Here is a 47,920-nt window from a genome sequence, read left to right as displayed (position 1 = left end):
GTCTCAGGCAATGCGATACCTGATGGCCATTGCCTACAGTAAATAATACATAGTACATAGTACCGCCACTGCAGGCGGCGCTTCTGTGCGGTAGACCCTTTGCGGGTATCATCCGGCACCAGGGCAGGGAATAAACATGAATCTGCGTCATCTGATATTAAGCTTGCTGGTGTTGACACTGCCGGCCTGTCAAACCGCCTATTACAGTGCCATGGAACGCTTCGGTATCGAAAAGCGTGACATTCTGGTGGACAGGGTAGAGGAGGCGCAGGACGCCCAGGAGGACGGGCAGGCGCAATTCGTCAACGCCCTGGAACAGTTTCGCAGCGTCATCGATTTTGACGGTGGTGAACTGGAAACGGTATACAACCGCCTGGACAGTGAGTTCCAGCGCAGTGAAGCCGCCGCAACCCGTATCCGGGATCGTATCGATGCCGTAGAAACAGTTGCCGAGGATCTTTTTGATGAGTGGGAAGACGAGCTGGACCTGTACACCAATCAGAGTCTGCGCCGTGACAGCGAACAGCAGCTGCGCGACACCCGGCGACGTTATACGCGTCTGATTGACGCCATGAACCGTGCTGAAGAAAGTCTGGACCCGGTGCTCGATAACCTGCGCGACAATGTCCTGTACCTGCGCCATAACCTGAATTCACGGGCGGTGGCGTCCATCCGCGGCGAGCTTGATGTCATCAATGCCGATGTCGATGAACTGGTGGAAGCCATGCAACAGGCGATTGCCGAATCAGAGCGCTTCATCTCGGGCATTTAAGGTCAGCGCTGATCTGATACTGATGACAGGAAAATTACCGTGAAACCATGCCCCTGCTGCAGCGGCAAAGCCTTTGCCGTGTGCTGTGCGCCTTATCTGGATGGCAAGTCCACGCCACGCACCGTCAAACAGTTGATGCGCTCGCGCTACACTGCGTTTGCCCTTGGTGGCCAGGGTGATTATCTGTTGCGAACCTGGCATCCGCGCACGGCACCTGCCATCAGCGCGCAGGCGCTGGGGCAGGCAGATACACAATGGACCGGGCTGGAGATCATAGCCAGCCAGCAGCGTGGTGACCACGGTGTGGTCGAGTTCCGCGCATCATTGATTGATGCAGCGGGCGAGTCTGCTGTGCATCATGAAACATCCACTTTCCTGCGTGAAGGTGGCCGCTGGCTGTACCTGAGTGGCTGAGGTTTGTTACAGGTTCTGCACATGATTACACGCTTGCTGACCAAATACCTGATGGCACTGATGTTGCCACTGTTGATGTGGAACTGGGCGCACGGCGACAGTGCGTCGTTGCCCCTGCGGGTCACCATGGCGCAAATCCTGCCTGCCAGCACGGTGGGCGGCGTTGGGCAAACGCTTGCCGTGATCAATGTCAGCGCAGAGACCTATCGGCAGCTGGAAGTGGTATTCATTCCCTACGATCGTTATGGCCGGCGACAGACATCCGACATTGACGATGTGGGAGAAGTGCAGATTCCGTTAAATACATCCCTGTTCCCGGAACAGGAAGTCGTCAACACCTGGCCTGATGTGTGGTTCAATCACAGCATTGTCTGTGTCGAGATTGACCGCCTGCGCATTACCTACAGCGATGGCAGTCGCCGGGTGTATCGAAAAGACGCCGTCGATGCCATGCTGGCTGACAATGTGCTGAATGACTGCCAGCGATGATCATATCGCGTGCAGGCACGGTTACTGATGGCCGGCCTGACTGCTTCGGCACATCACTCAATGTTCTGGATCTGTTCCCGCATCTGTTCGATCAGCACCTTCAGCTCCACTGCGTTCAGCGTGGTTTCCGCGACGATGGATTTTGATGACAGCGTGTTGGCTTCGCGATTGAGTTCCTGCATCAGAAAATCCAGGCGGCGGCCTATGGGCTCGTCCGTGCCCAGCACGCGTTCAACTTCGGTCAGGTGGGTATTGAGGCGGTCCAGTTCCTCGTCGACATCGGATTTTTGCGCAAGTAGCACAACTTCCTGTTCCAGCCGGGAGGGCTCGAGCTCAATCCGGAAGGCAGCCAGTTTGGCCCGGGTTGCTTCCTGCTGTTTTGCCAGTATGTGAGGCAATCGCTCGCGAACTGATTGCACGATAACGCGAATGCCATTGAGGCGCTGTTGAATCATCTGGCGCAGCTCGTCACCTTCGCGCAGGCGCGAGGCAGTGAAATCATTGAGGGTGTCGGCAAGCAACACCAGGGCGTCACCCTGCATGGCGTCGGTATCTATTTCCTGCTCCTGCAGTGCGCCGGGCCAGCGCAGGATATCAGCCGCGCTCAGCGGTGCGGAGGCAGCGTTGAGCGCTGTGACCTGCTGGCTCAGTTGGGTCAGTTTTTTTACCAGCGTTAAGTTTAATTCTTCATTGCCGGCGTCCTTCTGCCGGATCTGGAAGCGAAGCTGGCAATCAACCTTGCCGCGGCTGATGGATTTGCGCAATGCATCGCGCACCGCCGGCTCTATGGGTTTGAGCATGTCCGGAATGCGAATACCGGGTTCCAGATAGCGATGGTTGACCGAGCGGATCTCCCATACCAGCGTACCCCAATCATACTCGGCCTGCCTGCGCGCGAACGCTGTCATGCTTGCTACCATTGAATCCCCCGTTAAAAGCGTACAACCGTGTGCCCGCCCCGGCGCAGGACAATTTGCCGCCGGGATGGCTGTGGTGATGGTATAAACCCGCAAGTGTAGCGTAAACCGCCAGATGATATGACAACAGCTCACAAATCCGTGGTTTTGGGCGCTAAACGAACAGGCGGTGGTGAAATCGTGCAGTGAATGCGGGATAATCGCGACTCATTCTTCACATTGATATTGAGGTTCCATGCCAGACGCCAACACAACTGCCATCATCATTCGCCCCAGCCAGCGCCAGCTTGACCAGTTGCGTGACATCAAACTGACACGGCAATACACCAAACACGCTGAAGGTTCAGTGCTGGTGGAGTTCGGCGACACCAAGGTGATCTGTACCGCCAGCGTGGAAGAGTCGGTACCGCGCTTTCTCAAGGGCAGTGGCACAGGTTGGGTGACGGCAGAATACGGAATGCTGCCGCGATCAACCGGTTCGCGCATGGACCGTGAGGCAGCCCGGGGCAAACAAAGCGGCCGCACCCAGGAAATCCAGCGCCTGATCGGCCGATCGCTGCGCGCTGCACTGGACATGAAGCTGCTGGGTGAGAACACCATCAAGCTGGATTGTGATGTTATTCAGGCCGACGGCGGCACCCGGACCGCGTCCATCACCGGCGGCTGTGTGGCTCTGTATGACGCGGTGAATTTTTTGCTGGCGAAAAAAGCCATCAAACAAAACCCCATCAAACAGTTGATCGGTTCGGTCTCGGTGGGCATGTATCAGGGCGTGCCGGTGCTGGATCTGGATTATGCCGAGGACTCCACTGCGCAAACCGACATGAACGTGGTGATGAACGAGGCCGGCCGTTTTATTGAAGTGCAGGGCACAGCGGAAGACGGCGACTATGATTTTGAGCAGTTGCAGCAGATGATTGCGCTGGCACAAAAAGGCATTGCCGAATTGGTAGTGAAACAGAAGCAGGTTCTGGGTCTGCTCTGAATGGCGACATCACGGAATCGGTAAGGGCATAAAAACAGTGAGGATAACACGATGACTCTACAGGCTTATCAAGCGCGTTTCATTGAGTATGCGATTGATCACAATATCCTGTGCTTTGGTGAATTCACGCTGAAGTCAGGAAGAGTAAGTCCTTACTTTTTTAATGCCGGACTGTTTAATACCGGTGAGGCACTGGCGTTTCTGGGCGGCAGTTACGCCACCGCGCTGCAGATGCGAGGTCTGGAGTATGACCTGTTGTTTGGTCCGGCCTACAAGGGTATTCCGCTGGTCGCGGTGACCGCGGCCGCGCTGGCGAGCGAGCATGAGGTCAACAAGCCGTATTGCTTCAATCGCAAAGAGGTGAAGGATCATGGTGAGGGCGGGCTTACCGTCGGCGCGCCGTTGCAGGGTCGTGTGCTGATTGTTGACGATGTCATTACCGCCGGCACGGCGGTGCGTGAAGTCATGGCGCTGATGCAGGAGACCGGCGCCACTCCCGCCGGCATTCTGGTCGCTCTGGATCGCCAGGAACGCGGCCAGGGTGAGCTGTCAGCCATTCAGGAGATTGAGCGTGATTACCATATTCCGGTGATCAGTCTGATCAATCTGACGCAGATCATCGATTATCTGAAACTGCAGGATTACGACGGCGTAGGCGAGCACTTGCGTGCCGTGCGTCAGTATCGCCAACGCTACGGCGTGTAAGCGGCAACCGGGTTTACGCCGGTGCTGCGTCCATGAACGGCGCGAGCAGGTTTTGCGCCAGATAGTCCCATTGCTCATCCCAATGCTCGGTGGGCGGGCGCTTGAACTCACTGCGTACAAACTGCATCAGGCGGCCTTCGGCGGTGGCCAGCAGCAGGCTGGCCAGCACGGCGGGTGACACCTTGGGTTTCAGGCCTTCGCGAATCTGTGCTTCGCGCAAAATCTGCTTTAACTGTGCTTCCAGACGATCAAAGAGCTGGCTGATGCGCACGCGCAGGCGCTCGGTTTCTCCGGCCAGCGCATCGCCGGTCATCAGCCGGGTCATACCCGGGTTCTTTTCGGCAAACGTCAGCAGCAGGGTCAGGATTTTTTCGCAGCGCTCTACCGTGCTCAAATCGTCCTGCAGAATGCGGTTGATCCGGATGAACAGCGTATCTTCGATAAACTTGATCAGACCTTCGAACATCCGCGCCTTGCTGGGGAAGTGACGATACAGGGCTGCTTCCGACACGCCCACTTCGCGCGCGAGCGCGGCCGTGGTGATGCGTTCGCCCGGGCCGGATTCCAGCATATGCGCCAGCGCCTGCAGAATATGTTCCTTGCGTGAGAACTTCTTGTCCGCACGCGCGGCCTTAGCCGTCACTGCGTGGGCCGGGGTTCGATCCTGGCCGGCCGGGCTGTCAGTGTTCATCAGGCCATATCTCCTGTATTACGGGTATTGCTGATCAAGGTGCCGACGCCGGTATGGGTGAAAATTTCCAGCAAAACGGCGTGCTCAACACGGCCGTCAATGATATGTGCGCTGGTGACTCCGTGATTGACGGCGTCCAGCGCGCAATTGATTTTGGGCAGCATGCCGCCGTAAATGGTGCCATCGGCAATCAGATCGTCCACCTGTGAGGTGGTCAGGCCGGTAAGCACGCTGCCTTCCTTGTTCATGACGCCGGATATATTGGTGAGCAGCACCAGCTTCTCGGCACCCAACACCTTGGCGATTTCGCCGGCAACAGTATCGGCATTGATGTTGTAGGTGGCGCCATGTTCGTCCACACCAATAGGCGCAATGATGGGAATAAAATCACTGTTTTCAATCATGTGCAGCACTTCGGTGTTGATTTTGGCAACACTGCCTACCAGGCCCAGATCCAGCATTTTTGCCTCGGTGCCGTCGGCGGCGGCTCGTTTGCGCAGCAGTTTTTTGGCGCGAATCAGATTGCCATCCTTGCCGGTAATACCAATGGCCTTGCCGCCGTTCTTGTTGAGCAGGGCCACAATTTCCTGATTGACCAGGCCGCCCAGCACCATTTCCACCACATCCATGGTCTGGCTGTCGGTGACGCGTTGACCGTCAATGAATTCGGACTGGATATTGAGCTTTTCCAGCAAAGAGCCGATCTGCGGACCACCACCGTGTACGACCACCGGGTTCATGCCCACCAGTTTCATCATCACGATGTCGCGGGCAAAACTGTTCTTCAGGGTTTCGTCAGTCATGGCGTTGCCGCCGTATTTCACGACGATGGTGCAGCCGGTGAATTGCTGGATATAGGGCAGGGATTCGGTCAGTACATTGGCAATATTCTTGGCGGCGGCAAGGTCCAGGGGCATGTTCAGTCCTGTTTATTATTCGGATTTGTGGTCGGGCCAGTTGTTAAAGGTCTGCTTGCAGGCCTCGGGCTACGAAGTATACAACTACTGACCTTGGATTGAGAAATCGAGCTGCTGATCAACCTGTTTGAGCAGCTGTCGGAAGGCATTCTCGATCTGCTGCAGCGATTGCCTGCTGCCGGCTTCAAAGCGCAGCAGCAGGGCGGGGGTGGTATTGGACGCACGGATCAGACCCCAGCCATCGGGGAAGTCAGCGCGTATACCATCCAGCCGACTGACCTGCGCCATCGGAAAGCTGGCCAGTTGCTCGATACGCGCCATCAGGTCGAACTTGCGATCTTCGTCGACATCAATGCGCAGTTCGGGAGTCACCAGGCTTTGTGGCAGGGACTGCAGCATTGCGTCGGCGGACTGGGAGCCGCCTGCCAGGATTTCCAGGAAACGGGCGGCAACGTAAAAGCCGTCGTCGTGACCGAACCAGCGATCCTTGATGAACACATGGGCGGAGAACTCGGCGCCGATGACGGCGCCGGTCGCATGCATCATCTGTTTCATATAGGAATGGCCACTGCGGCTCATGACGGGCTGGCCGCCATGGCGGGTAATTTCGCCGAGCAGCAAACTACTGCATTTGACGTCAAATACCACGGTCGGGCAGTCATATTGCGGCAATATGTGGCGAACCAACAGCATCAGGAGCCGGTCGGTATCAATGACATTGCCTTGGTCGGTCACCAGAATGACGCGATCGCCATCCCCATCCAGCGCTATGCCCAGATCCGCTTGCCGGGACTTAACTTCGGTGATCAGGCTGTCAAGATTGCTGGCCACAGTAGGGTCGGGGTGATGGTTGGGAAAGCGGCCGTCCAGATCGCAGAAGATCGGAACAACGTCGCAGCCAAGCGTGCGCAGCAGCGCCGGTGCCAGCATCCCCGGTACCGCATTGCCGCAATCCACCACCACGCGCAGAGGGCGCCTGAGCTGAATGTCCGAGCAGACGCGTGCAATGTACCCGGCGCTGATATCCTGGGTTTTGATGCTGCCCTGGCGTGCGCCAAGAGCATCATATTCTTTGGCCTCTATGGCAAGTGAGCGTTGCCTTATGCCCTGGATTTGCTCGGCGGTGAGGCAGGCCCGGCGACGCACAATCTTGATGCCATTGTAGTCGGCCGGGTTGTGACTGGCAGTGAGCATGACACCCGAAGTGCACTCGCCCGTATGGGTGGCAAAATAGACCATCGGGGTGGGTACGATGCCGAGATCAATGATGTCGCAGCCGGCATCGAGCAGCCCTTGCTTCAGTGCCCGCGCCAGGGCCGGGCTGGACAATCGGCCATCAGCGCCAAAATACAGCGTCGGATTGTCGAATTCGATGGCGTAACTGCCGATGGCCAGTCCGATCAGGTAAATGCTGTCTTCGGTCAGGTCCTTGCCCGCGATGCCGCGAATGTCGTAGGCCCGGAACATGGCGCGGGGGATGATGCTGTGCTTCGGGTCTGACGCCCCGTTGTGTTGCATGCCGGCTGTGGGCGACTCAGGCATCAGGCTGGCCCGCGCTGACCCGTTCGGCAATCAGTGTCAGCATCTGCCGCGCCACCAGGTTCTTGTTGGCCGGGCCAAGTGTCTGTGAACCGTGCTCGCCCCATAGCGCGGTGGCGCAGATATCGTCACTGTTGAAGGTGGCCGTGGCGTCATTGGCAAATAGCAGGTCGAGGTTTTTGCGCTGCAGCTTCTCGCGTCCGAATTGCTCAATATGTTGTGTTTCGGCAGCAAAACCCACCATTAGTGGCCGCTTCTCAAGCGCGGCCAGGGTGCCGATGATGTCTGGATTGCGCACCAGGTTCAGTTGCAGCGTATCCGCGGTTTTCTTGATTTTATGGTCACTGGTGTCGGAGACGCGGTAATCGGCAACGGCAGCCACGCCGATGAACACATCACTGTTGTCGGCACTGAGCAGGCTGGCATCCAGCATTTCCTGCGCGGTGGTCACGGCGATGCAATGCACCCGGTCGGGGACCGGCAGGTTGACCGGGCCACTGATCAGGGTCACGCGGGCGCCTGCCTGCACGGCCTCTGTGGCCAGGGCATATCCCATCTTGCCGGAGCTGTGATTGCTGATAAACCGCACCGGATCAATGGCTTCGCGGGTCGGGCCGGCCGTAATGGTCAGATGCAGGCCGTTGAGCAGGCCGGGGACGAACAGGCCGGCACAGGCGTCGGCGATGTCTGCCGGCTCCAGCATGCGTCCCGGTCCGGTGTCACCACAGGCCTGCGAGCCTGACGCCGGGCCGGCAATATGGCAGCCGCGGTCGCGCAGTTTAAGCAGATTGTCCTGTGTTGCCGGATTAAGCCACATCGCCTGGTTCATGGCTGGGGCCAACACCACGGGAGCGCGGCTTGCCAATAGCAACGTGGTTAACAAATCCCCGGCCTGGCCACCCACCATGCGGGCCAGAAAGTCAGCGCTGGCCGGGGCCACCACAATGAGGTCGGGCCAGCGCGCAAGCTCGATGTGGCCCATGCCCGCTTCCGCGTCGACGTCGAGCAGATCCAGGTGCACGCGGTGCCCGGACAGCGCCTGCATGGTCAGCGGGGTAATGAATTCGGTGGCGGCAGTTGTCATCACCACTCGCACATCGGCGCCAGCCCGGGTCAGCAGGCGGGTGAGCTCGGCGCATTTGTAGGCGGCGATGCCGCCGGTCATGCCCAGCAGAATGCGCTTGTTGGCGAGTGTGGCCAGCGATGCTGCTGTAAGTCCGTCGTCATTCATGCAATTACTGTCCGTAAAGCGCCATCACGCGCGCCTGTTGCGTTGCCAGTGGGTGACCGGCGGGCAGGTCTGTCCCGCATTCTATGCAACCTGAGGCCGGATCAGCAAGGCAAGTCCACGGGTGCGGTGCTATAAAACAGCTGGGTCACACAAAAAGACCGCTTTGTTTCATGGAGGAAACAGCATGGGCATCAAGGATTGGCCGGCCACCGAGCGGCCACGGGAGAAGCTGCTGCAAGGTGGGCCGGCAAGCCTGTCAGACGCCGAGCTGCTGGCGGTGTTCCTGCGTACCGGCATCGTCGGTAAAAACGCGCTGGACGTCGCCAGAGAGCTGCTCAGCGATTTTGGCAGTCTCACCCGCATATTGTCCGCGAGCATTGATGAATTTTGTCGCAGGGACGGTCTGGGACCGGGCAAGTATGTGCAATTCCAGGCCGTGCTGGAGCTGGCCCGGCGTTACATGGGTGAGCGTCTGGCCGAAAGCGACGCGCTGACCAATTCGGATCTGACCCGTGATTACCTGCGTGCACGCATGGGTGACTACCAACAGGAGGTATTTGCCTGTCTTTATCTCAACAATCAGCATAGAGTGGTCGCCATGGAGGAGCTGTTTCGTGGCACCATCGATGGCGCCGCGGTGTATCCACGCGAAGTGGTCAGGCGTTGCCTGCACAACAATGCAGCGGCAGTGATTTTCGCCCATAATCACCCGTCCGGGCTGGCTGAACCCAGTCAGGCGGACATTGCGATCACCAATCGCCTGAAGCTGGCGTTGAATACCATTGATGTACGGGTGCTCGATCATGTCGTGGTCGGGCGTATGGAAGTGGTGTCTTTTGCCGAAAGAGGCCTGTTATAAGCAAAATCGCTTGTTTTAGCGTCGCTATTTTGGTATAAAACGCAGCTCTTTTTTTCCGGCAGCACCCGGAGCAGATTACGAAACCGTAACGAGGCAAGGTCATGGCTAATGTATGTATGGTAACCGGCAAGAAGCCGATTACAGGAAACAACGTCTCTCACGCGAACAATCGCACCCGACGTCGTTTTTCCCCGAATATCCACACACACCGTTTCTGGGTTGAGTCCGAGAACCGGTTTGTGAAACTGAAAGTGTCCACCAAAGGCATGCGCACAATCGACAAGAACGGCATTGATGCCGTACTGGTCAATGTCCGTGCCAGTGGCATCAAGGTTTAAACACCTCCGCGGCGTGATTTATAAAACGCCCGCGGCGTAATTAAAATTGTATCCAGACAGATGGTGAGCAGCGATGCGCGATAAAATTAAACTGGTTTCCTCCGCAGGTACCGGTCATTTCTACACGACTGACAAGAACAAGCGTACGACGCCTGACAAGATCGAAATCAAGAAATTCGATCCCAAAGCGCGCAAGCACGTGATGTACAAAGAATCCAAGATCAAGTAAGACGGTTTTTTGCTGGCGTTGCCGCCGGCTAACGCTCTGACTCTTCGTTTCGGTGCCATAAAAAACCCGGTTTGCTGTGCAGCAAACCGGGTTTTTGTGTGCCTGATATTCCTGTTTTAAGCCACTGTCTACTTCTGCTTGCTCAGTGACCTGATCAGCTTCTGCGTCGACGCCAGTAATTTGGGGTCGGTTTCAAACTCCTTTTTCAGCTTGCCGACGGTGGTTGACACCGTACCGTAGCGCTTCAGCTTGAACAGGCGGGCGATGGTCTGCAAGGTTGACGCTGACAGCTCCTGACACAGGTACATGGCGACCCAGCGCGGCACATTCTTGGAGCCCGGGCCGCGGGCAGCCTGGTAAATGCTGTCCTCGGTGACCTTGAAGTGAGCTGCCACGGCGCTGACAATCTCCTTGCATGCCGGTCGCCACTTGGCATTGGCGCCGCGGGATACACCACGGGGCTTGCTGGCACTGCGTTTGCCACTGGCAAATTTACGGAATTTCTCGTCGCCCATGACGGACGACAGGTTCTTTTTGCCATAAAAATGTGCCAGCTCATCATCCACGCCGGCCTTCACATAGTCGGCATAACGCTGATAGCGGCGATTGGCAGGACCGTCAATCTGCGCCAGTGCCTCATCGCGCACCAGCCAGCTTTGCGGTTTCACCTTGTTGGTGTAGGCCAGATAGCTGGACCAGGTATTGGTATCCAGATCCTGCTTTCTCACCCCCAGGTGAATGTACCGGGTCAGCGGAAGCAGGTATTGATCGGGTTGCACCAGCACCGCTTTGTAGCGACCCCGGAATAATGAACCTTCGCTTTTTTTCAGGCGCTGATAATACTGCGTGTACAACCCGTCGATCTGACGCATAAAGCGACTGAGGTTGCCTTCGGGTGTCTTTAGCAGCAGGTGATACTGATCTTTCAGCAGCGAGTACGCGTGAACCTGCACGTTCAGGCGTAAGCAGGTCTCATCAAGAGCCTGGAGGAACGCCTCATAGTAGCGCGCGGAGGGGAATGCTTTTTGCCCTTCGACAGCGAAATTTGAGACGTGATAGTAAGCATCGGGATATTCGATTCGAAGTGGACGTGCCATGGGCGCAGTTCCTTATTTTTTTTGTTATTAACGTGATGTTAATCTCTTGTTCTTGCTTATTTAGTTAGAGTTGACCCCACATCACGATCTATAGTGAACCAACTTTACGGCGCAGGTCAATACAAACTTGTGAATCAATCAGTTGCGTTTTGGCGGCGCGGTGGCAAGGGTAATTGCGCGTTTGGGAGCTGGCAGCCCTTCGACACTAAGTGCCGGGTCATGCGGGTCCAGCCCGTCGCGCAACGACTGGAATGGCATCCAGGCGGTACTGCGCTGTTCGCTACTGTCCGTAGCGTTGACGTCAACTGTACGCACATTCAGGTAACCACAGCGTTTCAGCCAGCTTTCGGTGGTGGCGACTGAAGGCAGAAACCATACGTTCTTCATCTGGCAGTATCGATTTTCCGGCATCAGGGCGTAACCGTCCGGTCCATCAACTACCAGTGATTCGAGCACCAGTTCGCCGCCTTCGCGCAGACAGCTTTGCAGCTGCAACAAATGATCAATAGGCGAGCGCCGGTGATACAGCACACCCATGGAAAATACGGTATCAAATATGCCCGACTTGTCAGGAAACTGATCCAGGGTGATGGGTAGCACATAGACCGCCAGGTGGCGCAGAAAGTGCTGCATCAGGCGATACTGGAAAAAATAGGCCGGATGCGGGTCCACCCCCAGCACCAGCTCGGCGTTCTCACCCAGCATACGGTAGCAGTGGTAGCCATTGCCGCAACCGACATCAAGCACGCGGCGGCCGGCCAGCGGCTGTATGTGGGGAAGCAGACGGTCCCACTTCATGTCCGAACGCCATTCGGTATCTATCTCGAGGCCAAAAAGGGACCAGGGCCCCTTGCGCCAGGGCATGAAAGTGCGCGCCGCCACTGCCAGCGCCGCCTGCTCTTCCTCCGTACAGTCGTCGGCCTGTCCGATACGTACCTGCGTGGCCAGATCAATACTGCTGGCCGATATCGCCGGCAGCTCATCAAACAGGGTGAGCCAGCGTTCGGTGAGCCCGTGCCCGCGCGAATAAAGGTAGGCCTCGCTGGCATAATGACTGAGCGTTTCCAGCGGTGTGTCACGCAACAATTGCTGCAGCCGCTGATCAGCCCCGGTATCACGACCATGCCACATCAGCGCACCGCGACCATGGAGGCAAAGTTGAAGCACTGAAACCAGACATCGCAGGACTGAAAGCCGGCGTCCTGCAATCGCTGCTTGTGATCGTTGATGGTTTCCGGGATCAGTACGTTCTCCAGTGCTGCACGTTTCTGACTGACTTCAAGCTCCGAGTAACCCCGCGCCATTTTGAACTCATGGTACAGGTCGATAAACAGCTCATTCAGCGACGGTGCCGGGAAACGTATTTTCTCGGACAGAATGAGTATACCGCCAGGCTTCAGGCCATCACTTATTTTCTGAATCAGTGCCGCGCGTTTGGCCGGGGCAATAAACTGCAGGGTAAAATTGAGCACGACAACCGAGGCATTACTGATCTGCGACTCGCAGACATCCTCGCACAGCACGGTGACTGGCAGCTGCGCAGACTCGGGCTCCGCCAGCGCTTTTTCCAGCCGGGTAACCATGGCAGGTGAGTTGTCGATGGCGAACAGCTGGTAGTCCCGGTGCGGAATCTGGTGTGCCATGGCCAGGCTGGCACCGCCCAGTGAACAGCCCAGGTCATAGATACAGGAACCCGGTGTAACGTAGCGCGCAGACAGCACACCGATCATCGACAGGATGGTGGCATAACCGGGCACCGAGCGATTGATCATGTCGGTAAACACGGCGGCGACTTTCTCGTCAAAAACAAAGTCCGAGTTTGCCTGGGGGCTGGAAAATATGTTGTCGTGCTGTATGCCGGATGTTGTCATAACTCGGGAACAGCCTGGTGGCCGGCGTCGCGCAACGCCTCACGAATGCGGCAGGCGGTGCCGAATTGGGCTTCCTCCTCACGCTCCTGCGCCAGCGCAAAATTGAGGTCGCTGATGGCAGTGATCGGGATCAGGTGCAGGTGTGCGTGGCGCACTTCCAGGCCGGCAACCATCAGGCCCACTTTCTCACAAGGGAACAGACTGCGCAGGGTCCGCGACAGCAAACTGGCGACCTGGAATACATGGGCACTAAGCCCGGCGTCCATGTCGTCCCAATGATCGACTTCCTGATGCGGGATCACCAACAAGTGGCCTACCCGAATCGGTTTGATGGTGAGGATGGCAAAACAGCGGCCATCGTCCCAAAGTACGTGACCGGGTAACTCGCCCTCGCGGATTCGGGTGAACAGGCTGCTCATACAATCGGCCTTTAGCTGATGAATCTTGCTTGATGGATCTTGCCCGCAAGCGGGTGCGCAGGGCGCTATTATGCGGGATTTCGTGTTACAGTCCAACCGCTCGCGACCCGCCGTGCCAGCAGACAAAGATTCAACAGGTCGGACACCCAACCGTGCTTAAATTTATGCTCAAGCAGCGCCTGAACAGCCCGCCGTCAGATGACGGGACTCTGACTGTGGACGGGTTGCCATTACCCTGTCATCTGGTGCGCAGTCGTCGCAAAAGCCTGGCCGTGCATGTGCGTCATGATCGTATCGAGGTGCGGGCGCCATTGCGGATCGCGCGCCGGGACATTCTGCAATTTCTATCCCGCCATCAGGCCTGGGTTTGCCGCAAGCATCAGGAGAAAGTACAGCGTGCGGCCGAACACCTGTCGTTAACTGACGGCAGCGAAATTCTGTACAAGGCAAGGACGCTAACGGTTCGGTTGCGAGCGGCGCCACGCAGCGCGGTGGCGGTCAGCACGCGCGAACTGATCATCAGCGGTCCCGACCTGAGCCCGGACAAAGTGACTGCCATTTTTAAAGGCTGGCTGCAGGAGCAGGCCAAAGCCTGGTTGCCCGCCCGCACCCGCGCGCTGGCAGATCATCTTGGTGTGGGGACAAAGCTCAAGGACGTGGTGTTTCGCAAAACCAAAAGCAAATGGGGGCACTGCACCGCGCAGGGCAGGATTCAGTACAACTGGCTGATCATGCTGGCGCCGGATGGCGTCATTGATTACATGATCTGCCATGAGGTGTGCCACCTGTTGCACATGAATCACTCACCGGTCTACTGGCAGGCCGTGGCAAGCGTATGCCCCGACTACAAACGCTATGTCGGCTGGCTGAAGCAGCACGAACACCGGCTCTGGTTCTGATGTCTGCCGGTTGAGCCGCGGGCTCAGACCACCGGTAGCAAGCGTTTGCGTTGTAGCAGGGTAATACCGATGCCCGCGACCAGGAAAGCAGCACACACTGCGATCAGGATGGTCTGGCTGAAACCATACAAGCCACCGGCGGGGGTCACCAGCGCCAGGCCCGCGATGGAGACACAGCCTCGCGAAATCAGGCCCAGTTTGTCCTCTCCGATGCGCCCAAATCCAAGCAGGTAACCCTGCAGGCCGGCGGAAATCAAGGCCACGCCGATCAATGCAGTACCGACATTCTGTGCAATGCCGGCGAAATCACCCTGCAGCAGCAGCGCCGGGTTAAGGACAAAGAAAAACGGAATAAAATAAATGATCGCACCCAGGCGCATGGCTTCCCAGCCCGCGCGCATGGCTGACACCTGGGCAACACTGGCTGCGGCAAACGCTGCCAGCGCCACCGGTGGCGTGATAAAGCTGAGCATGCCCCAGTACATGATGAACATGTGTGACGCCAGGGGATCCAGGCCGGCATTGATCAATGCCGGTGCCAGTACAATGGCCAGGAAAATATAGGCGGCGGTCACGGTCATGCCGATGCCCAGCACAAAACTGGTCAGCGCGCCCATGATAAGCAGCACCAGCACATTGTCGCCGGCCAGGTAGACCAGGTCGTTAGCCAGCGTGCCCGCCATGCCGGTGACGGCCAGCGAACCCACAATCAGGCCGATGGCTGCCAGAATACCGGCCAGTTCCGCCATCAGCCGGCCGGTGGCGGCCACCATCAGCAGAAACTTGTCCAGACTCATTTTATGGACGGTGAACTGGTTGATGATGAGCAGCGCTGCGGTGGCGATAAACGGTGCGGTGGCTTCACGTTGCATGTACACCAGCATGAAAGTCAGCACCACAAACACGGCAATGAAATACCAGCCTTCCTTGAACACCTTGCCCAGGCTGGGCAGTTCATCCCTGGGCAGGCCTTCCAGTTTGTTGCGCGCCGCGTAGGCATCTATCTGCATGAAAAGGCCGTAAAAATACAGCAATGACGGGACGATCGCGGCCACTGCCACGGTGACGTAACTTACGCCCAGGAAGCTGGCCATGACAAAAGCAGTTGCGCCCATGATGGGCGGCATCAGCACACCCCCGGTGGAGGCGCAGGCCTCAACGCCAGCGGCATAACCGCGCGAAAAGCCGGTGCGACGCATGGCCGGAATCGACAGCGGGCCGGTGGTCAGTACGTTGGTGATGGGGCCGCCGCTCATCGACCCCATCAGACCACTGGAGAAAATCGCCACCTTGGCGGCGCCGCCACGTTTGTGACCCAGCAGGGCAAAGGCAAAATTGATAAAGAAGGGGCCGCCACCAGTGTACTGAAGCGCCACGCCGAACAGAATGAAACCAAACACCAGCATGGCAAAGGAGTTGAGTGCCACGCCAAACAGGCTTTCCTCGCCCAGAACATGGAAAATCGCGACGTCGTGAATCGGCATGCCGATACCGGCGATCACATCAGGCATTCTGTCAGCATAAGTTGGGTACAGCGACAGCACCAACACGATACAGAATATCGGCCAGCCGCCGGCACGCCGCCCTGCTTCCAGAATGATGGCCCAGGTGATCAGTGCCAGCACAACACCCTCGACCGGCGCGACGTACTCCCAGGCATCCAGAATGATACGTTCAGCATTCCAGGCAAAATAGGAAAAAATGACCGCAATGGCGGCCATGATGACCTTGTCATACCAGGGCACAAAATTCAGATTGCTTTTGTGTGAGGGGAAGGTGATGAACACCATGATCAGCATCAGGCCGGTGATCAGGTACAGGTAGCGGCCGTCGAGCATGGTGAAATCAACAAAAAAGCCCAGGGCAAAAATCTGGTTGATGGCCAGCAGAGATGCCATTGCTGTCAGCGTCGCCATGACCACACGCCATTTCCGGGTGAGTTCACGGTAGCGCCCGATCGCGGGCAGTTCGGAGTCGTCTTTTTTCGGTGGCGCTATCGGTGGAATGATGCTGTTACTCATGGGCAGTCGTCTTGTTGTAGGTTTTGTTTAGTGATGACAGGCATTATTGGGTGTCGGCCAGGGTAACCATGCCGAGCTCGGCCAGACGCTGCTCTCGGTATTCAAGCCAGCCGGCTTCAAACGCCGCGCGATCTTCGGGAGCAGAGACGTTGTATTCCTGCCACGCCTGCATCAGCACCTGTTGTCGGGTCAGATTCGCCTGCTGGTTGGCTTCGGCCTCCGGCGTCCAGATACCGATCTCTTTGAAGTAGCGGATGGCACCCTCGTGATAGGGAATAAAGGCATTTGCAAGTTGCTGACCGTGGATGCGCCAGCCGTTGGCCCCCGGCGCTGAATTCCTGTACTCGTCGTAGTGCAGCGCGATGACTTTGGTCATGCCGTAAACCATGTCGGTATCGGCATCGTCCATCGCTACCAGCAAGGGATAGGCCGAGGTAAACACATTGATCCCTGTTTCCTCGTCTATGGCGGGACCCTCAGTGGCAACATGGGGCACATACCAGGGCAGGCGACGGCGCACGCGTTGTACGGCATCGGCGTCGTCAGGCGGAAACTCGACCCAGAACAAACCGCGTGGCGAGGTTTCCAGGCGCAGGAAGGGCGGTGAATTGCAGGCGCCACCCGCGACATCGGCACGGTTATTGATCACCGCGTCGATGGAAGCGTTATAACCGCCGACCTCAACCATTTCCACGTCGTCCCAGGTCAGGTTGGCGTAAGACAGCAATGCTGTCAGGGCGTTGTTCAAAGAGGGGGCACCCTGTACCCAGGTCACACGCTTGCCGCGGATGTCCTCCACCTCGCGGATCTCGGCGTCCGCTGCGGTAGCGAGGCTGAACGAACAGCTGGTGGAGTAATTGGACAGCACTGCGCGGATGGGCTGCGGGCCCCAGATGCGCGATGCAAAATTGAGAATGCCTTCCTGGGCGTAGACCGCTTCCGATCCGCCTGCCGACATGTGGACGCGACCGGCGTTCAGTGTCGCCAGACGAGACACGTCATTACGGCCGGGTACTACGCGCAGGTTGACGCCATACTGACGCTGCAGAATATTACCGATGGCGACCGCCTGGCTGTAACCTCCGGTGCCGGTCGGGTACGCCGACCAGGCCACGGTGCGCGGCATATCGAGTTGACCGGCCAGGGGATTTTCCGGTAACTCCTCAACACCGCAAGCGGCCAGTGCAGAGACGGTCAGTGCCAAAAAGCCAGCGTTGACGAGGCGGCGGGCGCGGCTTGGGAGCAGTGTAGGCATCTGTTATAGGACTCCTGATGGGGCGGGTGCAGCCAGGAATCACCGGTGATTACTGCCCGGTGTTTATTGTTGTCAGGCTGAATACTTAACGCCGAAGAATAACGTAGCTGCCCCACCATTGCCATACCATCAGCTAACTGTTCGTCCTCTGTCCCGTGGCAGGATACCTAGGGGAGGTCGGCCAACGGGATTTCACCGTAGCGATTCTTGCCCGAGCCACCGTCAGCGCCGGCGTCATAGACATAGCCATAAACCCGGCCCTGGCCATCACTATTGAGCTGTGCCCCACGCACCCACTGGCCGTTGATGTCATCCACCAGCAATGTTGCCGGCTGCCAGTTGCCTGCATCATCGGTGAAAGTGTGAAAAAGATGGCGGCTTTTGTCATCAATGAACAACAGATGCACGCGCGCGCCGTCGGCAATGGCATGTGCTCCGGTCTGGTCTGAATCCACCGCATTCTGCACCACGGTGCGATCACTTACCCTGACCGCATCACTCAGTTCACCGGCGCTGTTGACGCGGCGCTCCCACAGCGTGCCGGCACTGACCCGGTAAAGGATGCTGACACTATTGCTGCCGGGCAGAAACACCAGCGGTAAAATCGAGGCAACATCCTCGGCACGGGTGCCCAGTTCGGTGCTGACCTGTCGGCGCGGTGTCAGGCTGCCGTCGGGAAGAAGGCGGCGGTACCAGGCGCTGCCATCGTTGCCGGTGTAGGCCAGATGCACGATATCATCGTGGCCGGAGACCAGGGTGGGACCGGACAGCCGCCGGGGCTGATCAGCATCGACAACAATCTCGTCGCCCCAGACGCCGTCCGGGGAGCGTATTTTGAGATAAATCTTTTCCGCACCGCCGTACACACCCACGATGCTGCCATCAGAGCGCATGGCAATGTCCGCTACCTGTGTCGGCGGCTCTTGCGGAGAGGCCAGCCACGCATCCTGTATTGCCCAGGTATCGGGCTGTCCGGCGTGGTCCGAGGTGCGGAAAGCATGCAGGAAGACATTGTCGGAGGTTTGATGCAGCATGTAGAGGGTGGCATTCGCCAGCACAGCGGCAAACCCTTCCAGGTCACCGGTTGCCGGACGATTGCTGCCATCGACCTCCTGCCAGCTCTGTCCGCCATCAGTGGACTTGACGACCATCAGCATATTGTCGGTTTCGGCCGGTTCCATCAGAAAGTAACGATCGCCGTTGTTGGCTTCGAACGGCCCGATCCGCGCCGGCGTCTCGACAAAAACACCGCCCAGATGGCGTGGCGGTACCGCAACACTCACCACCGGCTGCGCGTTGGCGACCAGTGGCTCGCCGCTCTCTGTGACCATGCGAAAAGCGTAGTTATCACCTGTCTCATTGGTTTCTGCGCCATCGGCAAAGCGGCGAATTACCAGCGGCCATTCCCATTCGCTGTGGCCACTGGCTTGTGTCCACGGGCGTGTGGTGTTGCCGAAACTGACACCGGAGCCGCCGTTGAAGTCTGTGTCCGAAGCGGGCAGCAAGTCGATGGTTTGTTCACCGTGGCCGAAGCTGTCGGCGGCCATGATGCTGATACGCGGTGAGCGCGGTTCACCCTCAATAACGAGGTTGGCAAAGTCTGCCGAGGTGCCAGCAGGCACATAAAGACCAATGACCGAGGCAGGTATGTCAGCGTCGAATTCGGCAGTCAGCTCAAATGCGCCATCGCCGTATTCGAATGTGACCTCACGACTGTTCGTGGCGATAGTCAATTCAGTCCAGCGCCCGGTGACGATATCGGTGGTCGCCTCCGCTATCCGTGTGGCTTCCCCGTCGACATACCGGTCCACGATGACATGGCCGGCAGTGCTGATTGCAACGCGATGATAGTTTTGTGCATCCGTGTAACCAAAGATGATGCCGGCACCGCCGGTCTCGTCTGCTGCCAGACGAACATCGACGCCAATCTCCACCGCGTCCCACAGGGTTTCGTAGCGGCCAAGCGCTATCGCGGCCTGCTCGCCGGCAGTCAGCGCCAGAAAGGGCTCATCGCCGTCAGTGTTGCGTGCAAGCGCCGATGGATTGCCGCTCAGCACTTGCCAGGTACTGCCCGGATCAGCAGTGAGGTCTGGCATGAATACCTTTTGCGGCTGCGGAAAATTTTCCGCCGGCATGGCTTGCCAGTCACCACCATTACGTTGGTATTGAAGTTGATAACGTCTTTCGGTGTCAGTGCCCGGCCAGTTGCCAGCTGCCTGTACTTCAACGCGCAGCCGGAACGGCTCATCGGTGAATACCGTCGCATTCTCATTGAGCCCGGCAGCCCAGCCTGTGTCGGCATTCAAGGGCGCAGAGAAATCCTGACGCAGACGGAAGGCGGTCTGTTGATCGGTGTCGGAAAGTTGGGTCGCAGACGGTGTCTGTGGTTGCGTGTCGCAGGCGGCGAGCAGCGCAATCAGGGCGCAGGCGGTTATCAATCGGGGCGATTTGCTGATCATGTCGTAGGTAACCCGTAATCGGAAACTAAACCGGGGACACTAACAAACCTGTATTACCTGTTTATGACAGTTCGGTTGCATGGTAGCGAAACACCAGATCCCAGACGCCGTGGCCAAGGCGATGTCCGCGGCGTTCGAACTTGGTTTCCGGGCGTCCGGTGTTTTCGGCATAAGCGTCGGCGCCGGCGGTATTTTCCAGCTCAGCGGCGGCACTCATCACTTCCATCATGTGTTCCGCATACGGTTGCCAGTCGGTGGCCAGATGAATAGTGCCGCCTGGCACCAGTTTGGTGGTCAGATGCGCGATGAAGGCGGGCTGCACCAGACGGCGCTTATTGTGTTTCTTTTTGTGCCAGGGATCGGGGAAAAAAATCTGTACCGTATTCAGAGAGTGATCGGCGATGCAGCGCGCCAGAATCTCTACCGCATCATGGCAGTAGATACGCAGATTGCTCAGTCCGAGCCGTTCAATATGGCCCAGCAACTTACCGACCCCGGGGCGGTGCACCTCGATACCGATAAAGTCCTGGTCCGGGTTGGCTGCCGCCATTTCGGCCAACGAGTCTCCCATGCCAAATCCGATTTCCAGCACCAGTGGGGCCTTGCGCCCGAACACGGCTTCGGTGTCCAGAAGGCTGGCAGTGTCATCTATCACATAACGCGACCAGTACTTCTCCAGCGCTTCTTTTTGCGATGCTGTCTGCCGTCCGGCACGGATAACAAAGCTGCGCAGCGGGCGGTGATGTTCGGTGCCGGTAGGCGATTTGTCTTCGTTCATGTCAGAAAAAAGTCCCGTCTATTGGAGAGGAGGCACTGGCGTACAACTTGCGCGGCATACGTCCGGCCAGCCAGGCTTCACGACCGCTGGCTACCGCCTTCTGCATGGCCGAGGCCATCAGAACAGGGTCACCCGCCTCGGCAATGGCGGTATTCATCAGCACGCCATCGCAGCCCAGTTCCATGGCAATGGTGGCATCCGATGCGGTACCCACGCCGGCATCCACAATAATGGGGACCGAGGCGTTCTCCAGGATCATGCGGATATTGTAGGGATTGCGAATGCCCAGGCCGGAGCCGATCGGCGCACCCAAGGGCATGACGGCGATGCAGCCGATCTCTTCCAGACGCTTGGCGATCAACGGATCGTCGCTGGTATACACCATGACATCGAAACCATCGGCCACCAGTTGCTCTGCTGCGACCAGGGTTTCAGTAACATTGGGGTACAGTGTTTTCTGGTCGCCCAGTACTTCCAGCTTGACCAGTTTGTGACCATCGAGCAGTTCGCGCGCCATGCGACAGGTGCGCACGGCATCGTCGGCGGTGTAGCAGCCAGCGGTATTGGGCAGGAAGGTGTATTTTTTCGGTGAGATCACTTCCAGCAGACTGGGTTCGCCTTTGTTCTGCCCCAGGTTTACCCGGCGGATGGCGACGGTGATCATCTCGGCGCCACTGGCTTCCAGCGCGGCAAGGTTTTGCTGGAAGTCGGCGTACTTGCCGCTGCCGATGATCAGGCGTGACTGGTAGGTTTTGCCGGCCAGCACCAATGGTTTATCCTGATTTTGCTTGGTGTTTTCCATAAATATCATCCCGGGCGATTGTTCTGTAAAGGGCAGGGGTGCTTCGGTTATCGCAGCAGTCGGATCAACCGCCGCCAATCGCATGAACGATTTCCACGCGGTCACCTTCGTTCAGCAGATGTTGCGGGTGCAGGCTGCGCGGCACGATGTCCGCGTTCACTTCAACGGCAACCCGCCCCTGTGTCATTTCCAGTTGTGCCAGCAGATCCTGAATACTGGTTTGTCCAGCCAGCTCCATGGCTTCGCCATTTACCTGAATCTTCATGTCTTGATCCTCGCGGTCAGCCTGCCAGTAACCTAAAGCGTGCGTCCGGCCAACATGGCAAAGGCAAGCAGTGCCCAGCCGGTCAGAAATGCCACACCGCCGATCGGGGTGATAGCACCGAGCCAGCGAATACCGCTCAGGCTCAGCACATAAAGGCTACCCGAGAAGATCACAATACCGACCACAAACAACCAGCCGCTGGCCCGCAACAGCGCCGAGTCGCTTAACTGCATGGCCAGCAGACCGACACCGAACAGCGCCAGCGCGTGGTACATCTGGTATTGAACACCGGTCTGGAAAATGGCGAGCAGGTCTTCCGGCAAACGGCTCTTCAGGCCATGGGCAGCAAACGCGCCCAGGCCCACGGCAATGAAGCCATTGATGGCAGCGAGGGCGATAAACAGGCTAGGCATGATGGCACTCCGGCAGTGTCTGGAAACAGGCGTTGTATTAAAACAAAAAAGCCGCTGTCATTAGCAGCGGCTTCTGAAGGGCACGCAAAAATAAGCTGTCAGGCCACCATCGCGCCGCGTACTTTATTCATCGCGTTCTTTTCCAGCTGGCGAATACGCTCGGCCGACACGTTATACTTGGCGGCCAGGTCATGCAGCGTTGACTTCTGATCGGTCAACCAGCGACTGGTGATGATATCGCGGCTGCGCTCATCCAGCTCATTCATTGCCAGATACAGGTTGTTGTTCTGCTCTTCTTCCCACTCGTTTTCTTCAATATCGAGTGCCATGTCAGAACTGTCATCCTGCAGATAGTATGCCGGTGCCTTGTAGGCCTCGTCATCGTCGGCTTCGGACGCGGCGTCAAAGGCCGTGTCATACGAGCTCATGCGGCCTTCCATCTGCCGCACGACAGCCGCATCAACGCCCAGATCGGCAGCGACGGCCTGCGCTTCGTCGTTGCTCAGCCAGCCCAGGCGCTTTTTTGCGCTACGCAGGTTGAAGAACAGCTTGCGCTGGGCCTTGGTGGTGGCAATTTTGACGATGCGCCAGTTGCGCAGGATGAATTCGTGCATTTCTGCCTTGATCCAGTGCACGGCGAATGACACCAGGCGTACACCCATTTCCGGGTTGAAACGCTTGACGGCCTTCATCAGGCCAACATTGCCTTCCTGAATCAGGTCTGCCTGTGACAGGCCGTAACCGGAGTAGCTGCGCGCCATGTGCACAACGAAGCGCAGGTGCGCGAGCACCAGTTGACGGGCGGACTCGAGATTCTCTTCGTAATAGTACTGATTGGCCAGCTCCAGCTCCTGCTCTGCGGTTAATACAGGAATACTGTTAACTGACGTCACATAGGCAGATAGGTCGCGACCCGGTACGGCCGGGCCGACTAGTTGCAAACTCTTGGCTGTTGTCATATTTCCTATGCTCATAATAAATTCGGATATTGCGCTTTAACGTACGACTTGCGATGCAATAGATCGAAGTTACAAACGTGCTACAGATTTAAATATGGATGTCGAAAAACTGTGATTGACACCACTGAACGACCCTATTCTACCACTTTTTCTTACCAGAGTGATTATCTGATGTTGCGTAATACTGATTTCAAGGGCAACGACGCTTAAAAAGGCATTTTTTTGCTTCCCTGCCTTTTCTCCGCGCCGGAGGCGAGAGTCAGAATCTGGTGAAGTGACGTGACACTGACAGGCGTGCGCCCAGCCAGCCCAGCGCAGCGCTACCAACGAGCAGCACGGCGCCGGCACGGGCGCCCAGTCCCTGCAGCTGATACTGACTGCCGTAGTATGCCAGCAGTTCTGTTGCCGGACCGCGCAGTATCATCATCAACAGCGCCAGCAACAGCCAGGCCAGCGCGCCACCGAGCAATCCATACCAGAGCCCGCTGTACAGAAATGGCCGCGCAATAAAGCCATTGGTGGCGCCGATCAGGTTCATTACCCGAATTTCCGCCTCACGACTGGCAATACTGGTGCGGATACTGTTGCCGGTGATAAACAGCACCGCCAGCGACAACACTACAATCAGCGCAATTACCGCACGCTGGGTCAGGCTCAGAAAACTGTCCAGCCGCTGCAGCCACAATTGATCCATCTGCACCAGGTCGACACCGGGCTGACTGGCGAGCATGTCCTGCGCTTGCACGGCGGTCTCGTAACGGGTGTCGCTGAGCTGAATCACAATACTTGCCGGCAACGGATTCTGTGCCAGCGAATCCACGACATCGCCCAGCCCTGACCATTCGGCGAAATCAGCGGCAGCCTGCTCCGGGGAGACATAACGGGTGGTACTGACCTGCTCATGTGTTGCCAGGCGTTGTTGCAGGGTTTCCACGTCGCTGTCAGTGGCGTCCGCCTGCAAGTAAACGGTTACCAGGTTCGCCTGCGTCAGGTTGTCATCAAACTGATTGAGGTTTTTGCCGGTGACATACAACAAAGCCGGTAACAGGAGCGCAATGGCAATGACTGCCAGCGTCATCGCCGAACTGGCCGGTTGCTGCCAAAGGCGGCGCAGGGCATCCACCGCGCATTCCCGGTGCAACATCAGCCCGGCCATCAGACGCTGGCGCGCAGACAGCCGCGTTCTGGTATTGCTGCTTCCGGGTTTTCTGTTTTTTGCCGTGGCGGTCATGGCTGGCTACCTGACCGGCTGGGCTGGTGTTCGTCCTTGATCAGCCGCCCCTGATCAAGTGTCAGCATGCGGTGTTTCAGGCGGGTGATCAGCGACAGGTCGTGACTGGCAATCAACATGCAGACACCCACCTGATTGAATTGTTCAAACAACACCATGATCTCGGCTGCCAGCTCCGGATCCAGGTTACCGGTAGGTTCGTCTGCCAGCAGGATCTGCGGACGGTTGACGACGGCGCGGGCAATGCCGACCCGCTGTTGTTCGCCGCCGGACAGGGTAACCGGGTTGAGTTTTTCCTTGTTCAGCAAGCCCACCTTGTCGAGCGCCGCGCGCACCCGCCGCGCCGCCTCGTGCTTATCATAACCTTCTATCTGCAATGGCAGCATGATGTTGTCGAACACGCTGCGATCAAACAATAACTGGTGATCCTGAAAGACCACGCCGATGCGGCGACGGTAATAAGGGATCTGGCGCGACGGCAGGCGGTTGATGTTGCGACCGCTGACCAGAATCTGTCCCTGGTTGAGCTTTTCGGTGAGCATGACCAGCTTCAGCAGGGTGCTCTTGCCAGCCCCGGAGCGGCCGGTGAGAAATGCCATTTCGCCTTTCTCGAGCTCGAACGACACCTGCCTGAGCGCTTCGTGCCCGCCGGGGTAACGCTTGCTGACATCGTCAAAGCGAATCATGGTTACTCGTGTCAGTCGAAAACAAAGCGGCGACAAACTGGTCGGCATCGAAGGGGCGCAGGTCTTCGGCCTGCTCGCCAATGCCGATAAAACGGATCGGCAACTTCATGGCATTGGCAATGGCAAACACCATGCCGCCCTTGGCAGTGCCGTCGAGTTTGGTCAGGCACAAGCCGGTCAGTTTAACCGAGTCATTGAAACTCCTGGCCTGGCTCAGCGCGTTCTGCCCGGTCGTGGCATCCAGCACCAGCATGACTTCATGCGGTAACTGGTCATCCTGCTTTTTCAGCACCCGTACAATTTTTTCCAGCTCCTGCATCAGATTGGCCTTGTTGTGCAGGCGCCCGGCGGTGTCGGCAATGAGCACGTCAATGCCGCGCGCTTTGGCAGCCTGATAGGCATCAAAAATAACGGAGGCGCTGTCCGAACCCGATGCCTGGGCGATCACCGGTACCTGGTTGCGTTCACCCCAGGTTTGCAGCTGCTCCACGGCGGCAGCACGGAAGGTGTCGCCGGCAGCCAGCATGACCTTGCGTTTTTCCTGCTGAAAACGCCGTGCCAGTTTGCCGATGGTCGTGGTCTTGCCAACGCCGTTAACGCCAACCACCAGAATGACATAAGGTTTGGTTTCACGGGGTATTTCCAGCGGTGCGGTGCAGGGCGCCAGCAATTCGCGCAGTTCGCTCTGCAATTGCGCCATCAGTGCGTCACCGTCATTGAGCTGCTTGCGTTTAACCTTCGCGGTGAGTGCGGAAATAACCTGGTCGGTGGCCTCGATACCGACGTCAGCGGTCAGCAGTTGCATTTCAATGTCGTCGAGCAATTCCGCATCAATGGTTTTGCGGCCGCCCAGCAGTGAGCCGAGGCCATCGGCCAGATTGCTGCGGGTGCGACTCAGGCCCTGTTTCAGGCGGCTGAAAAAGCCACCGGTGGCGGGTTTCTGCTCATCTGCCGGCTCGTCCGGGGCTGTATCGGCCACGGGCGCCACTTCAGCCACGTCCGGCGTATCCGTTACCGGTGCGTCAATGGCGTCTTCAGCCGGCGGGCTCGGGGTATCCCCGTCCTGCACCTGTTCGGCGTCCGTGTTGGCCGGTGGCGTATCAGCAGTGTTTTTGCGTTTTTTGATAAAACCGAACATAAATAGCTAACTCTAAATGCGGGCTTGGAATACGGACCCGGATTACGGGCGTGAAACAGGGGCTCAGAATAGGACAGAGCCGGAAGCGCTAGTCTAACATTTAAGGTTACAATGCACATTCCGTTTACCTGACCAGACCCTGATTCGTGTCCAGAAGAACGCCCACCAACAAGTCTGCTGCAACTCAGCGCAACACACTCCGCATTATTGGAGGGCAATGGCGCGGACGCAAGTTGCAGTTTCCCGATGTGGCCGGCCTGCGCCCGACCGCTGACAGGGTGCGCGAAACCCTGTTCAACTGGCTGCAGGGCTGGGTGCTCGACGAAGATTGCCTGGACCTGTTCGCCGGCAGCGGCGCCTGTGGCCTGGAAGCCCTGTCCCGTGGCGCGCGCTCTGCGGTTTTCGTTGACGCCTCGGGTGAAGCCAGTGCCAGCATCCGGGGGCACCTGAGCCTGCTGGAGGCGCAAAATGCAACGGTGGTGACGGCGGCGGCCGAACACTGGCTGCGCGGCGCAGACGCCAACCCGGCAACACGGTTCGGCCTGGTGTTTCTGGATCCGCCGTTTGCTGCCAACTCGCTGGCGGATACGGTACAGCAGTTGGAGGCAAGCGGTATTCTCAAACCCAGAGCGCAGATTTATCTGGAGTCCGGCCATGATCTGGCTGCACTACCGGTGCCGTCGACCTGGACGGCACGCAAGAATCTGCGTGCCGGCGCGGTATATTATGGCCTGTACGAGAGGCGCGCATGACTGAGCTGTCGACGGCTGCGGTGAGTCCGGTCGCGCCCTGGTGGTTGCCCGGCGGGCATCTGCAAACTATCTGGCGCAAGCTGGCAGCGGCGCCGTCACTGATTCGCCAGCGTCAGCGCATTGAGCTGGCCGATGGTGATTTCATTGATGTGGACCATCTTCATGCGGGTGGCTCTGACGTCGCTGGCGCGGATAGACCACTGGTTTTTCTGTTGCATGGCCTGGCAGGTTGCTCCGCCTCGCCCTACATTCTGGCCATGCAACACACTCTGCATGGCGCCGGCTACGACAGCGTGGCGATGAATCTGCGTGGCTGCAGCGGCGACCACAACCGCCTCGCCATCGCTTACCACTCGGGCTGCTCCGGTGATGTGGAAGAAGTCATGGCAGCACTGATGGCGCGCCAGCAGCGACCGCTGGTGGTGATCGGTTATTCACTGGGTGCCAATGTCCTGGTCAAATGGCTTAGCGAAACCCGCTTTAAAAATCAGCTCTGTGCTGCTGTCAGTGTCTCCAACCCGTTTTCACTGGACCTGTGCTGTGCGCAGATGAAAACGGGTATGGCCTATTGGTATGGACGTTATTTTTTGCGCCGTCTGCGCACCGATCTGCAGTGCAAGCGGGACGCGTTTGTGCGGCAGGGGCGAGATGACCAGGTGCAGGCCATCAACCGGCTTGGTGCACTCGATGGCCTGCAGACGCTGTGGGACTTTGATGATGCGGTAACTGCGCCTTTGCACGGTTTTGCCGGTGCCGAGGACTACTACCAGCGCTGCAGCAGCCGTCGGTTTATTGCCGATACACCCGTGCCAACGCTGGTGGTGCACAGTCACAACGACCCCATCATACCGCTGCATGCACTGCCCACACGGGATCAGACGCCGGCACACGTAAGCTGGGAAATTCTGCCATCCGGCGGCCATGTCGGGTTCGCCATGAAAGGCCACAATGCCTGGCTTGAGCATCGCATACTGCGCTTTATTGAGCAGGCACAATTGAGCTGACATGGCCTGGTTCCTCGTGTACTGTAGGCGGCATTTGACGCGACAGGACCCTGCACACCATGAAAACAGCGGTTTATCCGGGGACATTCAACCCCATCACTAATGGCCACATCGATCTGGTGGAACGCGCATCGCGTCTGTTTGACAATGTCATTGTGGCCATCGGCGTCAACAAACAAAAAACCACCTCGCTGTCGACTGACAAACGTGTTGCATTGGCCAGAAAGGTATTGGCTCATGTCGACAATGTTGAAGTGGTTGCGTTTGAAACCCTGCTGATTGAATTTGTCCGCCAGCGCGGTGCCAGTGTCATTTTACGCGGACTGCGGACGGTGGCTGACTTTGAATACGAGTTCCAGCTGGTCGGCATGAACCGTGCGCTGGATCCGGGCATAGAAACCATTTTCATGGCCCCGGATGAGCATCTGTCTTATATCTCTTCAACGCTGGTGCGGGAAATTGCGTCCTACGGCGGTGATATCAGCCGTTTTGTGCACCCGCTGGTGGCCGAAGCCATGCGTGAGCATCTGGCGGAACAGAAAGCAGGCCAGCAGTAAGCAATCCGGCCCGCATCCCGGGTCAACGTTGGCAGCGCTTGCAGAATACCGTGCTGCGAGCGCTCAGGCGCACTTCCTGTAACGTTCCCCCGCACTGTTTGCAGGCCTCGCCGCCTCGCCCGTAGACCTGCAGCGATTGTTTGAAATACCCCGGTTTGCCATCGCCGCCGACAAAATCCCGTAGTGTTGTTCCGCCCACGGTGATGGCGTGGTCGATGACCTGTTTGATACACATCACCAGCCGCGCCATGCGAACACGTGACACTGACCCGGCATCTGCCAGCGGTCGGATGCCGGCCATAAACAGCGCTTCGTTGGCATAGATATTCCCCACGCCCACGACCACGTGACTGTCCATGATAAAGCTCTTGATGGGCGTTTTGCGGCCGCGGCTGCGCTGATACAGATACGGGGCGTCGAAGGTATCGGCCAGTGGTTCCGGGCCCAGGCTGGCCAGCAGTGGGTGTTCGTCTATTGTGTCTCCGCTCCACAATATGCAGCCGAAGCGTCGCGGATCTGTGTAACGCAGCATGACATCATGGCTGAACTCGATATCAATGTGGTCATGTTTGGCCGCCGGTACCCCGGTTGGCAGGATGCGAACACTGCCGGACATGCCCAGATGAATAATAATGTGCCCGTTTGTTGTCTCTATCAGTATGTACTTACCGCGTCGCCGGGTTGACAGCACGGTCTGGCCGGGCATCAGAGTGGTGATCTGTGGCGATACCGGCCAGCGTAGCTGGCTTTGCCTGACAACGCTGCGGGCGATGGTGCGGCCGCTAATATGAGGGTCGATTCCGCGGCGGCTGGTTTCAACTTCGGGCAGTTCTGGCATCAGGTCATCTATCGATTTTGTGGCTGAAATCAGCGGTTTGTGACAAAAATTTAGCAACCGGTTTTGTGAACCAGTCTATTGTATCTGTTCTGTTGTCGGGTATTCTGGTGTAACGTAAAGACAACTCTGACACTAAATACAGCATAAGACAGTACCGGAGATTCCGCCATGTGTTTCCGAACCATCTGCGCACAACCGTCGGCTTTGCTGACCACGAACCCATTGCCAACGGTGGCACTGGCAATGTCATTGTTCTGGATGTCGACCAGTTCGGCGGCCGACGACAACAGGCCCGATCAGGGCTGGATGACCAACTTGACGCCGCTGCAGACCTTACGTCCTTCGCCCGCGCAGGCGGTGCCCGGGCTGCGTGAATCGATCGAGGCACTTGAAGGCAGCGGCAATACCTGGCATCCCGATATCGCTGAATCGACGCTGAGTCTGGCCAGGCATGCGCAGGAAGCCGGCGACCATGTGGAAGCCATTGCGTTGCTGGAGCGCGCTGTCCATGTCAGTCGCGTCAATCATGGTTTGTTCAGCCTGCAACAGGTCAATGCGCTGGAGATGCAAATAGACAGCCACCTGGCGCTGGGGCAATGGCCCGAGGCTGATGGTCTGCAGCAATATCTGTTTTACGTTCACAGCCGGGCGATGGCGGACGACGACCCGGCGTTGATTCCGGCGCTGGAAGCTTACGCACAGTGGAACATTGAAGCCTTCAGGCGGCGCCTGGGTGAGTTCCCTGCCACTCGCCTGATCGATGCTTACCATCTGACCAGTGTCGCGTTATCCATCGTGGATCGCGACCCGGCCCTGGCTGAACAGTCACGCGAGATCATGCTTGAGCGCTTGGCCTATCTGGCCTGGATGATGGCAAGAACGGGTGCCCAGGACCGGCAAGAGGCGCAATACACCAATATCAGACTGGTCGATGACAACTGGGTCGATCACGTCACCGACCGACGCTATCGGCGCTACAACAACCCGTTTCTGCAGGGGGAGTATGCGCTGGAGCAGATTGTGGAAATGCGGGCAGCACGCCTGGCGGCCGTGGAAGCCGCCGGCGTGATGGGCGAGCAGCGTGACCGGCTGCTGGTGGCGCACACCAATGCCATACTGGATCTGGCCGACTGGTTTCTGCTGTTCGAGCGCCGCAATGCATCGGCTGATGTCTACGAGAGTGCCTGGCTGACCATGCAGGACGAGACCGATGCTCTGCAGGAGCTGGTGTTTGACCGCATTGTCATGTTGCCGAGGTTCGAAACCACGCGGCAGCCCACCGGTGACCCGGTTCCCACCCGTGATATGCAGGCGACCGCGGGCAGCATATCCGGCTCTCCGGTGACGACCGGTGCCGGTGCGCCAGAAACAGCGAAAGCGGCGGACAGCGAGGAAACCTCAACCGTACCGTACGTGGTGATGGAATTTGATATCAATCAGTACGGTCGTGCCGTCAACGTGGATATCCTGGAGTCCTGGCCGGAAGACGATGTTGGCATGCACCGCCGTCTGATTGGTGCGCTACGGGACAGCCGGATGCGACCAATTATCCGCGACGGCAACGCTTCGCGTGTTGAGGATCTGGTTTATCGCTTTCCCTACGAGATTGAAAGTAGCGAGTCCGGGACGCAATAATGATGCCGTGAGCCGGTCTTTATTACGGTAAACTCAACACACTGCGATGGGCGGTTGGAGTCAGTGATCATGAAAATGCCACGAACCAGAATTTTGTTAAGCCTGAGTGTCACGGCGCTGTTGCTCAGCGCCTGTGAATCCACGCAGCAATCGCAGCAGTCGTCCAGCAGCATGCCGCAAATGCCGTCCTCATCTTCGTCGTCGTCGTCTTCGTCTTCGTCGTCGAGCAGCAGCTCGTCATCCATGCCGTCGCCGTCCATGCCTTCGTCGTCATCGTCATCGTCATCATCGATGCCGTCAATGCCTTCGAGCAGTTCGTCCAGCTCGCGGTCGTCCGGTTCACAAAGCCCGGGTTCGCAGAGTGCGGGCTCGCAGGCGAGCAGCGGCGGTGCCAGCGGCAGCTCGGGTACCGCCAGCGCCTCTACTTCCGGTTTGCCTGATTTCTCCGGAGGTCGCAGCTCATCGTCGGGTGCCAGTGGCACATCGGGCGGCTCTGCGGCCACGACCGCCGGTGGTGTTATGCCGTCCGGTGGCCGCCCGGGTGTGCCCGGTGATGGCAGCGCCAGTGGCGCGGCAGGCAGCGCATCGGCAGCCAGCGGTGGCCTGGATGCTTACGGCAATCGCAGTAGTAGTGGCGGCTTGAATCGGATCCCTCCGGCCACCACCGCCGGTGCGGGCGCGGGTGACCAGACAGGCAGTCAGGGCCGCGCTGAGACTGGAAACGGACAAGGCGCAGCCGAGCGTGGCACTTCAGGTCAGGGCGCCGGTCAGTCCGGATCGGGCCAGGGTGGCGGCGGCAGTGCTGACAGTGGTGCCGGCAGCGGCTCAGTCGCGGGCTCCGGCTCTGGTGCCAGCGACGGCGTTGGCGTGATGACTGCTTCACAGCGTGTTGCGGTGCTGGACGGGCAACTGGGTGGTGCTTATGGCGAGTTTGATGGATTAATACTGGCCGAGCGCAGTCGCGCACAGCGTCGTGCCAATGAAGTCGGTGATGACCCGGCCGGCCTGTATGAAGAAGAAGGTGGTCAGGGTGGTGGTGGCCAGGGTGGCGACCGCGGCATGGGTACCCTGCCGGGTGTCACCGGTGTGCAGACGGCCGGCGTCAACGGCGACCAGACCTTCCCCGGCGGTGACGGCCAGGGGCCACAGGCCGGTGGCTCCGGTGGTTCAGTGGGCGGTGTTAATGGTGGCCCGGCAGGAGAGCAGCGTGAGACTTATCCGGTGCCGGAAGATATTCCGCCCGGCGGCGGCGATGATGTTGTTGCCCGCCAGATTCGTGAGGCTGCCCTGCGCGAGGCGGATCCGGAGTTGCGTGAGGCGCTGTGGGACGAATATCGCCGGTACACCGGCCTTGAAGTAACAGGTACAGAGTGATGAGCATGTTAACGATCAGAACCACATTTTCCCTGTTTGTGCTGTCAGTGCTGGCGCTCACCGGCTGCTCGACGACGTCGGTCAAATCCACGGAGTTTGTCCCGGTGGTACAAAATGCAACACCCCTGGATGAATCATTGCTGCTCGACGTGGGTGTGATGGTGTTTGATCCGGGCATTGATGAAGTAGACCGCGACGATCTGGATCGCACCAACTTCGAGATCCGGCGCGCCGAGTCACGTTATGCTCCCTACCTGATGGCCGACACCCTGCAACGCTCCGGCAATTGGGGTGCAGTGCGCGTGCTGCCGTCAGACAGCAGCGTCATGGATGTCTTTCTGGAAGGGCAGATCCTGCTGTCTGACGGCGAAGGCATGATGGTCAAGGTGACCGTCAGTGATGCTACCGGTCGTGAATGGTACACCCGTGTGTATGAAGAGCACATCAGCCAGTACAGTTACGATCAGACCCAGCGTCAACTGCATGATCCGTTTCAGGTGGTGTACAACACCATCGCCAATGATCTGCTGGCCTATGTTCAGGACAATGTCAGCGACGAGCAGATCCGCAACATCCGCACGGTATCAGAGCTCCAGTTTGCCGCCAATTTTGCACCGGATATATTTGGCTCCTACGTGACTACCAGTGATCGTGGTATCACCAGCGTTGCGCGACTGCCGGCGGAAAATGATCCGTCACTGCGCCGCATTCGCGACATCCGCGAGCGCGACAACCTGTTTGTTGACACCGTGCAGGATTACTACGCCACCTATACCCGGGAAATGCGTGGACCTTACGACGCCTGGCGTGAGCAGAGCTACCATGAAACCATGGCGCTGGACGAAGCCGAGCGCTCGGCGAGACGGCGTTTCATCGCTGGCGCAGCGGCCATCGTGGGTGGCATCGCAGCGGTAGGCAGTCAGAACAGTGCTGTTGCGCAAACTGCCGGTATCGTTGGTGTGGGTGCTGGCGCCTATCTGGTGCGCAGCGGTTTCGATCGCAGCGCTGAAGCCCGTATGCATATCGCCGCGCTGCAAGAGCTGGGCGAATCCCTGCAATCGGAAATTGCCCCCAAGGTTATTGAACTGGACGACCGCACAATCATGCTCACCGGAACCGTTGAAGAGCAGTATGAACAATGGCGTGACATCCTGATGGAAATTTACCTGACTGAAACAGGTGGTGTTTGATCCGGATCGGGCAAACGTCAGTTTAGGACAAAAAAGTATGCAGGGCGGTAAAACGGCGAACGGTGACAGAATTTCGGGCTGGGTGTGGGTGGCGCTGGCAGTGTTGCTGCTATTGGCGCTGGCAGTGGTGTTTGTATTGCCTCGCCTGGTCCAGGAGTACGAACTGCCATTGGTTCCGCGTGCAAGCACAGCGCCAGTTGCCACAACCAGCGCGCCGGCAACATCGGCGGCACCACAAATCTCCCCCTTTGATGAAGCCCAGCGCGCGCGCCAGCGTCGGGAAGCCCAGGACGCACTCGCCAGTCTGTTGGAGCGACAACAGGCTCTTGATGAAATGGCGGTCAGCCAGTGGGCGGCAACCGAATATGATGCCGCGATAGCGGCCGCGCGCCGTGGTGACGAGTTCTATCGCAATACCGAATTTGTGCAGGCCGCGCTCGCCTATCAGGAAAGCGACCTGGCACTGGCCGACCTGCAGGAACGCGTGCCAACAGTGCTGGACAGAACTGTTGCTGCCGGCAATGCCGCGATTGCTGCTGAAGACTCGGCGCTGGCCCTGGAGCGTTTTACCCTGGCACTGCGGCTGGATCCGGACAGTGCTCCAGCGCAGCGCGGACTGGCCCGCGCGCAGACCCTGGACGAAGTTGAAGGCCTGATCGCCGCCGGCCTGGCGTTGCAGGAACAGGGTGACTTGCAAGCCGCACAGCAACAGTTTGAGCAAGCCGCTGGATTGGACAGTGAGCACCAACAGGCAGCCGCACTGGTGGCGGAGAACCGCCAGATGATCACTGACGCGAATTACACCGCCGTTATGTCAGAAGGCTTTGCGTTGCTGCAGCAGGAACAGGCGGAAGCGGCGATTGCGGCGTTTGAACGGGCATTGCGGATCAAACCGGGCTCGGACGAAGCAGGCGCGGCAATTGCCCAGACGCGGGAGCAGGTCACACTGAGCAGCATCGCCGGGTTGCAGGCTCAGGCTGAAACTCACGAGGCCAACGAAGACTGGGAACAGGCGGTGGCGGCCTATGATGCTGTGCTGGCGCTGGACAGTAATCTGGTGTTTGCCCTGGAGGGCAGGGACTACTCTGCCCGGCGTCTGCAACTGGACCGGTTGCTGGCGGTGAATATCGAGCAACCCATGCGTTTATCCGATCAGGCGGCCTACGACGAGGCGCAGGAAGTGTATCGTATCGGACGTGACCTGGAAGCTGATTTGCTGGCCGAGCAGGGCAGTGTTGGTGAGCGTCTGGCGCAGCAGCTCGACACCATGGAAGTGTTGCTGGAGCAGATGCTGGTTCCGGTAGCTGTGACACTGAATTCCGATAACGCCACTAATGTGACTGTCTACCAGGTGGGAGAGTTGGGAACATTTTCTGAAACCACACTCATGCTCCGGCCCGGCCGTTATGTCGCTGTTGGTACACGCCCTGGTTACCGCGATGTGCGCGAAGAGTTTGTGGTTGGCTTCGGACGCGAATTGAACTCATTATCCATCCGCTGCAACGAAGAGGTCGCGGCAGTTAACAGGCCCTGAAACGATGCAGGATAACCGCAACACATCCGGCCAGCACGATACGCTGGACGTCATCACGCCGGTAGACTTCAGTCCGCCACCGCCGCCCGGGCGCCGCTTTACCTGGCGACCGCGCTGGTATCATGGCGTGATTGCGGTGGGTCTGACAGTTGCCGCCAGTGCCGGCGTATTTGTGTTGACCGCACGTTCTGTTTTTATTGAAGTGACGCCCATGACGGCCAGTGTGGAAGTAGCCGACGGGTTCGCCGTTCAGGTCGGTCCCCGCTATCTGATGCGACAGGGCGACTACCAACTGCAGTTCAGCGCAGAAGGTTATTATGACCGCCAGGTTGAACTTTCCGTGGGAGATGAGCAGGCGCAAACCCACCCGTTTGAACTGACGCCGTTGCCAGGGCTGGTCAGCGTCAGCACCCGCGACGCGCTGGGACAGGAACTGAATGGCGCGCGCATTATGCTTGATGGTGTTGACCTGGGTATGTCACCGCTGATTGATGCGGAAGTGCCGCCTGGCACTTACGAGCTGCAGGTGCAGCGCGATCGTTATTTGCCATACCGCGAGCAGGTGGAGGTCGAGGGCCGGCAGATTGAACAGGCCCTGGCCGTGACGCTGGCACCCGCATGGGCAGACATCGGTTTCGCGTCCGAACCTGCCGGTGCCGATATCATCATCAATGGCGATGTGCTGGCAGTGACACCGGCGCGCATCGAGTTGTTGCAAGGTGCTTACGACGTCACCATCAAACGTAATGGTTACAAGGCCTGGCAGGACGACATTGTGGTGGCAGCGGGCGTCGACCGACAACTGCCTGCGGTATCGCTGGAAGCTGCCGACGGTCTGGTATTCATTCGTTCTACTCCGGGCAGCGCCAATGTCACCATCAACGGCCAGTACCGCGGGCAGACGCCTCTTGAGGTAGCGCTGCCGCCGGGACAGGAGCACGACATCAGACTTTTTCGCACCGGCTTCGAGACGGCGATGCGTCAGCTCCGGACCGGTGCCGAGGAGTCACGTGAGCTGACAGTGGCACTTGACCCGATTACCAACCCGGTACGGATAGTGGCGGAGCCGGCTGACGCGCAGCTTTATGTAGAAGGGGAACTGAAAGGTGTCGCCAACCAGACCGTCAACCTGATTGCTGCCAGCCAGCGCATCGAGATCCGCCGGGACGGCTACGTGCCTTATGCCACCAACTTCACCTCCCGGCCAGGGCTCGATCAGGAAATACGAGTGCGTCTGAAAACCGAGGAACAGGCGCGACTGGAATCCATTGAGCCGGTGATTACCAGTGCCGCCGGGCAGACCCTGCATTTGTTCTACCCGTATGAGTTCACCATGGGTTCTTCGCGCCGGGAGCCCGGTCGGCGCGCAAATGAAACCCTGCGCGATGTGGCGCTGGAGAAACCCTTCTACCTGTCACTGCATCCGGTCACCAATCAACAGTTCAGACGCTTTCGCCCCGAACATGCCTCGGGCACGCTGCAACGCCAGTCACTGGACCGGCCAAATCAGCCTGCGGTACAGGTCACCTGGCAGGACGCTGCTCTGTATAGCAACTGGTTAAGCGCGCAGGAAGCGCTGACGCCGTTTTATATTGTGGAAGAGGGTGCCGTGACCGGCTTTAATGCGGACGCCAATGGTTACCGCCTGCCTACCGAGGCCGAGTGGGAGTGGGCGGCGCGCGCTGATGGTCAGAGCGGCACCACCCGTTTTGCCTGGGGGGAGGACTGGCCACCACCGGCAGACAGTGGCAACTTCGCTGACGAGTCCACCAGCAATTTTCTGGGTCAGATTCTGCGCGGCTACAACGATGGGGTGCAGGGCACCGCCAATGTCGGTGAGTTCAATGCCAATGCCCAGGGCCTGTTCGACATGGCCGGCAACGTATCAGAGTGGGTGCATGATTACTACGGCGCCGTCAGTGGTTTGAGCTCGGTCAGGGAAACCGATCCTCTGGGTCCGCTTGATGGCACCTATCACACTATCAAAGGCTCCGGTTGGGCGCATGGCAGCATCACCGAACTGCGCGCGTCATACCGCGACTTTGGCGAGGAAGCCCGCAACGATCTGGGTTTCCGTATCGCGCGCTACCTGGGGGAATGACATGGCCACAACGTTGGTAAAATATCTGTTGTCACTGTTGTTGCTGATGCCCGTTGCAGGCTTGCAGGCACAACCATCAGCCGGTGAGTCAGAAGCCAGTGAGCAGCAGGCCGTTAGCGACGCTGATACCGGCAACAGCACCAGTGATGAGCAAAGCGACGCCGGCAACAGCGACACCGACCTGCCGGATATAGATAGCCAGCCCATTGACAGTGCGGATAGCCAGGGGCCGGGTCGTTTTATACCTTCGGAACAGATATCGCAGGACTTCGGTGTCTCGTTTCCGGTGGATATCTGAACCGCTGGGCAGATCCAGAGCCTTAAACGAAGCACACGTTTAACCGTTAAACCTGATCAGGGAAGTACGCATGAAACAAAAATACCTGTCTGAAGTCATTTATCAGATCTTTGCACTGATCATTGTGGTCATCGTGGTGCATGCCATTTATGTCGCCGTGATCAGACCCAACGCCGATATCATTCAGCAGCAACAGACGATGATGCAGGAGGCCGACGAGGACTATGTGCCCGATCGTTCCATGTACATCGTGCTGCGCGACTTCGAACAGGAAACCTGTATTATTCTGTTCTTCTGGGCACTGTCCATCATTGGCATGAAAACCGTGCGCACCATGCGCGAGCGTTCGCTGCTCGATCGTGAGCTGCTGCAGGTGTCTGACGGTACCAGTATTCTGCCCGAAGACACCCGGCACTTTGCGCGACCGGTGCAGGCATTGCCGGAGAGGGAGCGCAGTTATCTGCTGCCACGGGCACTTCTCGCCGGTCTGCATCGCTTCGGCACCACACGTGATGTGCAGGACGTGTCTGCTACGGTGCGCGATATCTGCGACAACGAATCCGAGCGCCTTGAAAGTGAGCTGGCCATCGTGCGCTACATCGCCTGGGCCATCCCTTCGATCGGCTTCCTGGGTACCGTACGCGGTATTGGTACCGCACTGGGCCAGGCACATCAGGCTGTTACCGGCGACATTCTTGGTGTCACCGTCAGTCTGGGCGTTGCCTTCAATTCCACATTCGTCGCACTGGTTACCAGCATTGTGCTGATGTTCCTGCTGTATCAGCTGTCGCTGGTGCAGGACCGACTGGTGATGGACAGCCAGACCTACTGCGATGACCACCTGATCCGCTACCTGCAGATGCCGGGTCGCAGCACACCACAATCCGGCCATGATGAGGCGGTGCAGCCAGCATGACCAGCGCCGTCCTGGAACTGAATGATCACACTATCAACCTGTATCAGGATGGCGACCTGATCAGCAGTAGCCCGGGGTTTGCCCTGAGTCTTGCCGGGCAAACACAGTTCGGCCAGAGCGCGGCCGAACAGAGTCGCCTGCATCCGGTCAATACCCACAATGAGTTCTGGCACCGGCTGAGCATGACGCCGTTGACGAGACCGCTGGCGCATTACCGGCACAACGCCGATATCGCACACGCGCATCTGCTGAATATCGCGGAGTCCAGCGATTTTGAAGGCGATGTGGTGATTGCCGTGCCCGGCAGTTTCAGTCGGGATCAGCTCGCGATTCTGGGCGGCGTACTTGCTAAAAGCCCGTTTCGTGCCGCCGCCATGATGGATACGGGCCTGTTCTATGCCAAGTCGCACATGGCCGGGCAGCAGCGTCTGGTGTTCGCCGACCTGCAATTGCATCAGTTCAGCCTGACCCTGTTGAGCCGCGATCAACAACAGATCAGACGCGAGTCGGTGGCGGTGGTGCAGGGGGCGGGCTGGAGCAATGTGGCAAACGCCCTGGTCCAGGTCATCAATGATGCCTTTATTCAACAGTCGCGCTTTAATCCTCAGCACAGCGCGTTCTGGGAGCAACATCTGTACAACGAGCTGCCGGACTATCTGCAGCAGATACGCACCGGTCAGGCCGATTTTATGGTCAGCATCACCACCGACAAAGCCACCCATCAGGCGCGCGTCAGCGTCGCCGAACTGGTGGAGAGTCTGGAGCCGGTATTCCGCCGTATCAATCAGCAGTTGCAAATGCTGCTCGGCGACACCCCGGCCCCGGTACTGATATCGGAGCGGGCGGCTGCCATTCCCGGTCTGGAAAACAGCCTGCAGGTCCGCCAGTCCCCGTTAGGCGGTGAACAGTTGGCGCAGGCCTGTGTGCAGGCCAGCGCATCACTGTCGGTAAACGGGTCTGACATGCCATTTATCAGCGTCTGGCGGCAGCCTGAAGCGGCGGCCGAAGCGGATCTGCAAACAGCGCCGGCGCGTGTTGTGGCGACCCATATGGTGCTGGACCATAACGCCTACCCGATAGCCGTGTCAGATGATAATGAGACTGTCACACCGTCGGCTTCTGCCTCTGTTTTAATACAGGCCCGGGCCATTGCAGCGGGCCGGACCCTGTTTGCCGGCGACACCCTGAGCGTTGACGAAGGCGTCGAATTGTCATTGATACGGGTGCATCATGGCGGGGCGTAGACGCAAACGCGCTGCCGTGAACCCGATGGGGCTGGCGTTTCTTGACGTCATGTCCTGTGGTTTTGGCGCCGTGGTACTGATTTTTCTGATTCTGGACCACACCGCTACCGAGGCACGTAACGAGGCCGATCCGAACCTGACCGCAGAGGCCCGTTTGCTAGAGGAAGAGGTGCTGGAAGGCGAAGAACAACTGTTTCAGGTACGCAATACGCTGGACGAAGTCAGTCTGGAGGTGGTGGCGGCACAAGGGCTGGCCGATCGCATACAAAGTGATATTGATGACTTCATGTCGCAGCTTGCCGCGCTGGAAGGAAATTCCATGGCAACTGAGGAAAGCCTGGAAGATTTGCGCGCTGACATCCGGTCGTTGGAAGAAGAGTTGTTGCGTTTGCAAACCAGCGCCGTGGAAGAACAGGGTGACAGCAGCCGCGAATTTCTCGGCGACGGTGACCGGCAGTACCTGACCGGCATGTTCCTGGGCGGCAACCGGATTCTGATCCTGCTCGATACTTCCGCCAGCATGCTGGATGACACGTTGGTCAATATCATACGTATCAGAAATATGTCGGATGAGGTGAAGCTGGCTGCCCCCAAATGGCAACGTGCAGTGCGCATCGTGGAATGGATCAGCAGCCAGTTGCCACTGGTCAGTCAGTACCAGATTGTCGGCTTTAATGAGACCGCCAGCGCGGTGATGGCAGGTACTGAAGGCCGGTGGCTGGAAGTGGCCGACCGCGATGAACTGAATGAGGTGGTCAGGGCGGTCCAGTCGACATTGCCCGGTGGTGGCAATAATCTGCAACGGGCATTTGCCGCCGTGGCAGCGATGAACCCGAGACCGGACAATGTGTATTTGATCACAGACAGCCTGCCGACGCAGGGATCAGGCAGCCGCAATGCCACTACGATCAGCCCCAGGGAGCGGCTGGAGCTGTACCAGGAAGCGCTGGAATCGATGCCGGCCAATATTCCGGTCAACACCATCCTGCTGCCAATGGAGGGTGACCCGGCTGCGGCAGCAGCTTACTGGCAACTGGGTGTGTTGAGCGGCGGTTCTTTTATTACACCATCACGCGATTGGCCCTGAGACTATGAAAAAACGAAAACGCGAAGAAGACGGTGCCACCATAGCGTTTCTGGACGTCATTTCCTGTGGCTTTGGCGCCATCATCCTGCTGTTGATGATTACCGAGAATTCCGCGCCGGTGACACTGGAGAGTGCGCCCCAACAGCTTGAACAGCCTGTTGCGGAGTTGCAGCAGGAGTTGTTCGAAATCCGTGGTGAAACCCGGACCCTGAACCGCGAGCTCAACGCCCGGCGCGAACAGTTGTCTGCTTACCGCGAGCGCGTGGCGCGGCTGGAACGGGAGATGTCGAATATTCGCGGGCGTTATGAAACCTCGACCGAGCTGGCGGAAGAGCGCGCCGAGGAGGAAAGCGAACTGGCCATTGCGCGGCAATCGCTGACCGCAGAAATGGAACGCCTGCTGGGCCAGGAGTTTACCCGCAGCAACAATGTCATCGGCGGCATCCCGGTCGACAGCGAATACATTATCTTCCTGATCGATACCTCGGGTAGTATGTTTTACAACGCCTGGCCGCGCGTGCTGGAGATGGTCACCGAAGTCCTGGATATCTATCCCGAAGTCAAAGGCATCCAGATCATGAACGACATGGGCGATTACATGTTTCCCAACTACCGTGGGCAATGGATTCCGGACACACCGGCACGCCGTCAGGCGATGATCAGTGCACTGCGCAACTGGGCGCCATTCAGTAACAGCAGCCCGGTTGAAGGTATTACCCGTGCCATCAGTACCTTTTACCAGACCGGCCAGCGGGTCAGCATCTATACCTTTGGCGATGATTTCCTGCCCGGGGGCTCGATCACCCGCGTGGTCGAGACGGTGGACAGAATTAACCAGGCCGATGCCAGTGGGAATCGTCTGGTGCGTATTCACGCAGTCGGATTTCCGGTATTGTTTGATCTGGACCCGCGTTATCACGACAGCCTTTACCGTTTTGCCACGCTGATGCGGGAACTGGCGGAACGCAATGGCGGCAGTTTTGTCGGACTTAATTCATATCAATGACCACGGTATCAGGCAACGACTCAGATAAAACCAACATAAAAGCAACAATGGAGCAGGCAGTGAGAAGCGAGATCAAACCAGGTATTCTTTCATCCTTGTGGCACTACGCACGCACCTTTGTCCTGTTGCCACTGGGCGCATTGACGCTTGGCGCCTGCGGCGCAAGCACTGTTACTGTCGAAGGCAGCTATCCCAGCCCCAATATTCCGCCCTTGCCGATGACGCTCGGTGTGTACTACAGCGACGCCTTGCGCAATCACGTGTACACCGAGCGCACCGATGCCGGCAAGGATGAATACCTGGTCAACAGCGGCGCTTCCCATGTGGAGCTGTTCAACACGGTTCTGCCGGCGATGTTTCAGCAGGTGGTGGTGCTGAATGATCCGGCGATGGCGAATGAACGTGGCGTCGACGCGGTCTTTATACCCAATATCGACGAATTTCAACTCGGCATGCCGCAGAAAACCCGGCTTGACGCCTATGAAGTCTGGGTCAAATACAATATGCGGCTGACCGCGCCCGACGGCGGTTATATCGCCGACTGGGTGATGACCGCCTACGGCAAGACCGGACAGGAAACGTTTGGCAGCGCCGAGGGTGGCATCAATGATGCGTCAGTGGCCGCGATGCGGGATCTGGCGTCGAATTTTTCCATCAGTTTTACCAATGTCCCTGAAATCAGGGACTGGTTGCAACCCCGTTTGCAGTAGTGTGACCAGGAATCTGCAGGAGTCGGCATGAGAGCAAAAATCACCATGGCAGGACTGGCGCGAACAGGCATCTACCTGATCGCAATGTTGGCAGGCGGACTGGCGCTGGTCGCGTGTACCACCACAACCATTGATGAATTTCGCCAGGGTGATACCGGTATCAATACCGGCGAATCGATTGTCATACTGGGGCGGCGCCAGGGTGCTGCCTATGAAACCCGGGAAGAGTTTGTTCAGTGTGTCGGCGAACGCATGGGCCGCGGCAATGGTGCCATCACAGTGGTGCCGGAACAGATTTTTGTTGACGCATTGTTCCCGTGGTTCGAGCCACGCACCGCACCGATGCGCAGCGAAGATCTGCAGCAACTGATGGCACAACCGCTGGTGACTGACAAAATGGCCGAATTTGGTGTGCGCTATATCGTATGGCTGGACGGTCAGACTGAAACCACCAATCGCATGGGCTCGATTTCCTGTGCCGTCGGCCCTGGCGGTGGTGGCTGTTTCGGCTTCGGCTCCTGGGAAGATGCCTCCAACTTTGAAGCGCGGGTCTGGGATGTGTCATCTCACACCGCCGTGGGGACCATCAGTGCCGATGCCAGTGGCCAGTCTTACGTGCCGGCCGTGTTTGTCCCGATTCCGCTGATTGCCAGGGTGGAAGCCAATGCCTGCAACAGCCTTGCCGACCAGCTCAAGCTGTTTGTTCAGGGTAGCTGAGGCCATGCCTGCCAGCGTGCGAATCCGAAATTTTAACAGGAGGAGTGACATCATGAGGCTGCGCAGTACCCGACACTGGTTGTTAGTGACATCGGCTCTGATACTTGCCGTGGGCCTGCAGTCCTGTGCCGTCAATCCTGCTACCGGACAACCCAATCTGGTGTTGATGAGCGAGTCGCGAGAGCTTGAAATCGGTCAGGAAGAACACGAAAAAGTGCTCGCCAGCATGCGTGTACTTGAAGACCAGCGTGTTAACGAGTACGTCAGCGAAGTCGGCCAGCGTGTTGCGCAAGGCAGTCATCGCAATGATCTGGAATATACATTCACTGTCATTGACAGCCCTGAGATCAACGCCTTTGCCTTGCCCGGCGGTTATGTCTACATCAACCGCGGGCTGCTGTTGTATCTGAAGTCCGAAGACGAACTGGCCGCTGTGCTGGCGCACGAAGTCGGTCACATCACCGCGCGTCACGCCATTCAGCAACAGGCGCGCGGGCGGCTGGGCAATGCCGCCGCAACAGTCGGTGGTGTCGTTGCCGCTGTGGCTACCGGCAGTGGCTATATTGGTTCCGAGCTGGCGCAGATCGGTTCCATCTGGGCGGCTGCCGGCGTCAGTGGATTTGGTCGCGACAATGAACTGGAAGCCGACAGCCTGGGCGCCGAATATCTGTACAACGCGGGCTACAATCCCCGGGCCATGATTGATGTGCTGTCGGTGTTAAAAAACCAGGAAGACTTTAACGTGCGCGTTGCCCAGCGCCAGCCAACCTACCATGGTCTGTTTACCACCCACCCGCGCAACGATGTGCGTCTGCAGCAGGCCGTTGCCCAGGCCGGCAATCTGCCCGACGATGAAGCGCGCGAAAGCGACCACGCCGTGTTTCGCAGCCACATGGACGGACTGTTGTTCGGCGAGAACACCAGTGTCGCCAGCGACCGCAATCGCTACTATCAGGACCTGATGAGTTACACCATGGTTTTTCCTGATAACTGGTCTGTCAGCGACACCACCACCACCGTGTTAGCCCGCAGCCCGGGCGGCGGTGCCAGTATCGGGGTGGAAGCGCAACGCCTGCGCGAGAACAAGGAGCCCCGACTGTACATCAGGGAAAACCTTGGAATCACTGATCTGCAACGCTCCGAGCCGTTGTCGCAATATCGTCTGTTAGGGCATACCGGTGTTCATACCAATGCCGATGGGCACCAGGAGCGCATCGCGGTATTCTATTTGGGGCCACGTGTCTTTGTTATCCGGGCAGAAATCGAGGAGTCCGAGATGAGCGAAGATCTGGAGAGTCTGCTGTTCTCCTCCATTCGTACATTCCGTCCGATACAGACCAATGAACGTTCAGCGAGCAATGGTCTGCGGGTGCGCTATGTGCAAGTGACCCAGGGGTTTGACTGGGGCGCGCTGGCGGCAGCCAGCCCGGTGACACAGTACCCGGAACAGACTCTGCGTCTGCTCAACGGTTATTACCCGATTGGCACGCCCGAGTCGGGAGAATGGATAAAGATATTGCAATAAACAACTCAATACAAAGATCCGCTGGACAAAAGCGAAAGCCAAATAACAAAAAGGTAAAACATGAACAACAAAAACAGAATTAAAACGCTGGTCGTTGCTGTCGCCATAGCGGCCTCGGTACTGACACTGGTCAGCCTGAGCTCGGCGCAGGATAATGCGCCGTCCGGTGTGATCGAAACCCGTAGCCATGTGTTCACGCCCGTCGCCGATGGTATCTATCATGTTACCGGCACCGGCGCCGTCAACCTGATCAGTCACGCCATGCTGATCGAAGGCGAGCATGATCTGTTGGTGGTGGACTCACACGTGTCACCCAATGCCGGTATGGCCCTGATCGACGCCATCAAGTCTGTCAGTGCCAAACCCGTACGGTATCTGATCAACACGCACTACCATTTTGATCACGCTCACGGTAACCAGGTGTTCCCGCAGGATGTCGAAATCATCGGTCATCGTTATACCCGTGAGAAGCTTAGTGGTGAACTCGGTAATGTGCTGGAAGAGTCCACCTTTATCAGTTTTACCGAAGGCGTACCCGGCCAGATAGAACAGATGCAGGCGCAACTGGCCACCACTGAAAACACCGATGAACGGGCGGAGTTGCAGGGGCGTATCGCAGTGCAGCAGGCCCACCTGAATTCACTGGCCGGTATTGAACCCACGCCTCCCAATATTACCATTGAAGATTCCATGAGCATCTTCCAGACCGTACGTGGCGGTGGTCGTGAAATCCAGATCGCGCATCTGGGTCGCGGGCATACCGGCGGAGATGTTGTGGTCTTTCTGCCGGAAGAAAAAATCATCTATACCGGTGATTTAATGGTGCCATTTCTCCCTTATATGGGCGATGCGCATGTTGATGAATGGCCGGATGCACTGGAAAGGTTAAAGACGTTTGACTTTGATACCTTGTTGCCCGGCCATGGGCCGATTGTCGAAGGCAAAGAGCGCATTGATATGCTGCAGGCCTACCTGCGTGATCTGTGGAGCAACACCGAGGCACTCAAGCAGCGGGGTCTGAGCGCTGAGCAGGCTGCCGAGCAGATTGACATGACCGCGCACAGCGGCAACTACCCGCAGATTCGCGGGGCCGGCGCCGATGTGCGGGCTATCCGTCGCATCTATCAGTTACTGGATGAAGCCTGATGACGTTGTAAATTTAGTGCCTGGGTTGTTTAAGCAGCCTCGGCGCTAATATCCTGCAGCGCCTTCACCAGTACCTCGGGTTCCTGCGCGCCGGAGATCAGGTACTTGTTGTTGATGATGAATGCGGGTACGGAAGACACGCCAGCCTGTTGGTACTTGGCTTCGTCTTCACGCACTTCCTCTGCATACTGATCCGACGCCAGTACCTGCCCGGCAGCTTCTGCATCCAGTCCGATTGATTTAACACAGCCCATCAAAACGTTGGTGTCAGATACATTCAGCGCTTCGCCAAAGTACGCCTCAAACAATGCCTGCTTCATTTCCGTTTGCTTGCCCTGCTCATCAGCCCATTTGACCAAACGGTGGGCATCAAAGGTATTGGCGGTCAGGCGTTCCTGCAGTTTTTCGAAGTTGACGCCAAGGTCTTTGGCGATCGCCATCATATTGGCCTGCGCGTCGCGCATCTCGCCTTCGCTGCGGCCGTATTTTTTGGCCAGTGCAGGCAGGATGGGCTCACCCTGGCCGCTGTGGGTGGGGTTGAGTTCAAAGGCATGCCACTGCACCGTGAACTGGTAATCCGGCTCCAGTGCCTGCATGGCGCGCTGCAGGCGGGCATAACCGATCGCGCACCAGGGGCAGGCGATGTCGGAGACAATATCTATCTGCATTTTGTTCATGGTCAATCCTTACAACATTCCGGGTGGGTCAGCTCGTTTGAGATGGACTCTCTATTTTGACAGAGCTGATTGTACATGCTCGCCCAGGCCCTTGCCGGCCTCCTGCATGGTCAGGTAGGTCTGATCGGCGCCTGCCGCGATAATACGGGCCACATGGTCTTCGTACAGGGCATGAGAGATTACCGCCCCTGTGAATCCGCGTGCCCGCAGCTGGCGCGCAGCGAACACCTTGGCATCTACCAGATCCATTGCCAGCACCACTGCGCGGATGCCGGAAAAGTCGGCACCATGCCAAAAGTTCGAGTCTTCAGCGTCGGTGTACAACACTTTGCGCCCTTTTTCGATCTGGGCGGCGACCCGGTACGGATCCGACTCAAGTCCAATAACAGAATTGCCGCCCGCCACCAGATAATCATAAGCCGCCGAGCCGGTACGGCCCATACCCAGTATCAGCACCTGTGCATCGCCAAACTCCGCCGGTTCCTCGTCGGGGTGTTTGCTTTTACGTTCAAATGCGCCGAGAAAGCGTTGAAAGCGCGTAAACAGGGGATGCGCAAAGCGGTTCAGCGGCGCGGCAATCACAAATGAGATTGCTACGGTCAACGCCAGCGGCACAATCCATTCAGGCAGCACTGCCGCTGACACGATCAGGCCGAATTCACTGTAGGCGGTCAGGCTCAGGCCGGCGAGCATGGCATTGCGCGCGCGCAGCCGGAACAGGATGAGGATAAAGAAAAACAGCAAACCCTTCAGCGGCAAGATAAGGGCAAACACTAATGCGAATGCCAGGTCGCTCATATCGGGCAGGCCCTGCATGCCGATTTCCAGAAAGAAACCGACCAGGAAGATTTCCTTCAGACTCCACAGGGAGTTGGACATCTCGGTGGCGCGCTTGTGATTGGCTAGCAACACGCCCATCAACAGTGCGCCGATTTCCCCGCTAACGCCCACCATCTGGAACCCGTAGCCACCTATAACCAGGGCCAGCACCATGCCCATCAGCACGAGGATTTCATCGTGGCCGCTGAGGTCGAGCAATTTATGCAATACCGGTCGCAGCAGAGGCAGGCCAAGAATCCACAGCGCCCAGATGGACGGTGTCTCCCCGCTCCACACGGCAATGACGCCCAGTGCGATGATGTCCTGAATGATCAGAATGCCGATGGCAACCCGGCCGTGGAAGGCGCCGATCTCTCGCTTGCCTTCCAGTATCTTGGCGGCCAGCACCGT

50 protein-coding genes (1 of these 50 cut by a window edge) are annotated in these 47,920 nt (G+C 58.1%); 26 read left to right on the top strand and 24 right to left on the bottom strand.

The window, feature by feature from the left end; translation table 11 throughout:
- The first annotated feature begins 136 nt into the window (after positions 1-136).
- The 3 genes from ENH71_RS03240 to ENH71_RS03230 are packed head-to-tail and all read left to right on the top strand — an operon-like array spanning position 137 to position 1,675.
- Positions 137-772: a DUF2959 domain-containing protein gene (locus ENH71_RS03240; RefSeq protein WP_294135882.1), complete on the top strand. Its 636-nt coding sequence runs from the start codon at positions 137-139 to the stop codon at positions 770-772.
- Between the two features lie 39 nt (positions 773-811).
- The gene (locus tag ENH71_RS03235) at positions 812-1,186 is read left to right on the top strand and encodes a YchJ family protein (protein WP_294135885.1); all 375 of its coding nucleotides are present in this window, start codon (positions 812-814) and stop codon (positions 1,184-1,186) included.
- 21 nt (positions 1,187-1,207) lie between these two features.
- Positions 1,208-1,675, top strand: a complete 468-nt coding sequence (locus tag ENH71_RS03230; RefSeq protein ID WP_294135888.1) for a hypothetical protein — start codon at positions 1,208-1,210, stop codon at positions 1,673-1,675.
- Between the two features lie 53 nt (positions 1,676-1,728).
- Here ENH71_RS03230 and ENH71_RS03225 read toward each other — a convergent pair whose 3' ends face one another.
- Complete coding sequence (locus ENH71_RS03225) at positions 1,729-2,595, bottom strand: YicC/YloC family endoribonuclease (protein ID WP_317622417.1); 867 nt, start codon at positions 2,593-2,595, stop codon at positions 1,729-1,731.
- 262 nt (positions 2,596-2,857) lie between these two features.
- On the opposite strand from ENH71_RS03225, the gene rph reads away from it, so the two are divergent.
- Positions 2,858-3,577 (top strand): ribonuclease PH, encoded by a 720-nt coding sequence (rph, locus tag ENH71_RS03220; protein ID WP_294136131.1) that lies wholly within the window; start codon positions 2,858-2,860, stop codon positions 3,575-3,577.
- A gap of 51 nt (positions 3,578-3,628) precedes the next feature.
- Positions 3,629-4,282, top strand: a complete 654-nt coding sequence (gene pyrE, locus ENH71_RS03215) for an orotate phosphoribosyltransferase (protein WP_294135890.1) — start codon at positions 3,629-3,631, stop codon at positions 4,280-4,282.
- Positions 4,283-4,295: 13 nt separating this feature from the next.
- Here the strand turns inward: pyrE and slmA are convergent, their stop codons facing one another.
- The 4 genes from slmA to coaBC all read right to left on the bottom strand — a co-directional run bounded on the left by slmA (position 4,296) and on the right by coaBC (position 8,630).
- Positions 4,296-4,973, bottom strand: a complete 678-nt coding sequence (slmA, locus tag ENH71_RS03210) for a nucleoid occlusion factor SlmA (RefSeq protein ID WP_294135892.1) — start codon at positions 4,971-4,973, stop codon at positions 4,296-4,298.
- The gene (argB, locus tag ENH71_RS03205) at positions 4,973-5,890 is read right to left on the bottom strand and encodes an acetylglutamate kinase (RefSeq protein ID WP_294135895.1); all 918 of its coding nucleotides are present in this window, start codon (positions 5,888-5,890) and stop codon (positions 4,973-4,975) included. Before argB ends, slmA begins: the two co-directional genes overlap by 1 nt.
- 84 nt (positions 5,891-5,974) lie before the next feature.
- Positions 5,975-7,432: a phosphomannomutase/phosphoglucomutase gene (locus ENH71_RS03200; protein WP_294135898.1), complete on the bottom strand. Its 1,458-nt coding sequence runs from the start codon at positions 7,430-7,432 to the stop codon at positions 5,975-5,977.
- Positions 7,425-8,630, bottom strand: a complete 1,206-nt coding sequence (coaBC, locus tag ENH71_RS03195; protein WP_294136133.1) for a bifunctional phosphopantothenoylcysteine decarboxylase/phosphopantothenate--cysteine ligase CoaBC — start codon at positions 8,628-8,630, stop codon at positions 7,425-7,427. Before coaBC ends, ENH71_RS03200 begins: the two co-directional genes overlap by 8 nt.
- Positions 8,631-8,844: 214 nt before the next feature.
- Here coaBC and radC point away from each other — a divergent pair, with 214 nt between their 5' ends.
- The 3 genes from radC (at position 8,845) to rpmG (ending at position 10,086) form a co-directional block, all read left to right on the top strand.
- Entirely contained in the window at positions 8,845-9,519 is a 675-nt protein-coding gene (gene radC, locus ENH71_RS03190) for a RadC family protein (protein ID WP_294135901.1), read from the top strand.
- A gap of 101 nt (positions 9,520-9,620) precedes the next feature.
- The gene (gene rpmB, locus ENH71_RS03185) at positions 9,621-9,857 is read left to right on the top strand and encodes a 50S ribosomal protein L28 (RefSeq protein WP_294135904.1); all 237 of its coding nucleotides are present in this window, start codon (positions 9,621-9,623) and stop codon (positions 9,855-9,857) included.
- A 73-nt stretch (positions 9,858-9,930) separates the two neighbouring features.
- The gene (gene rpmG, locus ENH71_RS03180) at positions 9,931-10,086 is read left to right on the top strand and encodes a 50S ribosomal protein L33 (protein WP_070116990.1); all 156 of its coding nucleotides are present in this window, start codon (positions 9,931-9,933) and stop codon (positions 10,084-10,086) included.
- 128 nt (positions 10,087-10,214) lie between these two features.
- Here the strand turns inward: rpmG and ENH71_RS03175 are convergent, their stop codons facing one another.
- The 4 genes from ENH71_RS03175 to ENH71_RS03160 all read right to left on the bottom strand — a co-directional run bounded on the left by ENH71_RS03175 (position 10,215) and on the right by ENH71_RS03160 (position 13,473).
- Positions 10,215-11,183, bottom strand: a complete 969-nt coding sequence (locus ENH71_RS03175; protein ID WP_294135915.1) for a helix-turn-helix domain-containing protein — start codon at positions 11,181-11,183, stop codon at positions 10,215-10,217.
- Positions 11,184-11,321: 138 nt separating this feature from the next.
- The gene (cmoB, locus tag ENH71_RS03170; RefSeq protein ID WP_294135916.1) at positions 11,322-12,314 is read right to left on the bottom strand and encodes a tRNA 5-methoxyuridine(34)/uridine 5-oxyacetic acid(34) synthase CmoB; all 993 of its coding nucleotides are present in this window, start codon (positions 12,312-12,314) and stop codon (positions 11,322-11,324) included.
- Positions 12,314-13,054, bottom strand: coding sequence for a carboxy-S-adenosyl-L-methionine synthase CmoA (cmoA, locus tag ENH71_RS03165; protein ID WP_294135918.1), 741 nt, complete (start codon positions 13,052-13,054; stop codon positions 12,314-12,316). The genes cmoB and cmoA overlap by 1 nt, the downstream gene beginning before the upstream one ends.
- Positions 13,051-13,473, bottom strand: coding sequence for an HIT family protein (locus tag ENH71_RS03160; RefSeq protein WP_294135920.1), 423 nt, complete (start codon positions 13,471-13,473; stop codon positions 13,051-13,053). Before ENH71_RS03160 ends, cmoA begins: the two co-directional genes overlap by 4 nt.
- 152 nt (positions 13,474-13,625) lie before the next feature.
- Between ENH71_RS03160 and ENH71_RS03155 the strand changes: the two genes are divergently transcribed.
- On the top strand, positions 13,626-14,372 hold the full coding sequence (locus tag ENH71_RS03155; protein WP_294135923.1) for a M48 family metallopeptidase: 747 nt from the start codon (positions 13,626-13,628) through the stop codon (positions 14,370-14,372).
- Between the two features lie 23 nt (positions 14,373-14,395).
- On the opposite strand, the gene ENH71_RS03150 is transcribed toward ENH71_RS03155, so the two are convergent.
- The 11 genes from ENH71_RS03150 to ftsY all read right to left on the bottom strand — a co-directional run bounded on the left by ENH71_RS03150 (position 14,396) and on the right by ftsY (position 26,379).
- The gene (locus tag ENH71_RS03150; protein ID WP_294135924.1) at positions 14,396-16,393 is read right to left on the bottom strand and encodes a TRAP transporter permease; all 1,998 of its coding nucleotides are present in this window, start codon (positions 16,391-16,393) and stop codon (positions 14,396-14,398) included.
- Between the two features lie 43 nt (positions 16,394-16,436).
- On the bottom strand, positions 16,437-17,648 hold the full coding sequence (locus ENH71_RS03145; protein ID WP_294135927.1) for a TAXI family TRAP transporter solute-binding subunit: 1,212 nt from the start codon (positions 17,646-17,648) through the stop codon (positions 16,437-16,439).
- Positions 17,649-17,815: 167 nt separating this feature from the next.
- A complete protein-coding gene (locus ENH71_RS03140; protein ID WP_294135930.1) occupies positions 17,816-20,107 on the bottom strand; it encodes a sialidase family protein in 2,292 nt (763 codons plus the stop codon).
- A 61-nt stretch (positions 20,108-20,168) separates the two neighbouring features.
- Positions 20,169-20,885, bottom strand: a complete 717-nt coding sequence (gene trmB, locus ENH71_RS03135; protein ID WP_294135933.1) for a tRNA (guanosine(46)-N7)-methyltransferase TrmB — start codon at positions 20,883-20,885, stop codon at positions 20,169-20,171.
- A 1-nt stretch (position 20,886) separates the two neighbouring features.
- Complete coding sequence (locus tag ENH71_RS03130; protein ID WP_294135936.1) at positions 20,887-21,687, bottom strand: thiazole synthase; 801 nt, start codon at positions 21,685-21,687, stop codon at positions 20,887-20,889.
- A gap of 64 nt (positions 21,688-21,751) precedes the next feature.
- Entirely contained in the window at positions 21,752-21,952 is a 201-nt protein-coding gene (gene thiS, locus ENH71_RS03125) for a sulfur carrier protein ThiS (RefSeq protein ID WP_294135938.1), read from the bottom strand.
- A 32-nt stretch (positions 21,953-21,984) separates the two neighbouring features.
- Positions 21,985-22,365 carry a DUF423 domain-containing protein gene (locus tag ENH71_RS03120; protein WP_294135940.1) on the bottom strand — a complete coding sequence of 127 codons (381 nt, stop codon included), beginning with the start codon at positions 22,363-22,365 and terminating at the stop codon, positions 21,985-21,987.
- Between the two features lie 98 nt (positions 22,366-22,463).
- A complete protein-coding gene (gene rpoH / locus ENH71_RS03115; protein WP_294135942.1) occupies positions 22,464-23,324 on the bottom strand; it encodes an RNA polymerase sigma factor RpoH in 861 nt (286 codons plus the stop codon).
- Positions 23,325-23,583: 259 nt separating this feature from the next.
- The gene (ftsX, locus tag ENH71_RS03110; RefSeq protein ID WP_294135944.1) at positions 23,584-24,555 is read right to left on the bottom strand and encodes a permease-like cell division protein FtsX; all 972 of its coding nucleotides are present in this window, start codon (positions 24,553-24,555) and stop codon (positions 23,584-23,586) included.
- A complete protein-coding gene (gene ftsE / locus ENH71_RS03105; RefSeq protein ID WP_294135946.1) occupies positions 24,552-25,241 on the bottom strand; it encodes a cell division ATP-binding protein FtsE in 690 nt (229 codons plus the stop codon). The genes ftsX and ftsE overlap by 4 nt, the downstream gene beginning before the upstream one ends.
- Entirely contained in the window at positions 25,228-26,379 is a 1,152-nt protein-coding gene (gene ftsY / locus ENH71_RS03100) for a signal recognition particle-docking protein FtsY (RefSeq protein ID WP_294135948.1), read from the bottom strand. The genes ftsE and ftsY overlap by 14 nt, the downstream gene beginning before the upstream one ends.
- Positions 26,380-26,525: 146 nt before the next feature.
- On the opposite strand from ftsY, the gene rsmD reads away from it, so the two are divergent.
- From rsmD to coaD, 3 genes are read left to right on the top strand one after another with little or no spacing between them, the layout of a single operon-like run.
- Entirely contained in the window at positions 26,526-27,131 is a 606-nt protein-coding gene (rsmD, locus tag ENH71_RS03095) for a 16S rRNA (guanine(966)-N(2))-methyltransferase RsmD (protein WP_294135950.1), read from the top strand.
- Positions 27,128-28,135: a YheT family hydrolase gene (locus tag ENH71_RS03090; protein WP_294135951.1), complete on the top strand. Its 1,008-nt coding sequence runs from the start codon at positions 27,128-27,130 to the stop codon at positions 28,133-28,135. Before rsmD ends, ENH71_RS03090 begins: the two co-directional genes overlap by 4 nt.
- Before the next feature lie 59 nt (positions 28,136-28,194).
- Positions 28,195-28,692 carry a pantetheine-phosphate adenylyltransferase gene (gene coaD / locus ENH71_RS03085; protein ID WP_294135953.1) on the top strand — a complete coding sequence of 166 codons (498 nt, stop codon included), beginning with the start codon at positions 28,195-28,197 and terminating at the stop codon, positions 28,690-28,692.
- Between the two features lie 22 nt (positions 28,693-28,714).
- Here coaD and mutM read toward each other — a convergent pair whose 3' ends face one another.
- Positions 28,715-29,530, bottom strand: a complete 816-nt coding sequence (mutM, locus tag ENH71_RS03080; RefSeq protein ID WP_294135955.1) for a bifunctional DNA-formamidopyrimidine glycosylase/DNA-(apurinic or apyrimidinic site) lyase — start codon at positions 29,528-29,530, stop codon at positions 28,715-28,717.
- 168 nt (positions 29,531-29,698) lie between these two features.
- On the opposite strand from mutM, the gene ENH71_RS03075 reads away from it, so the two are divergent.
- Positions 29,699-31,165: a tetratricopeptide repeat protein gene (locus tag ENH71_RS03075; protein WP_294135958.1), complete on the top strand. Its 1,467-nt coding sequence runs from the start codon at positions 29,699-29,701 to the stop codon at positions 31,163-31,165.
- On the opposite strand, the gene ENH71_RS03070 is transcribed toward ENH71_RS03075, so the two are convergent.
- On the bottom strand, positions 31,129-31,647 hold the full coding sequence (locus ENH71_RS03070; protein WP_294135961.1) for a hypothetical protein: 519 nt from the start codon (positions 31,645-31,647) through the stop codon (positions 31,129-31,131). The two genes, ENH71_RS03075 and ENH71_RS03070, sit on opposite strands and share 37 nt — an antisense overlap.
- A 37-nt stretch (positions 31,648-31,684) precedes the next feature.
- On the opposite strand from ENH71_RS03070, the gene ENH71_RS03065 reads away from it, so the two are divergent.
- The 13 genes from ENH71_RS03065 to ENH71_RS03005 all read left to right on the top strand — a co-directional run bounded on the left by ENH71_RS03065 (position 31,685) and on the right by ENH71_RS03005 (position 46,013).
- On the top strand, positions 31,685-32,539 hold the full coding sequence (locus tag ENH71_RS03065; protein ID WP_294135963.1) for a hypothetical protein: 855 nt from the start codon (positions 31,685-31,687) through the stop codon (positions 32,537-32,539).
- Between the two features lie 5 nt (positions 32,540-32,544).
- Positions 32,545-33,729: a hypothetical protein gene (locus ENH71_RS03060; RefSeq protein ID WP_294135965.1), complete on the top strand. Its 1,185-nt coding sequence runs from the start codon at positions 32,545-32,547 to the stop codon at positions 33,727-33,729.
- A gap of 37 nt (positions 33,730-33,766) precedes the next feature.
- Positions 33,767-35,263, top strand: coding sequence for a hypothetical protein (locus tag ENH71_RS03055; RefSeq protein ID WP_294135967.1), 1,497 nt, complete (start codon positions 33,767-33,769; stop codon positions 35,261-35,263).
- 4 nt (positions 35,264-35,267) lie between these two features.
- Positions 35,268-37,364: a PEGA domain-containing protein gene (locus ENH71_RS03050; RefSeq protein WP_294135969.1), complete on the top strand. Its 2,097-nt coding sequence runs from the start codon at positions 35,268-35,270 to the stop codon at positions 37,362-37,364.
- A gap of 1 nt (position 37,365) precedes the next feature.
- The gene (locus tag ENH71_RS03045; RefSeq protein WP_294135973.1) at positions 37,366-37,662 is read left to right on the top strand and encodes a hypothetical protein; all 297 of its coding nucleotides are present in this window, start codon (positions 37,366-37,368) and stop codon (positions 37,660-37,662) included.
- Between the two features lie 70 nt (positions 37,663-37,732).
- On the top strand, positions 37,733-38,578 hold the full coding sequence (locus ENH71_RS03040; protein WP_294135976.1) for a MotA/TolQ/ExbB proton channel family protein: 846 nt from the start codon (positions 37,733-37,735) through the stop codon (positions 38,576-38,578).
- On the top strand, positions 38,575-39,822 hold the full coding sequence (locus ENH71_RS03035; RefSeq protein ID WP_294135977.1) for a hypothetical protein: 1,248 nt from the start codon (positions 38,575-38,577) through the stop codon (positions 39,820-39,822). Before ENH71_RS03040 ends, ENH71_RS03035 begins: the two co-directional genes overlap by 4 nt.
- A complete protein-coding gene (locus tag ENH71_RS03030; RefSeq protein ID WP_294135980.1) occupies positions 39,809-40,909 on the top strand; it encodes a vWA domain-containing protein in 1,101 nt (366 codons plus the stop codon). Before ENH71_RS03035 ends, ENH71_RS03030 begins: the two co-directional genes overlap by 14 nt.
- A gap of 4 nt (positions 40,910-40,913) precedes the next feature.
- Positions 40,914-41,915: a VWA domain-containing protein gene (locus ENH71_RS03025; protein ID WP_294135981.1), complete on the top strand. Its 1,002-nt coding sequence runs from the start codon at positions 40,914-40,916 to the stop codon at positions 41,913-41,915.
- 59 nt (positions 41,916-41,974) lie between these two features.
- On the top strand, positions 41,975-42,625 hold the full coding sequence (locus tag ENH71_RS03020; RefSeq protein ID WP_294135982.1) for a hypothetical protein: 651 nt from the start codon (positions 41,975-41,977) through the stop codon (positions 42,623-42,625).
- A 27-nt stretch (positions 42,626-42,652) separates the two neighbouring features.
- Positions 42,653-43,342, top strand: a complete 690-nt coding sequence (locus ENH71_RS03015) for a hypothetical protein (RefSeq protein ID WP_294135985.1) — start codon at positions 42,653-42,655, stop codon at positions 43,340-43,342.
- A 52-nt stretch (positions 43,343-43,394) separates the two neighbouring features.
- Positions 43,395-44,867, top strand: coding sequence for a M48 family metalloprotease (locus ENH71_RS03010; RefSeq protein ID WP_294135987.1), 1,473 nt, complete (start codon positions 43,395-43,397; stop codon positions 44,865-44,867).
- 60 nt (positions 44,868-44,927) lie between these two features.
- A complete protein-coding gene (locus ENH71_RS03005) occupies positions 44,928-46,013 on the top strand; it encodes an MBL fold metallo-hydrolase (protein ID WP_294135989.1) in 1,086 nt (361 codons plus the stop codon).
- A 29-nt stretch (positions 46,014-46,042) separates the two neighbouring features.
- Here ENH71_RS03005 and ENH71_RS03000 read toward each other — a convergent pair whose 3' ends face one another.
- On the bottom strand, positions 46,043-46,690 hold the full coding sequence (locus ENH71_RS03000) for a DsbA family oxidoreductase (RefSeq protein WP_294135993.1): 648 nt from the start codon (positions 46,688-46,690) through the stop codon (positions 46,043-46,045).
- A gap of 51 nt (positions 46,691-46,741) precedes the next feature.
- A protein-coding gene (locus ENH71_RS02995) for a cation:proton antiporter domain-containing protein (RefSeq protein WP_294135995.1) crosses the window boundary here: on the bottom strand, positions 46,742-47,920 show its 3' portion. The gene runs 366 nt beyond the window's last position; the window shows 1,179 of its 1,545 coding nt (coding positions 367-1,545); the start codon falls outside the window, past its right edge; it ends in the stop codon at positions 46,742-46,744.

This window comes from Pseudohongiella sp., from assembly GCF_011050365.1.
Lineage (GTDB): Bacteria > Pseudomonadota > Gammaproteobacteria > Pseudomonadales > Pseudohongiellaceae > Pseudohongiella.
Note: the sequence above shows the minus strand (reverse complement) of the source record. Positions and strands in the feature narration are given on the sequence as shown.

Excerpts from the sequence above, each read along its gene's own strand:
- ENH71_RS03240 (WP_294135882.1), top strand. The coding sequence starts at position 137 with ATGAATCTGCGTCATCTGATATTAAGCTTGCTGGTGTTGACACTGCCG.
- ENH71_RS03230 (WP_294135888.1), top strand. The coding sequence starts at position 1,208 with ATGATTACACGCTTGCTGACCAAATACCTGATGGCACTGATGTTGCCA.
- ENH71_RS03225 (WP_317622417.1), bottom strand. The coding sequence starts at position 2,595 with ATGGTAGCAAGCATGACAGCGTTCGCGCGCAGGCAGGCCGAGTATGAT.
- pyrE (WP_294135890.1), top strand. The coding sequence starts at position 3,629 with ATGACTCTACAGGCTTATCAAGCGCGTTTCATTGAGTATGCGATTGAT.
- slmA (WP_294135892.1), bottom strand. The coding sequence starts at position 4,973 with ATGAACACTGACAGCCCGGCCGGCCAGGATCGAACCCCGGCCCACGCA.
- argB (WP_294135895.1), bottom strand. The coding sequence starts at position 5,890 with ATGCCCCTGGACCTTGCCGCCGCCAAGAATATTGCCAATGTACTGACC.
- ENH71_RS03200 (WP_294135898.1), bottom strand. The coding sequence starts at position 7,432 with ATGCCTGAGTCGCCCACAGCCGGCATGCAACACAACGGGGCGTCAGAC.
- radC (WP_294135901.1), top strand. The coding sequence starts at position 8,845 with ATGGGCATCAAGGATTGGCCGGCCACCGAGCGGCCACGGGAGAAGCTG.
- rpmB (WP_294135904.1), top strand. The coding sequence starts at position 9,621 with ATGGCTAATGTATGTATGGTAACCGGCAAGAAGCCGATTACAGGAAAC.
- rpmG (WP_070116990.1), top strand. The coding sequence starts at position 9,931 with ATGCGCGATAAAATTAAACTGGTTTCCTCCGCAGGTACCGGTCATTTC.
- ENH71_RS03175 (WP_294135915.1), bottom strand. The coding sequence starts at position 11,183 with ATGGCACGTCCACTTCGAATCGAATATCCCGATGCTTACTATCACGTC.
- cmoB (WP_294135916.1), bottom strand. The coding sequence starts at position 12,314 with ATGTGGCATGGTCGTGATACCGGGGCTGATCAGCGGCTGCAGCAATTG.
- cmoA (WP_294135918.1), bottom strand. The coding sequence starts at position 13,054 with ATGACAACATCCGGCATACAGCACGACAACATATTTTCCAGCCCCCAG.
- ENH71_RS03160 (WP_294135920.1), bottom strand. The coding sequence starts at position 13,473 with ATGAGCAGCCTGTTCACCCGAATCCGCGAGGGCGAGTTACCCGGTCAC.
- ENH71_RS03150 (WP_294135924.1), bottom strand. The coding sequence starts at position 16,393 with ATGAGTAACAGCATCATTCCACCGATAGCGCCACCGAAAAAAGACGAC.
- ENH71_RS03145 (WP_294135927.1), bottom strand. The coding sequence starts at position 17,648 with ATGCCTACACTGCTCCCAAGCCGCGCCCGCCGCCTCGTCAACGCTGGC.
- ENH71_RS03140 (WP_294135930.1), bottom strand. The coding sequence starts at position 20,107 with ATGATCAGCAAATCGCCCCGATTGATAACCGCCTGCGCCCTGATTGCG.
- trmB (WP_294135933.1), bottom strand. The coding sequence starts at position 20,885 with ATGAACGAAGACAAATCGCCTACCGGCACCGAACATCACCGCCCGCTG.
- ENH71_RS03130 (WP_294135936.1), bottom strand. The coding sequence starts at position 21,687 with ATGGAAAACACCAAGCAAAATCAGGATAAACCATTGGTGCTGGCCGGC.
- thiS (WP_294135938.1), bottom strand. The coding sequence starts at position 21,952 with ATGAAGATTCAGGTAAATGGCGAAGCCATGGAGCTGGCTGGACAAACC.
- ENH71_RS03120 (WP_294135940.1), bottom strand. The coding sequence starts at position 22,365 with ATGCCTAGCCTGTTTATCGCCCTCGCTGCCATCAATGGCTTCATTGCC.
- rpoH (WP_294135942.1), bottom strand. The coding sequence starts at position 23,324 with ATGACAACAGCCAAGAGTTTGCAACTAGTCGGCCCGGCCGTACCGGGT.
- ftsX (WP_294135944.1), bottom strand. The coding sequence starts at position 24,555 with ATGACCGCCACGGCAAAAAACAGAAAACCCGGAAGCAGCAATACCAGA.
- ftsE (WP_294135946.1), bottom strand. The coding sequence starts at position 25,241 with ATGATTCGCTTTGACGATGTCAGCAAGCGTTACCCCGGCGGGCACGAA.
- ftsY (WP_294135948.1), bottom strand. The coding sequence starts at position 26,379 with ATGTTCGGTTTTATCAAAAAACGCAAAAACACTGCTGATACGCCACCG.
- ENH71_RS03090 (WP_294135951.1), top strand. The coding sequence starts at position 27,128 with ATGACTGAGCTGTCGACGGCTGCGGTGAGTCCGGTCGCGCCCTGGTGG.
- coaD (WP_294135953.1), top strand. The coding sequence starts at position 28,195 with ATGAAAACAGCGGTTTATCCGGGGACATTCAACCCCATCACTAATGGC.
- mutM (WP_294135955.1), bottom strand. The coding sequence starts at position 29,530 with ATGCCAGAACTGCCCGAAGTTGAAACCAGCCGCCGCGGAATCGACCCT.
- ENH71_RS03075 (WP_294135958.1), top strand. The coding sequence starts at position 29,699 with ATGTGTTTCCGAACCATCTGCGCACAACCGTCGGCTTTGCTGACCACG.
- ENH71_RS03065 (WP_294135963.1), top strand. The coding sequence starts at position 31,685 with ATGCCGTCCGGTGGCCGCCCGGGTGTGCCCGGTGATGGCAGCGCCAGT.
- ENH71_RS03060 (WP_294135965.1), top strand. The coding sequence starts at position 32,545 with ATGTTAACGATCAGAACCACATTTTCCCTGTTTGTGCTGTCAGTGCTG.
- ENH71_RS03055 (WP_294135967.1), top strand. The coding sequence starts at position 33,767 with ATGCAGGGCGGTAAAACGGCGAACGGTGACAGAATTTCGGGCTGGGTG.
- ENH71_RS03050 (WP_294135969.1), top strand. The coding sequence starts at position 35,268 with ATGCAGGATAACCGCAACACATCCGGCCAGCACGATACGCTGGACGTC.
- ENH71_RS03045 (WP_294135973.1), top strand. The coding sequence starts at position 37,366 with ATGGCCACAACGTTGGTAAAATATCTGTTGTCACTGTTGTTGCTGATG.
- ENH71_RS03040 (WP_294135976.1), top strand. The coding sequence starts at position 37,733 with ATGAAACAAAAATACCTGTCTGAAGTCATTTATCAGATCTTTGCACTG.
- ENH71_RS03035 (WP_294135977.1), top strand. The coding sequence starts at position 38,575 with ATGACCAGCGCCGTCCTGGAACTGAATGATCACACTATCAACCTGTAT.
- ENH71_RS03030 (WP_294135980.1), top strand. The coding sequence starts at position 39,809 with ATGGCGGGGCGTAGACGCAAACGCGCTGCCGTGAACCCGATGGGGCTG.
- ENH71_RS03025 (WP_294135981.1), top strand. The coding sequence starts at position 40,914 with ATGAAAAAACGAAAACGCGAAGAAGACGGTGCCACCATAGCGTTTCTG.
- ENH71_RS03015 (WP_294135985.1), top strand. The coding sequence starts at position 42,653 with ATGAGAGCAAAAATCACCATGGCAGGACTGGCGCGAACAGGCATCTAC.
- ENH71_RS03010 (WP_294135987.1), top strand. The coding sequence starts at position 43,395 with ATGAGGCTGCGCAGTACCCGACACTGGTTGTTAGTGACATCGGCTCTG.
- ENH71_RS03005 (WP_294135989.1), top strand. The coding sequence starts at position 44,928 with ATGAACAACAAAAACAGAATTAAAACGCTGGTCGTTGCTGTCGCCATA.
- ENH71_RS03000 (WP_294135993.1), bottom strand. The coding sequence starts at position 46,690 with ATGAACAAAATGCAGATAGATATTGTCTCCGACATCGCCTGCCCCTGG.